This is a genomic window from Synechococcus sp. PROS-9-1 (genome assembly GCF_014279775.1).
Lineage (GTDB): Bacteria > Cyanobacteriota > Cyanobacteriia > PCC-6307 > Cyanobiaceae > Synechococcus_C.
Genome location: NZ_CP047961.1, coordinates 1901253 through 1957340, shown reverse-complemented (window position 1 = coordinate 1957340; position 56088 = coordinate 1901253). Strand labels below are relative to the sequence as shown.

58 protein-coding genes and 1 tRNA gene (2 of these 59 running past the window's edge) are annotated in these 56088 nt (G+C 54.7%); 34 read left to right on the top strand and 25 right to left on the bottom strand.

The genetic code is table 11. The features are described from left to right. Together hflX and SynPROS91_RS10430 are read right to left on the bottom strand one after the other, a co-directional pair. A protein-coding gene (gene hflX / locus SynPROS91_RS10435) for a GTPase HflX (protein ID WP_186516597.1) crosses the window boundary here: on the bottom strand, window positions 1-275 show its 5' portion. It extends 1426 nt beyond the left edge of the window; the window shows 275 of its 1701 coding nt (coding positions 1-275); the start codon lies at window positions 273-275; its stop codon lies off the left edge, out of view. Further along, window positions 272-1465 (bottom strand): NAD(P)/FAD-dependent oxidoreductase, encoded by a 1194-nt coding sequence (locus SynPROS91_RS10430; protein WP_255439999.1) that lies wholly within the window; start codon window positions 1463-1465, stop codon window positions 272-274. The genes hflX and SynPROS91_RS10430 overlap by 4 nt, the downstream gene beginning before the upstream one ends. Window positions 1466-1469: 4 nt before the next feature. Here SynPROS91_RS10430 and SynPROS91_RS10425 point away from each other — a divergent pair, with 4 nt between their 5' ends. Then, entirely contained in the window at window positions 1470-2279 is an 810-nt protein-coding gene (locus SynPROS91_RS10425) for a phosphoadenylyl-sulfate reductase (protein ID WP_186516593.1), read from the top strand. Then, window positions 2269-2967 (top strand): type III pantothenate kinase, encoded by a 699-nt coding sequence (locus SynPROS91_RS10420; protein ID WP_186516592.1) that lies wholly within the window; start codon window positions 2269-2271, stop codon window positions 2965-2967. Before SynPROS91_RS10425 ends, SynPROS91_RS10420 begins: the two co-directional genes overlap by 11 nt. On the opposite strand, the gene bcp is transcribed toward SynPROS91_RS10420, so the two are convergent. After that, on the bottom strand, window positions 2960-3427 hold the full coding sequence (bcp, locus tag SynPROS91_RS10415; RefSeq protein WP_186516587.1) for a thioredoxin-dependent thiol peroxidase: 468 nt from the start codon (window positions 3425-3427) through the stop codon (window positions 2960-2962). The two genes, SynPROS91_RS10420 and bcp, sit on opposite strands and share 8 nt — an antisense overlap. On the opposite strand from bcp, the gene SynPROS91_RS10410 reads away from it, so the two are divergent. Then, window positions 3426-4082 carry a 4'-phosphopantetheinyl transferase superfamily protein gene (locus SynPROS91_RS10410; protein ID WP_255439761.1) on the top strand — a complete coding sequence of 219 codons (657 nt, stop codon included), beginning with the start codon at window positions 3426-3428 and terminating at the stop codon, window positions 4080-4082. The genes bcp and SynPROS91_RS10410 overlap by 2 nt on opposite strands. A 36-nt stretch (window positions 4083-4118) precedes the next feature. Here the strand turns inward: SynPROS91_RS10410 and SynPROS91_RS10405 are convergent, their stop codons facing one another. Continuing rightward, window positions 4119-4268: a hypothetical protein gene (locus SynPROS91_RS10405; protein ID WP_186516586.1), complete on the bottom strand. Its 150-nt coding sequence runs from the start codon at window positions 4266-4268 to the stop codon at window positions 4119-4121. 9 nt (window positions 4269-4277) lie between these two features. Between SynPROS91_RS10405 and SynPROS91_RS10400 the strand changes: the two genes are divergently transcribed. Then, the gene (locus tag SynPROS91_RS10400) at window positions 4278-4523 is read left to right on the top strand and encodes a hypothetical protein (RefSeq protein ID WP_186516585.1); all 246 of its coding nucleotides are present in this window, start codon (window positions 4278-4280) and stop codon (window positions 4521-4523) included. Between the two features lie 208 nt (window positions 4524-4731). Next, window positions 4732-5253, top strand: a complete 522-nt coding sequence (locus tag SynPROS91_RS10395; protein WP_186516584.1) for an alpha/beta hydrolase — start codon at window positions 4732-4734, stop codon at window positions 5251-5253. 15 nt (window positions 5254-5268) lie between these two features. Here SynPROS91_RS10395 and SynPROS91_RS10390 read toward each other — a convergent pair whose 3' ends face one another. Further along, entirely contained in the window at window positions 5269-7464 is a 2196-nt protein-coding gene (locus SynPROS91_RS10390) for an AAA family ATPase (protein WP_186516583.1), read from the bottom strand. Between the two features lie 104 nt (window positions 7465-7568). Here SynPROS91_RS10390 and SynPROS91_RS10385 point away from each other — a divergent pair, with 104 nt between their 5' ends. The 3 genes from SynPROS91_RS10385 to SynPROS91_RS10375 are packed head-to-tail and all read left to right on the top strand — an operon-like array spanning window position 7569 to window position 12409. Then, window positions 7569-8708: an efflux RND transporter periplasmic adaptor subunit gene (locus SynPROS91_RS10385; protein ID WP_186516582.1), complete on the top strand. Its 1140-nt coding sequence runs from the start codon at window positions 7569-7571 to the stop codon at window positions 8706-8708. A 9-nt stretch (window positions 8709-8717) separates the two neighbouring features. Further along, a complete protein-coding gene (locus SynPROS91_RS10380; protein ID WP_186516580.1) occupies window positions 8718-12131 on the top strand; it encodes an efflux RND transporter permease subunit in 3414 nt (1137 codons plus the stop codon). Further along, window positions 12128-12409, top strand: coding sequence for a hypothetical protein (locus SynPROS91_RS10375; RefSeq protein ID WP_186516578.1), 282 nt, complete (start codon window positions 12128-12130; stop codon window positions 12407-12409). The genes SynPROS91_RS10380 and SynPROS91_RS10375 overlap by 4 nt, the downstream gene beginning before the upstream one ends. 17 nt (window positions 12410-12426) lie before the next feature. Here the strand turns inward: SynPROS91_RS10375 and SynPROS91_RS10370 are convergent, their stop codons facing one another. The 9 genes from SynPROS91_RS10370 to sufR form a co-directional block, all read right to left on the bottom strand. Continuing rightward, complete coding sequence (locus SynPROS91_RS10370; RefSeq protein WP_186516576.1) at window positions 12427-14085, bottom strand: alpha-D-glucose phosphate-specific phosphoglucomutase; 1659 nt, start codon at window positions 14083-14085, stop codon at window positions 12427-12429. Window positions 14086-14175: 90 nt separating this feature from the next. Next, on the bottom strand, window positions 14176-14586 hold the full coding sequence (locus SynPROS91_RS10365; RefSeq protein ID WP_186516574.1) for a hypothetical protein: 411 nt from the start codon (window positions 14584-14586) through the stop codon (window positions 14176-14178). Window positions 14587-14664: 78 nt separating this feature from the next. After that, a complete protein-coding gene (locus tag SynPROS91_RS10360) occupies window positions 14665-16089 on the bottom strand; it encodes a phosphatidylserine/phosphatidylglycerophosphate/cardiolipin synthase family protein (protein ID WP_186516572.1) in 1425 nt (474 codons plus the stop codon). A gap of 37 nt (window positions 16090-16126) precedes the next feature. Next, complete coding sequence (locus tag SynPROS91_RS10355) at window positions 16127-16321, bottom strand: hypothetical protein (protein ID WP_186519834.1); 195 nt, start codon at window positions 16319-16321, stop codon at window positions 16127-16129. After that, window positions 16312-17397, bottom strand: coding sequence for a DUF4912 domain-containing protein (locus SynPROS91_RS10350; RefSeq protein ID WP_186519711.1), 1086 nt, complete (start codon window positions 17395-17397; stop codon window positions 16312-16314). Before SynPROS91_RS10350 ends, SynPROS91_RS10355 begins: the two co-directional genes overlap by 10 nt. Before the next feature lie 196 nt (window positions 17398-17593). Beyond that, window positions 17594-18358, bottom strand: coding sequence for a phycobilisome rod-core linker polypeptide (locus tag SynPROS91_RS10345; RefSeq protein WP_186516570.1), 765 nt, complete (start codon window positions 18356-18358; stop codon window positions 17594-17596). A 104-nt stretch (window positions 18359-18462) separates the two neighbouring features. Continuing rightward, on the bottom strand, window positions 18463-19074 hold the full coding sequence (locus SynPROS91_RS10340) for a phycobiliprotein lyase (protein ID WP_186516568.1): 612 nt from the start codon (window positions 19072-19074) through the stop codon (window positions 18463-18465). Next, window positions 19071-19502: a hypothetical protein gene (locus tag SynPROS91_RS10335; RefSeq protein ID WP_186516567.1), complete on the bottom strand. Its 432-nt coding sequence runs from the start codon at window positions 19500-19502 to the stop codon at window positions 19071-19073. Before SynPROS91_RS10335 ends, SynPROS91_RS10340 begins: the two co-directional genes overlap by 4 nt. A 3-nt stretch (window positions 19503-19505) precedes the next feature. Beyond that, on the bottom strand, window positions 19506-20147 hold the full coding sequence (gene sufR, locus SynPROS91_RS10330; RefSeq protein ID WP_186516565.1) for an iron-sulfur cluster biosynthesis transcriptional regulator SufR: 642 nt from the start codon (window positions 20145-20147) through the stop codon (window positions 19506-19508). 278 nt (window positions 20148-20425) lie between these two features. Between sufR and SynPROS91_RS10325 the strand changes: the two genes are divergently transcribed. The 8 genes from SynPROS91_RS10325 to SynPROS91_RS10290 are packed head-to-tail and all read left to right on the top strand — an operon-like array spanning window position 20426 to window position 27965. Then, window positions 20426-20785: a ferredoxin-thioredoxin reductase catalytic domain-containing protein gene (locus SynPROS91_RS10325; RefSeq protein ID WP_186516563.1), complete on the top strand. Its 360-nt coding sequence runs from the start codon at window positions 20426-20428 to the stop codon at window positions 20783-20785. 5 nt (window positions 20786-20790) lie between these two features. Then, window positions 20791-22230: a Fe-S cluster assembly protein SufB gene (gene sufB, locus SynPROS91_RS10320; protein ID WP_186516561.1), complete on the top strand. Its 1440-nt coding sequence runs from the start codon at window positions 20791-20793 to the stop codon at window positions 22228-22230. Window positions 22231-22280: 50 nt separating this feature from the next. Beyond that, on the top strand, window positions 22281-23069 hold the full coding sequence (gene sufC / locus SynPROS91_RS10315; protein ID WP_186516559.1) for a Fe-S cluster assembly ATPase SufC: 789 nt from the start codon (window positions 22281-22283) through the stop codon (window positions 23067-23069). Between the two features lie 2 nt (window positions 23070-23071). After that, on the top strand, window positions 23072-24304 hold the full coding sequence (sufD, locus tag SynPROS91_RS10310; RefSeq protein WP_186516558.1) for a Fe-S cluster assembly protein SufD: 1233 nt from the start codon (window positions 23072-23074) through the stop codon (window positions 24302-24304). Next, window positions 24301-25569 carry a SufS family cysteine desulfurase gene (locus SynPROS91_RS10305; RefSeq protein ID WP_186516557.1) on the top strand — a complete coding sequence of 423 codons (1269 nt, stop codon included), beginning with the start codon at window positions 24301-24303 and terminating at the stop codon, window positions 25567-25569. The genes sufD and SynPROS91_RS10305 overlap by 4 nt, the downstream gene beginning before the upstream one ends. Before the next feature lie 19 nt (window positions 25570-25588). After that, window positions 25589-26116 carry a DUF1543 domain-containing protein gene (locus tag SynPROS91_RS10300; protein WP_186516556.1) on the top strand — a complete coding sequence of 176 codons (528 nt, stop codon included), beginning with the start codon at window positions 25589-25591 and terminating at the stop codon, window positions 26114-26116. Window positions 26117-26170: 54 nt separating this feature from the next. Then, window positions 26171-27283, top strand: coding sequence for an S-methyl-5-thioribose-1-phosphate isomerase (gene mtnA / locus SynPROS91_RS10295; protein ID WP_186519710.1), 1113 nt, complete (start codon window positions 26171-26173; stop codon window positions 27281-27283). A gap of 13 nt (window positions 27284-27296) precedes the next feature. Beyond that, window positions 27297-27965 carry a class II aldolase/adducin family protein gene (locus SynPROS91_RS10290; RefSeq protein ID WP_186519709.1) on the top strand — a complete coding sequence of 223 codons (669 nt, stop codon included), beginning with the start codon at window positions 27297-27299 and terminating at the stop codon, window positions 27963-27965. Here SynPROS91_RS10290 and SynPROS91_RS10285 read toward each other — a convergent pair. Further along, the gene (locus SynPROS91_RS10285; protein ID WP_186516555.1) at window positions 27955-29868 is read right to left on the bottom strand and encodes a prolyl oligopeptidase family serine peptidase; all 1914 of its coding nucleotides are present in this window, start codon (window positions 29866-29868) and stop codon (window positions 27955-27957) included. The two genes, SynPROS91_RS10290 and SynPROS91_RS10285, sit on opposite strands and share 11 nt — an antisense overlap. A 65-nt stretch (window positions 29869-29933) precedes the next feature. Between SynPROS91_RS10285 and def the strand changes: the two genes are divergently transcribed. From def to rpsU, 4 genes are read left to right on the top strand one after another with little or no spacing between them, the layout of a single operon-like run. Further along, window positions 29934-30542 carry a peptide deformylase gene (gene def / locus SynPROS91_RS10280; RefSeq protein WP_186516554.1) on the top strand — a complete coding sequence of 203 codons (609 nt, stop codon included), beginning with the start codon at window positions 29934-29936 and terminating at the stop codon, window positions 30540-30542. Window positions 30543-30546: 4 nt separating this feature from the next. Next, entirely contained in the window at window positions 30547-30744 is a 198-nt protein-coding gene (locus tag SynPROS91_RS10275; protein WP_186516553.1) for a hypothetical protein, read from the top strand. A gap of 59 nt (window positions 30745-30803) precedes the next feature. Then, window positions 30804-31382, top strand: a complete 579-nt coding sequence (locus tag SynPROS91_RS10270) for a DUF3747 domain-containing protein (protein WP_186516552.1) — start codon at window positions 30804-30806, stop codon at window positions 31380-31382. Window positions 31383-31435: 53 nt separating this feature from the next. Further along, window positions 31436-31606 carry a 30S ribosomal protein S21 gene (rpsU, locus tag SynPROS91_RS10265; protein ID WP_006043142.1) on the top strand — a complete coding sequence of 57 codons (171 nt, stop codon included), beginning with the start codon at window positions 31436-31438 and terminating at the stop codon, window positions 31604-31606. A 281-nt stretch (window positions 31607-31887) separates the two neighbouring features. On the opposite strand, the gene SynPROS91_RS10260 is transcribed toward rpsU, so the two are convergent. Continuing rightward, the gene (locus SynPROS91_RS10260) at window positions 31888-33459 is read right to left on the bottom strand and encodes a YifB family Mg chelatase-like AAA ATPase (RefSeq protein ID WP_186516550.1); all 1572 of its coding nucleotides are present in this window, start codon (window positions 33457-33459) and stop codon (window positions 31888-31890) included. Between the two features lie 69 nt (window positions 33460-33528). Here SynPROS91_RS10260 and SynPROS91_RS10255 point away from each other — a divergent pair, with 69 nt between their 5' ends. From SynPROS91_RS10255 to SynPROS91_RS10245, 3 genes are read left to right on the top strand one after another with little or no spacing between them, the layout of a single operon-like run. Further along, window positions 33529-33870 (top strand): histidine triad nucleotide-binding protein, encoded by a 342-nt coding sequence (locus SynPROS91_RS10255; RefSeq protein ID WP_186519708.1) that lies wholly within the window; start codon window positions 33529-33531, stop codon window positions 33868-33870. A gap of 25 nt (window positions 33871-33895) precedes the next feature. Further along, window positions 33896-35884 carry an ATP-binding cassette domain-containing protein gene (locus SynPROS91_RS10250; RefSeq protein WP_186516548.1) on the top strand — a complete coding sequence of 663 codons (1989 nt, stop codon included), beginning with the start codon at window positions 33896-33898 and terminating at the stop codon, window positions 35882-35884. Window positions 35885-35901: 17 nt separating this feature from the next. Continuing rightward, window positions 35902-36117 carry a chlorophyll a/b-binding protein gene (locus SynPROS91_RS10245; RefSeq protein ID WP_370586804.1) on the top strand — a complete coding sequence of 72 codons (216 nt, stop codon included), beginning with the start codon at window positions 35902-35904 and terminating at the stop codon, window positions 36115-36117. Here SynPROS91_RS10245 and SynPROS91_RS10240 read toward each other — a convergent pair whose 3' ends face one another. The 4 genes from SynPROS91_RS10240 to psbX all read right to left on the bottom strand — a co-directional run bounded on the left by SynPROS91_RS10240 (window position 36118) and on the right by psbX (window position 38301). Continuing rightward, a complete protein-coding gene (locus SynPROS91_RS10240) occupies window positions 36118-36603 on the bottom strand; it encodes a hypothetical protein (protein WP_186516544.1) in 486 nt (161 codons plus the stop codon). Next, entirely contained in the window at window positions 36600-37127 is a 528-nt protein-coding gene (locus SynPROS91_RS10235; protein ID WP_186516542.1) for a Tol biopolymer transporter periplasmic protein, read from the bottom strand. The genes SynPROS91_RS10240 and SynPROS91_RS10235 overlap by 4 nt, the downstream gene beginning before the upstream one ends. Window positions 37128-37150: 23 nt before the next feature. Further along, a complete protein-coding gene (locus tag SynPROS91_RS10230) occupies window positions 37151-38098 on the bottom strand; it encodes a Ycf66 family protein (protein ID WP_186516540.1) in 948 nt (315 codons plus the stop codon). Window positions 38099-38178: 80 nt separating this feature from the next. Then, window positions 38179-38301, bottom strand: a complete 123-nt coding sequence (gene psbX, locus SynPROS91_RS10225; RefSeq protein WP_011620364.1) for a photosystem II reaction center X protein — start codon at window positions 38299-38301, stop codon at window positions 38179-38181. Between the two features lie 100 nt (window positions 38302-38401). Here psbX and SynPROS91_RS10220 point away from each other — a divergent pair, with 100 nt between their 5' ends. Continuing rightward, a complete protein-coding gene (locus SynPROS91_RS10220) occupies window positions 38402-38722 on the top strand; it encodes a YggT family protein (protein ID WP_186516538.1) in 321 nt (106 codons plus the stop codon). A 40-nt stretch (window positions 38723-38762) separates the two neighbouring features. On the opposite strand, the gene accC is transcribed toward SynPROS91_RS10220, so the two are convergent. Next, a complete protein-coding gene (gene accC, locus SynPROS91_RS10215) occupies window positions 38763-40106 on the bottom strand; it encodes an acetyl-CoA carboxylase biotin carboxylase subunit (protein WP_186516536.1) in 1344 nt (447 codons plus the stop codon). 100 nt (window positions 40107-40206) lie between these two features. On the opposite strand from accC, the gene SynPROS91_RS10210 reads away from it, so the two are divergent. From SynPROS91_RS10210 to msrB, 3 genes are all read left to right on the top strand, one after another. Then, window positions 40207-40288, top strand: a tRNA-Leu gene (locus tag SynPROS91_RS10210). 29 nt (window positions 40289-40317) lie between these two features. Beyond that, window positions 40318-41604 (top strand): glycosyl transferase, encoded by a 1287-nt coding sequence (locus SynPROS91_RS10205; RefSeq protein WP_186516534.1) that lies wholly within the window; start codon window positions 40318-40320, stop codon window positions 41602-41604. A gap of 27 nt (window positions 41605-41631) precedes the next feature. Beyond that, the gene (gene msrB / locus SynPROS91_RS10200; protein WP_186516533.1) at window positions 41632-42057 is read left to right on the top strand and encodes a peptide-methionine (R)-S-oxide reductase MsrB; all 426 of its coding nucleotides are present in this window, start codon (window positions 41632-41634) and stop codon (window positions 42055-42057) included. A 26-nt stretch (window positions 42058-42083) separates the two neighbouring features. Here msrB and SynPROS91_RS10195 read toward each other — a convergent pair whose 3' ends face one another. The 3 genes from SynPROS91_RS10195 to SynPROS91_RS10185 form a co-directional block, all read right to left on the bottom strand. Next, window positions 42084-43274: a PRC-barrel domain-containing protein gene (locus SynPROS91_RS10195; RefSeq protein ID WP_186516529.1), complete on the bottom strand. Its 1191-nt coding sequence runs from the start codon at window positions 43272-43274 to the stop codon at window positions 42084-42086. Window positions 43275-43334: 60 nt separating this feature from the next. Next, window positions 43335-46886: a chromosome segregation protein SMC gene (gene smc, locus SynPROS91_RS10190; RefSeq protein ID WP_370586766.1), complete on the bottom strand. Its 3552-nt coding sequence runs from the start codon at window positions 46884-46886 to the stop codon at window positions 43335-43337. A 104-nt stretch (window positions 46887-46990) separates the two neighbouring features. Next, on the bottom strand, window positions 46991-47413 hold the full coding sequence (locus tag SynPROS91_RS10185; protein ID WP_186516521.1) for a hypothetical protein: 423 nt from the start codon (window positions 47411-47413) through the stop codon (window positions 46991-46993). A gap of 45 nt (window positions 47414-47458) precedes the next feature. Here SynPROS91_RS10185 and SynPROS91_RS10180 point away from each other — a divergent pair, with 45 nt between their 5' ends. Then, window positions 47459-47884: a hypothetical protein gene (locus SynPROS91_RS10180; RefSeq protein WP_186516519.1), complete on the top strand. Its 426-nt coding sequence runs from the start codon at window positions 47459-47461 to the stop codon at window positions 47882-47884. Beyond that, window positions 47884-48282, top strand: a complete 399-nt coding sequence (locus tag SynPROS91_RS10175) for a phage holin family protein (protein ID WP_186516517.1) — start codon at window positions 47884-47886, stop codon at window positions 48280-48282. The genes SynPROS91_RS10180 and SynPROS91_RS10175 overlap by 1 nt, the downstream gene beginning before the upstream one ends. Before the next feature lie 10 nt (window positions 48283-48292). On the opposite strand, the gene SynPROS91_RS10170 is transcribed toward SynPROS91_RS10175, so the two are convergent. Further along, on the bottom strand, window positions 48293-49450 hold the full coding sequence (locus SynPROS91_RS10170; RefSeq protein ID WP_255439750.1) for a class I SAM-dependent RNA methyltransferase: 1158 nt from the start codon (window positions 49448-49450) through the stop codon (window positions 48293-48295). A 694-nt stretch (window positions 49451-50144) separates the two neighbouring features. On the opposite strand from SynPROS91_RS10170, the gene SynPROS91_RS10160 reads away from it, so the two are divergent. The 5 genes from SynPROS91_RS10160 to SynPROS91_RS10140 all read left to right on the top strand — a co-directional run. After that, the gene (locus SynPROS91_RS10160) at window positions 50145-51230 is read left to right on the top strand and encodes a tyrosine-type recombinase/integrase (protein ID WP_255439749.1); all 1086 of its coding nucleotides are present in this window, start codon (window positions 50145-50147) and stop codon (window positions 51228-51230) included. A gap of 195 nt (window positions 51231-51425) precedes the next feature. After that, window positions 51426-51890: a hypothetical protein gene (locus SynPROS91_RS10155; protein ID WP_186516515.1), complete on the top strand. Its 465-nt coding sequence runs from the start codon at window positions 51426-51428 to the stop codon at window positions 51888-51890. Window positions 51891-51903: 13 nt separating this feature from the next. Next, a complete protein-coding gene (locus SynPROS91_RS10150; RefSeq protein WP_186516513.1) occupies window positions 51904-52680 on the top strand; it encodes a hypothetical protein in 777 nt (258 codons plus the stop codon). 3 nt (window positions 52681-52683) lie between these two features. Beyond that, a complete protein-coding gene (locus SynPROS91_RS10145) occupies window positions 52684-55206 on the top strand; it encodes an ATP-binding protein (RefSeq protein WP_186516511.1) in 2523 nt (840 codons plus the stop codon). Beyond that, window positions 55203-56088: the 5' portion of a hypothetical protein gene (locus SynPROS91_RS10140; protein ID WP_186516510.1), read on the top strand. The gene runs 125 nt beyond the window's last position; the window shows 886 of its 1011 coding nt (coding positions 1-886); it begins with the start codon at window positions 55203-55205; its stop codon lies beyond the right edge, outside the window. The genes SynPROS91_RS10145 and SynPROS91_RS10140 overlap by 4 nt, the downstream gene beginning before the upstream one ends.

Here is a 56088-nt window from a genome sequence, read left to right as displayed (position 1 = left end):
CGTCGCTTGATCCGTCGTGGTCCTCCAGGGAGATGGCTGCGTAGTTGTTCCGATTCGCTCAGGGGGCCAACCCAGAGCAGTCGGCAGAGTCCCCGTTCATCGACGATCAAATGCAACGGCTGACCTAGATCGAGCACCAGCTCAGACAGTCGCTCCAAGGTGAGCGGATCGGCGCCGCTTAGGCCTGGGTGCCTCCTCTGGCTGAGACGCTCGAGCTGACGGTGCAGTGATGGGCGTAGGCCATTGGTTCGGCCTGCTAGGTGAGCCTGCTTCAAGAAGGAACCAGCCAGGCGCCTGCAGACCTCAAGCCCAAGGAGAGCCCTGGCATTCGGGCCAGGTACGTGAGTCGCCGCATCTGATAGGCGAGAGGGCCGGCGAGGGTTAGTCCCATGCCAGTAATCGATGCATCTCCCATGCCAAGACTGAGCATCTCGCCAAGATCTTGAAAGTGAAAACTGGGAACTGCCTTACCCATGCGAATGGCTTGAAGCGTTCGAGCTGCCGCCGTTCCTTGCTGGAGCGCCGATTGCGCAGAGCGGGGCCATGGGATCTCTGCATCGTTATGACAGGCGACATCCCCAAGCACAACCACATTCGGGTCTGTCGTTAATTGCAACCCTTCATCAACACAGAGCAGCCCGCGCTCACGGGGCGGGATGGGAGTCAGGTTGGGCAGCACCGGTTTGGTCCCTGCCGTCCAGATCAAACCGTCATGGTTGAGAGATTGCGGTACGTCGTTTTCAAGCAGCTCTACGGCATGGGCTGATACAGAGGTCACGCGGGTGTTGAGGTGACGACGCACCCCCCTTTGATCCAGTGCCTTTTGTGCTTGTTCGCGATTGAAGGCTCGGGATCGTGAGAGAACGCTGTCCCCCAATTCAACGAGGTGAATGGTGGCGGATCCATCCAGCATGTCGCTGAGTTTGCAAGCCAATTCAACGCCTGTGGCTCCCGCTCCAACGATGACCAGTGCCCCGTCTTTTGATGCACGATTGCGAAGACTTTGAAGGCGATCTTTGAGGAGAGGTAGATCTGTCAAGGAATGGAAGGTCAAGGCATGCTCCTTGACTCCTGTGATCCCAAAGTCATCGGGCTCAGAGCCAGTGGCGAGCACCAGCTGGCTGTATTTCAGGACTTGGCCGCGGCTGGTTTGTAGAGATTTTTGCTCCGTGTTAATCGATGTCACCCGGTCATCCAGGTGGGGAATGCGTCGCCCTTGCAGAAGGCTGTCGTAGCTGGGAGCAACCTCCCAGCTCTTCATTTCGCCGCTGAGAAGCTCGTAGAGAAGGGGTAAGAAGAGAAATTGATGTCGCGGTTCAATCAGCAATAACGGTGGACGGGGCCTTTGATTACTGAGCGCTAGAGCTGTTGTTAGACCTGCAAAGCCACCGCCCACAACAATGATTGGATCGTTGTGCATGGTGGTGTCAGAAGTCAGAACTTCAAAGGTGGTTTTTGAAACCATAGACATGACACCATGCCCCTCGGCGTTGGAAGATGGAGAGATGAGGGATGTCTCCACCTCCAAGAATCAGCCTGTCGTTGCCGCTGGCCTCAAGGCTGATGCGGGAGAACTCCATGAGGCGCGTCATCAGCTTGAGCCGTTGGATGCGCGCGCCAGGTTGCTGTGGGCTCATGAGCAATTTGGGCCGGGTTTTGCCCTGACCACGAGCTTCGGAATTCAATCCTCTGTCTTGCTCCACTTGTTGAGCGGGATGGATCAAGGCCGAGACATTCCAGTGATCTGGGTGGATACCGGCTACCTCCCCCCCGAGACCTATCGCTACGCCGAGGATCTTTCCCAGCGCTTCGATCTGAATCTCCATATCGCCCAGTCCTCTTCGTCTGCAGCGCGGATGGAGGCGCTCCATGGCCGCCTCTGGGAATCAGGCGTTGTTGAGGACATGGAGCTCTACCTCAAAATCCGCAAGGTGGAGCCACTCGAAGAAGCGATGCATCGTTTGCAGGTGTCGTGTTGGGCGAGTGGTGTGCGTCGTGCACAGACGGATACACGCCGAAGCATGACTGCGCTCGATCCCATTCGCGGTCGCTGGTCCCTGAGGCCGCTGTTGGAGTGGACATCACGAGATGTCTTCTATTACATGCAGGAAAACGATCTTCCCCAGCATCCCTTGTTTGAGAAGGGGTATTCCACCGTTGGGGATTGGCATTCCAGTGGCCCTGATGGGCTAGAGGCGACGGGACGAGACACTCGCTTTGCGGGCCTTAAGCAGGAATGTGGCATCCACGTGCCGGGTGTTATGGGTGATGGCATCTAGCGAGGACCTTCCATCCCGTTGCTTGCTGATTGGGAACAGCCGCTGGCACTGGGCAGAGCAGAGGGGGTCTTCTCAGTGGACCTATCAGCATGAGGCCTCGTCTCTTGAGGCGTTGGATGCACCCAGTGATCTCCTCGCCTGGGCGGCTGTGGGGCCGATCCCAAGCCATTCTTGTTTGCAGTCCAGTCGACGCTTGAACCTGAGTGAAATCCCTCTTCAGGGGATTCCCCCTTGGTTAGGGATCGATCGAGCGCTCGCTGGATGGGGAGCTTGGAGTGCCAATGAAAATCGCGTGGGCGTCCTGGTGGTTGATGCAGGCACGGTTCTCAGCCTCACCAGGATCTCTGCGAATGGATCGTTCTCTGGTGGGTTGTTGGCGGCTGGCTATGGCCTGCAATTGCGCGCGATGGCTGATGCCACCACAGGTCTCAACATGACCTCACCTTGGGTTCTAGAACGCGAAGAGGTGGAGCCTTTCCCTTTCGAGACGCAGGCAGCCATGCGCTCTGGAGCACAGCAAAGTTTGGTGGGCCTTATCCGTCAAGCGCATGCCCAAAGCCCTTGGCCGATTTGGCTCTGTGGAGGAGATGCCCCCCAACTGCTCCCGAAACTTCAGGAGCAGTTGGGGGTTGAGGTGCTTCATTCACCGAACTTGGTGATGGAGGCGATGGTCGAGCTGATCAGCTGATGCCTAGGTCACTGAGGATTTGATCGGCCATGGAATCAGATTTCACTTTTCGGTAAATCAATTCCAAGCGTCCTTCTGCGTCTACGACGAAGGTGTGACGCATCATTCCCATGGATTCGCGACCCATGAACTTTTTCAGGCCATAACTCTCAAAGCTGCTTGCAACGGGGCAAGGATCCTCATCACTCAACAGCGTGAAGGGCAATTCCTGCTTGGCGATGAAGCGCGTATGGGATGAGGCGTTGTCCTTGCTGATCCCTAAGACCTGAATTCCATGGTCTTTAAAGGATGACCAGCGATCTCGGAAGTTGCAGGCCTCTTTCGTGCAACCAGGGGTGGCGTCTTTGGGATAGAAATAGATCACCACGCGCTGTCCCCGCAAGGAGGCCAGCTGCACGGGCTCTCCGTTTTGGTCAGGAAGTGTGAAATCAGGCGCGAGATCGCCGATCTGCAAAGTCATGAAGGAAGGCTTCAACCGGAGCGGAAGCGTAACCGTGATGTGGCTTGGACCGGCCTCATCAACAGATCCTTACGTGTCGGATCAGGAACAAGCCTGGGCTTGCAACTTGGGCCAGACCGGTCAGCGGCGTTTCCTTGGCTCCCGTGCCTGGATGCGTTCCTGCCTGAGTGATTTGTGGGGAGTGCCTGCGCAGCAGATTCCTTTGCATGCGCCCCCTGGCACGCCTCCAGCTCTCCCCTCAGGTTGGGGATTTGTCAGCCTCAGCCATAGCAAGGGATCTGCGTTGATGGCCTGGTCTTCCGCCCCCGTCGGGGTTGATTTAGAGCGATTGGATCGTCGGTTCGCTTCCGAAGCGCTGATGAGTCGTTACTACGAATCGAGCGAGCAGCGTCGTCTTACAAGCCTTCCCAAGCAATCGTTTCATCAGGCTGTTTTGGAGCATTGGCTGATTAAGGAAGCCGCGATTAAGTGGCAACAGGGATCTTTGGCTCAGGATCTATCGCACTGGGTTGTGGCAGCCGATGGGCTGAGTGCGAGCCACCAGGCCAGCGGTCTTCAGGTGTCAGCGCACTGTCGCCAACTAGGGCCCTGGGGCATAGCGATCGTGTCAGCTTGCGAAAGGAACTTGATTGGAGCAACGGTCTGCTTAGGTTGAAATTTCAATCGGGATCGAGATCCTCGTTGGCGTGACTCAAGCTTGGATGCGATCGTTTCCCTCATGGTGGCCGCCCTTCTTTTTGGGGGCCTTGGCCTGATCGCGACCAGCCAAACGCAGGTGGCCTCTCCAGGGGCTGCGAGCCTGCCAACGGATGCGCGTCTTATTGAGTAGCTCGATGATCAAGAGGCAACCTTGAATCAACGTCTGCAAGCCGAATCATTGCTTCGGGTGTTTGTTCGCGGCCAGCTCGCCAGCTTTTACTGGGGACAATTTGCGTCATCACTGATTGATCTTGGTTTGAGCAGCGATGAAAGCGTGGACGTTCGCGTTGAAACGAATGCCAGCAGTACGCGCCTATGGCTGACCCCCAAACGTGGAAGTGAACGCTACGTAGCAATCGTGCATTTCAATGGCTCCAAGCTTGTATGCGTTCAGTGACGAGGCCTAACGCCTGTTTCAACTGAGCAGCTAGCTGCGGTTTGTCCCGAAGGATGGAGGGCGTTTGAGATTCCATAGGTTTGAGTAAATGCCCAATAGTTTGTTGGTTTTATTCGTGCGGATTTGGATAGTTTCTCCTTGACCCACGGCTTTTTTGCATTTCCTTTTCCTCTGTCTAGCTTTTAGTCGAAGTGTTTATTTCCCGTCTTTGCTCACCCGTCTCCTAGCTGGCGTTTTTGCCGCTGCCTCGCTCTCCACTTTGGCTCTTGCCTCTCAGGCTGGTATTAATAATTCCGGTTGGACTGTTAAAGAAATCCAGGCAGCCATGACCAAGTCCTATGGGGTTGATCTCATTGGAGTTTCTCGCTTCCTGTATTCCAGCGATGGCGTTGCTTTCTTGGAGGATCAGACCAAGAGCTACTCTCCCTTCTGGAAGAAGCAGAAGACTGCCGTTGTCGCTTTGCGTTCCGCCATCATTCTTGACGCCACTGACGGCGAGATATCTGCTGCCGGCATCATGAAACAGCTTCCGGTTGCATTCCGTCTGAATGACAACGGTGTTTTCGATGGTTCTCAGAATGTCTGTAAGTACGGTTTTAATGGCGCTCAGGCAACATCCCTTAGGTCTTGGTACGTCTTCCTGCCCGCTTGTGTGCAAGCCAAGCAGATTCTTCCTGCTGCTACCGCTCCTAGCGCTACCCGTAACGCTTCCGATCGCGGCCTCTGGTGATCGAATGGCTTGCCGCTAGTACGACAACATCGTGCAGACAAGTCGTTGATGGATCAGGGGTTGTGGCAGTTGGCTTCCCCGTTTTGTTTGCAGGAGCTGCTGCAGTGTGGTGAGCACTGTTTCTGGCTGTCTGCAGCGATTGATCAGAGATCGATAGGGACGGTCCTCTCCCAGCCAGCGTTTCAACAGACGTTCGTCAATAGGGAGTGACAGAGATTCCTGCCACTGCTCTGTGATGACAGCGGTTGAGAGGTTTTCGAGCTGCTGTCGGACGAGCTGATCAAGCTGCTGGGTTAGAAGCCACTGTTGTTCCTTCTCGATGAGTTCCGACAGCACTTTGCTGGACCCAGGGCATTGCTCTGCGAGTGCTGCCGCTGGACCGATGGCTGTTTGGCTGAGAAGGACGTGGAGCTGAGCCCCTGGTGAGAGCTTCAATTGGAGTTGCTGCCAAAACGTTGGAGATTCGATCCAATCGCGATCATCACTGCTGAATCGACCCCCCACGACTTCGAATTGCCAGTCTTGAGGAAGCGCTTGCAACGCCTTGAACCCTCCTGTAAGGAGTTTGGGACGATGCAGTGGATCCAATAGATCCACCTGTGCTTCAAGTCGGGCGCGTTCTTCAGCGCTGCTGCACAGGATGGTGACGCTCCCCTCCTGCACAGCATTCAGTGGACCCAGGGCCCAAAGCAGGGATCGACCCCCGAGCACCAGCACTCTGTCGGTGCGTTGAAAGGTCACTGGGGTCCAGAGTCGCTGCTGTAGATCTTGCAAACGCTCATCATTTTGGGCGAGCTGTCGATGCAGCCAGCGCTCCATTTCAGGTAGGTCTGGACCACTGCTGAGGAGGAGGGGATGGGTTTGGGCCGCCTCTGCTGCGACGGCGAGCTGAGCAGCACGACGTTCGAGCATCCTTCCTCGCCGTTCTCCCTCCCACCCCTGCTTGCTCGGTGTCCAGAAGACCTCTCCCTGCAGCGCATCGGGAAGGTAATTCTGTGCAATCCAATGCTCTTTGTAGGCGTGTGGGTAGCGATAACCCTTTCCATCGCCAAAGGCTTCCCCATCGCGATGGGCATCGCGGAGGTGGCTTGGCACCGTCTGGTTCTGTGTACTGCGGACAAGGCGGATGGCCTCGAACAGTCCCATAGTGCTGTTGCTTTTTTCGGCGCAGGCCAGGTAAAGCGCTGCCTGGGCAAGCGGGTAGAGCCCTTCTGGCAGGCCGATGCGTTCGAAGGCGGCTGCGCAGGCCTCCACGACGACCACAGCTTGGGGGTCGGCTAGCCCGATGTCCTCTCCCGCTGAAATCAACATCCGTCGAAAGATGAACCTTGGGTTTTCCCCTGCTTCCAACATTCGCGCCAGCCAAAACAGGGCTGCGTCCGCATCGGAGCCGCGAAGGGATTTGATGAAAGCGCTAATGGTGTCGAAGTGGGCATCTCCCTGTTTGTCGTAGAGCACAGCTCGCTCTTGAATCGACTCCTCGGCGATGGTCAAATCAATCTCAATCGTGGCCTCTGGATCGGAAGGTGTTGTGCTTTCCACCGCCAGCTCGAGGGCATTGAGAAGGCTGCGCGCGTCTCCGTTAGCCACATCCACCATGTGGGCTTCGGCATCGGCAGTGATCTTGATCGAACGATTGCCATAGCCCCGCTCTTTGTCTTGAAGGGCTCGATGGAGCAATTGACGCAGATCGTTGGCTTCGAGGCTTTGCAGTCGAAACAGGCGTGATCGACTTACGAGCGCTTTGTTGACTTCGAAGTAAGGGTTCTCAGTGGTGGCACCGATCAGGGTGAGAGTGCCGTTTTCTACCCAAGGGAGCAGCGCATCCTGTTGAGCACTGTTGAAGCGATGGACTTCATCAATAAACAGGATGGTTCGCAAGCCATGTTTCTCCAAGCGCTCCTTGGCGGCGTCTACTTGCTCACGCAGGTCCTTAACGCCGGCCAGAACAGCGTTCAGGCTGCTGAACTGCGCACGGGTATGGGTGGCAATGATCCTGGCCAGAGTTGTCTTCCCTACACCAGGCGGTCCGTGCAGGATCAGATTGCCCACCCGGTCTGCGGTGATCGCCCTGCGCAGCAAACGGCCTTCGGCGAGGATCGCGTTTTGGCCCTCAAATTCGTCGAGTGATGTGGGCCTTAAACGGTCAGCTAAGGGCGCTTGACGCCTCCTTCGCTGGTTGCCGTGGTGGCTGAATAGATCTTCAACCAACCGACCAATCTCCCTTGAATGGTCTTCGTGTATGGATTCTTGCCTGATCAGGACCGAAACTGGGTTCAAGTTCGACCATAATCCGCACGTTCGTCACAGGATTTGTGCTGCGTTTTCGTCCACTGCTGCCTGTGCTCCTAACCGCAATTTCCGTTAGTGCTTGTGGAGGCTCTGATGAAAAGAGGCCCGCGCTACCGGTCCAGCAAGCATCGGTTCTTGAAGCTCCCTTCACTGACGATATCGATACGGTGAGCACGCTCGAGGCCAATACGTTGGTTGAGCTAGCTGCGCAAACATCAGGTCGTGTCACTGAGCTCAAAGTGTCTCAGGGCGATCGTATTGATGCGGGTCAGTTGCTCGTCGTGTTGGACCAGGTTCAGGCAAGGGCGGCGTTGGCAGAACAACGGGCGAGAGCGGCAACAGCCAAAGTTGACTGGGAGCGCGAAGAATTTCTCGCAAAAGAGGGGGCTGCTTCGCTGCGGCAGCGGGACTCTTACCGCCTGAAATACATTGCAGCTATTGAAAAAGTTAAAGCTTTAGAAGCAGAGCTCACCTACAGCAATTTGCGTTCACCAACCGCAGGGACCGTGGCAGACATTCAGGTGAATGTTGGGGATGTGGTGCAACAAAACCAGCCCTTCACCAGTGTGGTTCAAAATAATATTCTCGAGGCGAAGGTTGAAGTTCCGGCGGTCTATGGCGATCGTCTCGCCATCGGTCAACCCGTCATTTTGAGTGTGCCTGGCACGGTTAAGCCTCTAGCGACGAGTCAGATTGAGTCGATTGATCCTCAAGTCAACCCTCAAACTCAGGGTCTCTTGGTGAAGGCCTTATTTAATAACGATGATGGCAGGCTACGTAGTGGTCAGCGACTGCGGACCAGGGTTCAATTGAAATCGGGTCAACAGATCTCAGTTCCATTTGCGGCTGTGACGCAAACTTCAGGGCAAAGCTTTGTCTTTCGTATTGGTAATTTCACCGACTTAAAGGCAAATCCAGGCAAGGCTGACATTGAGCGGATTAGTAAAGGCATCGAAAGGGGGAAATTGCCAGAAAATGCCCTGTTTGCGCTTCAAACACCAGTCAAGATTGGTGAGATTCAGAACAACCGTTATCCAATTACAAAAGGTCTGAAACTCAATGAGAAGGTGATTACAAGTAATCTCCTCAATCTCAAGCATGGAATGCCGATTCAGGTAAAAACACAGCGCGCGGGGTCACAACCTGCTGCAGCTAAGAACTGAGGTTGATTCATGTCAGCATCGAATAATTTCATCACGCGACCGGTTCTTAGTACCGTTTGCAGCCTTTTGATTGTGATCGTGGGATTGATTGCAATTCCAATCCTCCCGATTGAGAATCTTCCCGACATTGCCCCTCCAACGGTCAAAGTACAGGCCACGTATGTAGGAGCTGATGCTGTTTCGGTTGAGCAGGGTGTGACCACTGTTCTTGAACAGCAGATTAATGGTGTGGAGAATATGGATTTCATTACCTCCAACAGCTCGTCTGATGGTGTGAGTTCTATTTCTGTCTCCTTTGACAGTGGAACTGACGGTAATATTAACCAGGTTAATGTTCAAAATAGGGTCTCTTTGGCCGAACCTCAGCTTCCTGAGGAGGTTCGCAAGGCGGGCGTCACAGTTAATAAAGCCTCAAACTCTACCCTGCTTGTTTATAATATTGTTAACAGTGATCCTTCTAAAACTGAATACAGCGTTGAAACGATTAGTGGCTATTTAGATAAAAATCTAACTGATAATATTAAGCGCGTCCCTGGAGTTGGAGAAGTTACCTATTTTGGCAACCGTAAGGTTGCTTTCAGGTTATGGCTCGATCCGGAAAAGCTCGCGGCAAATGGTCTTACCTCAACTGATGTTGTTCAGCAACTTCAGAGTCAAAACCGCCTAGTCCCTGCGGGCAAGATCGGAGGTGCTCCTGCTCCTGAAGGTCAGCAATATACATTTACTGTGCAATTGCAAGGTCGTTTAACCACGGAATCTGAGTTTGAAAATATTATTTTAAAAACGACCGATTCGGGTGGTTTGATCAAGCTAAAAAACGTTGGTCGCGTGAGTCTGGGTGGAGAGGCCTATGGGGTCGACGCAATGGATCTCAAGGGCACACCTTCTGTTGGTGTTGCTGTTTATCAGCTGTCAGGTAGTAACGCCATTCAAGTGTCTAACGGCGTGAAGGAGGTGATCGAGAAATTTGAGCAGACGCTTCCTGTTGGTCTTGATACCCAGGTGATTTACGACACGACTGATTTCATCAACCAATCAATCAAGGGCGTGACCAATTCTCTGCGGGACGCAGTGATTCTGGTGGTCTTGATCCTGTTCTTATTCCTTCAGAACTGGAAAGCAACGCTTGTTCCTGCCATCGCCATTCCTGTGGCCTTGATCGGTACGTTCGCTCTCGTGCTCGCCTTCGGCTTCTCCCTTAATCAGCTCACCTTGTTTGGCCTTGTTCTGGCAACAGGTTTGGTTGTTGATGATGCGATCACGGTGGTCGAAGACACGTCGGCCAAAAAAGCAGAAGGAATGACATCGGTTCAGGCGGCCATCGCCACCATGGACGAACTCTTCAGCGCTGTGATTGCGACGTCGCTGGTGAAGATGGCCGTTTTTCTTCCGGTGTTGTTTTTCCCCGGAGCAACAGGAACGATTTATAAGCAGTTTGCTGCCACCATCCTGTTCTCGATCGGGATCTCAACCTTCAACGCACTCACGTTCTCGCCAATGCTGGCGGCCCTCTTGCTGTCGAAGGACACACAGCAGCTGAGCAAACAGCAATACGCCACAGCGGGTGTTTTTCTTGGTTTTGCCTACGGCCTTCTCAGTGCGGGCGATGGCGCCGCATTGGTTCTGATTCCAGTTGTTGTTGGCGCCTTGGTTGGCTTTGTTGCGATGAAGCTCACATCGATTCCTTTGCGGATGCCAGGAGCTGTGGGTGGAGCCGTTGTGGGTTTGATTCTTGTTGGTGTGACCAATCTCATCCCTGTGATCTTGTTCACGGGAATCGGTCTTGTTGTGGGCTGGTTTGTTCCTCAGATCTTCATTCACTTCAATCGTTTTTATTCAGGCTTTGAAAAGCGCTATTCGAAAGTTCTTGATCAGGTGCTTAAAGCTCGCCCGATCGTGATGGCGGCCCTTGCTGCTGGAATCCTGCTCACTGGTTTTGCGTTCACACGCATCCCCGGTGGATTTGTTCCGATCGAAGACCAGGGTTATGCCATTGGTTTCGTGCAGGCTCCTGATGGTGTTTCGAACGAGACGACCCTTGCGATTAACCGCAAGGTGGCTGAGGTGTTGCGATCTGAGGATGATATTTCCGCTGCTGCCTTGTTTAGTGGAGCCAGTTTGGACGGAAATGCTCCAAACAAAGGATTGTTCTTCTTTGGAACCAAGCATTGGGATGAGCGCAAAGGAAGCGATCACTCTGTAGCGGCGATTGTTGAACGCTTGAACAAAAAACTGTTGATGTCGATTGATGGTGCTCGAGTGTTTGTGGTGGAGCCTCCCTCGATTCCTGGTTATGGCGCTGGTGGTGGCTTTGAATTCCAGTTGTTGGATCAAAGCAGTGGAGCCTATGGATTGAACCAATTCTTTGGTTCTGCTGGTCAGATCATGCAGGCGGCCAACGCCAATCCATTGCTGAACCGTGTCTATACCTTGTTCTCACCAGAGTCACCTCAGATTGAGATCAAGGTGAATCGCGAAAAGATGGCCTCTTTAGGAGTTGATTTTGGCGCCGCGATGCAATCCTTTAGCGTTAATTTTGGTGGGGCCTATGTGAATGACACGTTCCAGGAGGGCAAGGTTCGACGTGTCTATGTGCAGGCTGATGATGTCAACCGGGCTACTCCTGAGCAGCTTTCAGCGGTTTATGTGAACAGCATGAAAGGGGAACAGATCCCCTTGTCTGAGTTTTTCACGGTGAAGTCCACCAATGGCCCCAGCGTGATTCCTCACTTCAATCTCTATCGTTCAATCAAGATTGATGGAACACCTGCTGTTGGTAAAAGCTCAGGTCAGGCGATTACAGCGATGAAGACGATCTTTAAAGATGCCAACTTGCAAGGCTTGGGCTTTGATTGGACTGGTATTTCAAGAGAAGAAGTGAAGGCCGGATCCTTGGCCGTTGTGATTTTTGCTCTTGGCATTTTGGCGGTGTTCTTGGTGCTTTCAGCGCAATATGAAAGCTACTCAGATCCCATCATCATTTTGCTGACGGTCCCAACTGCTTTGCTTGGCGCCTTGGTCTTTCTTGGTGCTGCCGGTCAGGTTCTCAATATTTATGCCCAGGTGGGTCTTGTGATGCTTATCGGCTTGGCCGGTGGTAACGCGATTTTGATTGTGGATCTTGCCAACCAAAAAATGGGCGAGGGCATTTCAGCCCTTGAAGCTGCTCGATTTTCTGCCCAATCTCGCTTACGGCCGATTCTGATGACAGCGATTTCGTCTTTAACAGGATTTTTGCCCTTGATGCTGGCGAGTGGAGCTGGTGCTCAAAGTCAGTCTTCTCTTGGTTTGGTTGTGTTTGGTGGCCTCTTGGTTGCCACGTTCCTCTCCACGCTTGTGGTTCCTGTGTTTTACGTGGTGATGAAGACGCTTCTAGGCCAGGCCGATGCCAAGCCGTCTTCTGATCCTCTGCTGAGCTCATGACAAAAAAGACATTCAGTGGCTCAAGAGTGTTGGTAGCAATTGCCGTTGGACTCGCAATCGGCAGTGCAATTGCCTATTTCTTGAAGGTTTTAATTGAGAACACCCCAGCTGAGATTGATCTCCGCAGGATGCGCTTGTTCTACTTAATGGTGATTACATCCTCTGGACTCGCTGGTTTTGCGATTGAAACCACCCGTCAACTCCAGGAAGAAGCTGTTGATCCTGTGTATCGCCATCCCAATGCCCATCGAGGCAGGCGTGGGTCGCAACAGAAATAACCCACGCCTGAACCCAATCAGGTAATCACAGTTGGACGATCCATCCCGGTGCGTTCTGTGATCTCGGCGAGCTGATTGATGGCTTGGATCATCTCTCCTAAAGCAATCTGGGGATCTTGATCGAGGTCACCCGTGGTTGGGACGTAGCTTTCGAGATACACCCTCAATGTTGCTCCCTTGGTGCCGGTACCAGACAGGCGCAGTACCACTCGGCTTCCATCGTCGAGCAGGATGCGCAGCCCCTGCCCTTTGGTGACGGATTGGTCCACCGGATCGGTGTAGCTGAAGTTGTCAGCGGTACTGATGCTGCGGCCTGCAAAGGGCTGGCCGATGAGACTTGGAAGCATGGTTTCCAAGCGGTCATACAGCCCATGCGCTGCCTCGCTGGCAACGGCTTCGTAGTCATGGCGCGAGTAGTAGTGACGCCCGTAACGCTTCCAATGTTCGGCCATGATCTCGGCGACACTGCAGCGTCGCTTCGCCAAGATCTGAAGCCAAAACAGCACCGCCCAAAGCCCATCCTTTTCGCGCACGTGGTTGCTGCCTGTTCCGAAGCTTTCTTCACCGCAGAGCGTGATGTCGCCAGCATCCAGAAGGTTCCCGAAGAATTTCCAGCCGGTAGGAGTTTCAAAGCATTTGATCCCCAAGTCTTTGGCGACAACATCCACAGCAGCACTGGTGGGCATGGAGCGAGCCACGCCGGCCAGGCCTGAGGCGTAACCAGGGGCAAGGGTGGCGTTGGCCGTGAGGACGGCCAGGCTGTCGCTTGGGTTCACAAAGCAACGGTTGCCCAGAATCATGTTGCGGTCGCCATCGCCATCACACGCAGCACCAAATTGATAGGCATCACCTTCCATCAGAAGGTCGGCCAGTTCATGGGCGTAGGTGAGGTTGGGATCGGGATGCCCACCGCCAAAATCTTCCAAGGGAGTCCCATTGCGCACGCTGCCAGCCGGTGCGCCTAAGACCTCTTCCAGCAATGTTTTGGCATAGGGGCCTGTGACCGCATGCATGGCATCGAAGGCCAGCGGGAAGTCGTTGCGAATCAGAGCGCTGATGCTGTCGAAGTCAAACAACTGCTTCATCAACAACACGAAGTCATCAACGCCATCGATCACCTCGACCTGCATCTCCCCGATCGTGTGGTGCCCTGGGGACTGCAGGCTGATGGCTGGGGCGTCGACAATCGAATAGCCCTCAAGGGTTTTGCTGCAGTCGTAAACCGCATCGGTAAAGGACGCCGGAGTGGGGCCGCCGTTTGCTCCGTTCACCTTGACGCCGAAGTCACCATCAGGCCCACCGGGGTTGTGGCTGGCGGACAGGATGATCCCGCCGATGGCTTGACGTTGTCGAATCAGGTTTGAGGCAGCAGGTGTGGAGAGGATGCCACCTGTGGTGACGATCACTTTTTGCAAGCCATGGGCTGCACCCATGCGCAAGATCACATCGATGGCGCGGAGATTTCCATAGCGACCATCTCCACCGAGAACCAAGGTTCCGCCCTTCATGCCAGGGAGGGTACGGAAGGAAGCTTCGATGAAACTCTCTAAATAGTGGGGCTGTTCAAATTGTTGGCTGCTCTTACGAAGACCAGAGGTGCCTGGCTTTTGGTCGGTGAAAGGCGCCTCGAGTTGCACCTGCCGCTGGGTGGGTTCCGTCGGCATTGAAGGGGTCATGACGAGGCAGCATCGTTCCCCAAAACTTAAGCCTGAGCAGGGGCGTTGATGGCCCTAGATCAGGCCAGTTATCACAGCTGTTGATGAGCTTCAGGTTTGACCCGGTGGAGATCCTGCTGAAGGCGAATTATTGGGTTTGCTGGGCTTTGCCGGATCAGCACAGACCACGGTGAGCCGGCGTGCGGGGCTATCAATGCTGTCGCGGCGTTGATAGCTGTTGGTGGTGACTGGTTTTGCCTCTTGCAGTAGCTCCCAAACTGCGTCCTTGCAGGCTGTTGGGAGGCGAGGATGATCCATGAGTGGATTGGCAATCTCACGCGTGCGCGTACAAATGTCCGCCGTGTTTTCCCGTGAGCAGGTGTAGGCCAGCAGCTGCAGGGACCTCAATTCACTCTTGGTGGGAAAGGGAACGTATTTCAATTGTGCGCGGACAGCACAAGGCGCCAGGATCGCTAACCCAAGAAGGAGTGGCGAAAGTCGCACGGGCAGAAGGGACGTCATGTAGCCATTCTGGCCCCAGAATTAGTCAGTGGGCGCACGTTGGCACGTCGACTTTTGTGCATCATTTGTCTTGTTCGTTTACTTCCGCTCAGTGCCGCTCCCGCATTTTCTTGTCTGCCTTTTGAGCTTTCGGCGCATTCGAGCGGTGATCCCTAGCTCAGCACCGCGCCACATTCGATCCATCTCACGAGTGAAGTGTGCTGCTAGTTGTGGTGACTCAATGACCATCAGGGTTTCGTCGTTGGTGTGAGCGGCTGAGGGTGACCAGTTGAATGATCCTGTGATCACTGTTTTGTTGTCGATTACGGCGAACTTGTGATGCAGTTTGTCGCCGCGGGCGAGGCGTGGGGTGCCGATGCCCTTGAGTGGTTTGGGTAAGGGTTGATTGCCAGCCTCTAATTTGCAGAAGCGATCGGGCAGGGCAACGCCGAGAAGATCAAGCACTTCTGAAAAGGACCGGCTGGCAAATCCAGGATCGGCAAGCAGCCTCAGCTTCACTCCAGCGGATATCCGCTCTGCAAGTTTGTTGGTGAGTTGCTGTGCAGAGAAGACAAATAAGGCGAGGTCAATGGTCTTTTTTGCCCCTCCTAGCTGATCCTCAATCACATCAATTCCATGGCTTGAATATGTTTTTGCATGGGGCGGAAACATCACGCTGACATTCATGGAGCCCACCTTGACGGTCCGCAGACGCTGGGCAGTTTTATTGCGTCCAAAGCGACTGTTGTTGGAGCCGCCAGGTCCATCTCCCCACATCTGAGCAAACTCTTCTTTGAAAACAGTGGCCAGAGTTGGACTTTGAATGCTGATCAGATGATTCACATTGCCGCGAGTTTGTGTGGCTCCAGCATCACCATGCATGCCGGAATTGGTGAAGTTGGCGCTGCCAGTGATCACGCGTTCACCATCGATGACAACAAACTTGTGATGCATCAGGCCGCTGCCCTTGCTGCCGTCTTCTGTGTCATCAATCCAAGCAATCTGTCCTTGCTGAAGGATGAGTAGCGCATCGTGATTCCTTGCTTCTTCTGGACTCACAACACCGTTTTGATCTTGATCGGCTAGAGCGCTCAGGCGCTGGAGTCGCTGGCGTCCATGACTGCTGAGATCGAGCTCATGCTGCTTGCTCCAGGGAGTGCTGTAGTTGTTTTCTAAAATCACTTTCACGTTCACGCCTTGGCGTGAGGCGGCAACAAGACTCTCGGCGATGCGAGGCAGAGAAAGTTCTTGCACCGCGACCAAGATCTCTGTCTCGGCAGACTGGATCGCATTGATCAGCATCTGTTCGAGATTGTCTCCATTCCTCCATGCGCCACTTAGAGGACTGCGATAGCGACTGGCTGTGCGGTGGTTGAAACCCACTTCGATTCCCTTTGGCTCGGCCAGATCAACTGGCATCTGACCGAGCACAACTCCTGCTTGGCTGCAACTGCTCGCGAATAGGCCAACCAGCGCGGTCACAATCCAGCCCCGCAAAGGAAGCCTTGGTTGTGTTCGATTCACAGGGAAATAAGCGCTCCTCACCCTGAGGATTCCACCCTCAGTGCGGCATCTCAGAGGTCCGCAACATGGCGACAAACCAAAGAGTACTCAGAACAAGAGCAACGCCCACACCAGCGCCGATACTCACTTTTGCCATGGTGATCGGCACCAGGATTGGGAAGGCTATGGCGCCTGCCAGGGGAGTGATCGCAACAAACCAACGCAACATTGAGGAGTTCAGAATCAGAACCACTCAGCGCGAGCTTCGCTGGCGGGATTGCTGTTGTCTTCCGGAGTTACACGCTCAAAGTTGAGGGTGATGTTGCGCTTTTGTTCTCCGTCTGCCGCTGTGGCTTCGATGGCGTACACCTGCTCACCATCGCGGAATGGAACTTGGATGCGGAAGGTGCCATCGCTTGAAAGAGGTACATCTTCTTTGCCGATGGTGAGGCGTGCAGATGGATCTGTTGCGCCGTAAACAATCAGCTCAGCATCGGCAACGAGCCAGAACGAGCGCTGACGTGGAGCTACTCCACCGAGGCCAGATTCATTACGCCCGCTGGCCCATAGGCCAACTCCTGAATCATTGAGTCCACGCTGGTCAGAACCCATCGAATCGCTTTCATGAAGGATCTCCGAGCCAACGCGGCGACTGCGGAAGTGGGTCGTCGCGCTTTGGTAAAGACGTTCGTGCAGCTTGCTGTCGGTTGGTTCTGGATCAGCTCCCTGCTTGGTCATCGGCTGCATGGGAGCAGCAGTGGGTGTGGCTTCCAGGCTGAAAGGGACAAACTGATCAAGGATTTGATCGCTTGGGTGGAGAGCCGGGACCCTTGCCACAGAGGAGAACGCCAGCGAGATCCATTTGTTCTCTGACTTGTAGCCAAGTTCAACCCGGTAATCGCGGTCGCAAAGAGGAACAGGCAAATACCACTCAGTGCTGTGGCTATCAACAGGCACTTCCTGAAGGGTGTGAGGGTGGGATGAGCCGTTTGCGAGCCCGGTCACATCGGCGAGGCGCAGGCATAGGAAGGATGCTCCTTCTGATTGAGCTTGCCTTCGATCGCTATCGGATATTTCCCAAAAAACGTATGCCCACTGTGGGTCTCTCGGCAGGAAGACCACGCGGGTCGATGCCTCGCCCATGGAGGGCGCATGGAGCTCTGCCTCCATTGCCTTGAGATCGCCATCGCGACGATCTTGGCGCTCAGCGATAGCGCTTACAAGGGCCTCCTTGCTCTTCCGGCTGTAGAGGGTTACCCCCAAATCACTCGCCATTTGGCGAAGCTGACGCAGGGTCAGGCGGGCTAGAGATGAGAGGGCTTGCGTCACGGACAACCAACCGAGTTTCTTCGGGATCAGTTTGCAGCCAACTTCCATTTTTCTGACATCTTCCACTGCTGTGGTCAGCATCTTCTGACTCCAGACCAGGGGGCTTGAAGGCTTCAGTTGGCTGCTCCCACGAGCTGGACACACAAAAAAAGGGGGCCTGTTGGCCCCCTCGACTTTTGGCGTATTTTCTCGCGGTTCAGCGACCGATGCTGCGATAGGGAACCTTGGAGAGGTAATCCATGTCTGCAGTGCCACTGGGAGCGACACCACTCGTGTTGGCCAGACCACGGACCCAAGGAAGGTAGTCCTCTGGGAAACCGCCACGCTTGACTTTTGCTCTCTCTGGAATGGACTTCGCTTTGACAGCGTTTGTGTAGACAAACCGAGGGAACCCAAGGATTCCGCGGTAGTACTCGTCGTAACGAGGGCTTGTGATGTTGAAAGGTGTATCTCCCAGATCCCTTCCAGGAAGAACCCTGTTGCGTTGGTAGGGAACAGAGTCGTAGCCAAAGGCGTCGAGGTATTCCTCACTGTCGAGCAGCGCATCCACCATCCCGGTGACGCCTTTCGTCGCAATCAGGATGGACCAGGCGATCTCCTCTGATTGCCCGCTTGTTTTGCGACCCAGAAGCTTCTCTACGAGATGGCGGACCACCTTGTAGTTGCTGTTCATGCCATAAAAGCTTCTCTGGAAGGTGTCGGAGAGGCAAAGCCCACGAACAAAATCGCGGACAGTGATCTGACCGTCTCGCAGCTGGGATTCCAGATTCACGTCCCGATCTGACTGGAAGGCGTGGAAATAAATCTGCCTGTAGGCACCTTCAATCACGGTTTTCAGATTGTCGGCATCCATGGCGATGTCCATGGAATACGCCCGTGGCACCTCGTCGGATGCGACCCGCAGCGCCGCCACCCTTGAATTTTGGGTGATCGGTGCGTACTGCAGTAGAGGAATGGCCACGCAATCTTCATCATCCTTCGCCAGCGATCGTAGAAGAAGAGTCCGGTGCACCTCTTCTTCGCAGGTCAGCACTCACAGTCCGTAATAGTTGCTGCCGTGCGATCTCACCAGCCGAATGGGGCCGAAAGTGGTTCCAATGACTCATCCTTTGACCCTGCTGGCGCCTCTGTGATGTCCTCGGTTTCTTCGCTCAAACGCGTTTCCATGCAAAAGGATGCGTTGTTCGAAAGGCCTTCCACCGTGCTGGAGCGCAACCTCACATTTGGGCTGGTGAACCAGAAGCGTTCCCAGACGGTCATGGTTTCGTAGCTGGTGCAGAGGATGAGACCGTCCTGCTGATCCATTTGGAAGGTCGAGGTGGCCGGTGCTTTTTCGGCGTAGCCCAAATCGCGAAGCAGGGTGCCGCTGCGTCCGTCATCGCCATCTGGGATCAGGCCAAACACTGTTTCGCCGTCATGGGCATCGCCGTTCTGATCCCATGCCATCGAGGCGCTCCAGCGCACAAAGCTGCCTCCTGCAATGCTCCCCGGGGATTGGCCGTGTTGCTCAGCCAGTGTTTGCAGCCGTGGGTCATTCGGATCGAGATCTTCCACAACGATGAGAGATCCACCCGCTTCTGCTCGTCGGTGCAAGAGGTGATGAACGCTGCGTTGTGATCGCCAGCGACCGCAACTCTGTTGAAAGAAATGGACAGCGTTGGCAATGGCCGAGGTCATGAGGGGGATGACTCTTGTATTGGATGATCGCAGTCCGAGGGATGGTTGTGCGGTCCCTCGATCCTGGCTTTGGACGCCTTAGTGCTGGCTTCAATGAGTTCTCCCAGGTTGAGTTCCAAAGGAGAGAGGTCTTGTTGTCTGGCGAGGTTTTCTAGCTGCTGCGCGGCGGCAAGAAATTGGTGGAGCAGTAAGTCGCGGAATTGAGGCTCGTCAACCAATTGCGGCTGCTCCAAGAGCCATTGCTCGAGCTCGCTTCGGCCGGGAAGTGGACCTGAGTGTCGCGGATCTGCGATCACTTGAAAGCTGCGTAGACAGTGGGCTAGGAGGCGAAGGTGGTGACGATCGAGGTTGGGAAGCAACGTGGCTTCAATCTGCTCGGCATCAGCGCGAGATAGGGGGCCTGAACCGAAGAGCGGCCGTTCAGCCATGAATCAGTCCTGCTTAGGGGCGATGCTGAAACCACAGGAATGTCCTGATTCCAGGCGCCAATGCACCCGCTCCACAAGACAGTCCGGAAAGGTGTGCCTGATCAGCTGTAGCTCTTGATCACAGACCGCTGGATATTCCTCAGCAATTCTCTGCACTGAGCAGTGAAATTCACTGACGCACCAACCCGAACCACTTGGGGCTGGTTGCATGTCGCTGACGTAACCCTCTTTTAAGCGCAGATTCACAAGCGCCCGGACTCGCTCCTCGAGCGGTGCGTTCCCCAGCTCTTTGCGGTACAGAGTGGCTTTCTCTAGGGCTTGCTGACGGAGGAGATCGGCCATGACCTCAGGCGACAAGGTCGCTGCCATGGACTCAAGCAGACCTAATGCAAAGTTCTCGATGCCGTCGGGGAAGTGTTGGTGCCCTTTCGAGGTGAGTCTCCACAGGTTGGATGGACGTCCTGGGCCCGCTGTTGTGGGACTGGCCTCGACGAGTTCATCGTCTTCGAGGCTGCGCAGATGCCTGCGCATCGCTTGCACAGAAATTCCCAACGTCTCTGCCAATGAGGCCGCACTGGTTTCTCCCTGCCTGAGAAGCAAGGTGAGCGTGGTTTCGCGGGTAGGGGCCTGCGCTTGAGCTCCCATGGGTTGAAGCTATTGAACTCACGATGCCACGGGAAGGCCGCAACCGTCGTGTGAGTTCCCCAAGGCCTTCGCCTCGGTTCACGAATTATTGGAAGGAAGTCTGCTCAGCGGGTGTTCGCCCCTTCAGAATGGTGGGGTCTCCGGACGATGGATCTGTGCCTTAGTCTCGTAGAAACGAAACCTTTTTGTTTCGTATCTCGGTCTCGGTCTGTCCTTTGGCCGGAGTGTAATCAGACTTTCGTTCTGATTACGTCCTCTCCTTTCCCCCCTTGAGCCCAATGTCCGATGCGTCCGCTGGCAGCACAGAGCCGACAGCTGAAAGCCTTGAGGTCATTCGCAAATTTGCCGAAACGTACGCCCAACGAACCGGGACCTACTTTTGTAGCGACCCTGGCGTGACGGCTGTTGTCTTAAAGGGTCTTGCTAAACACAAAGACGATTTAGGTGGCGCGCTTTGCCCCTGTCGTCACTACGAAGACAAGCAAGCTGAGGTTTCTCAGGCGTTTTGGAACTGTCCTTGCGTGCCAATGCGAGAGCGCAATGATTGCCATTGCATGTTGTTTCTCACCGAGGACAATCCCTTCCGCGGTGAGGACCAGACGATCAGCACTGAAACGATTCACGCCACGGCAGGTTGAAGTCCATGACCAGCACCTCCACACGCGATCTAGTTAGTCAGCCGTACAAGTACGGATTTGTTACTGACATCGAAACCGAGAAGATCGCAAAAGGTCTTAGTGAGGAGGTAGTGCGACTGATTTCTTCTAAAAAGAATGAGCCGGAATTTCTCCTTGATTTTCGGCTTAAGGCTTATCGCCATTGGCTTAAGTTGCAAGAACCTGATTGGGCTTCACTGGGCTATAAAGCAATTGATTATCAAGATATTGTTTATTATGCTGCACCAAAGCAGCAAGAGAAAAAGCAAAGTCTCGATGAAGTTGATCCCAAGCTTCTTGAGACATTTGAAAAGCTGGGAATTCCTCTTAGCGAGCAAAAAAGGCTAAGCAATGTCGCTGTGGATGCTGTTTTTGACAGTGTCTCGATCGCAACCACTTACAAAGAAAAGTTGGCAGAACATGGAGTGGTGTTTTGCTCCTTTAGTGAGGCTGTAGTTGAGCATCCAGAGTTGATCGAGAAGTATCTCGGCTCGGTTGTTCCTAGTAATGATAATTATTTTGCGGCTTTAAACTCTGCTGTTTTTAGTGATGGATCATTTGTGTTCATCCCCAAAGGTGTGGAATGCCCGATGGAGCTTTCCACGTATTTTAGAATTAATTCCGGAGATACCGGACAATTCGAGCGCACGTTGATTGTTGCTGAAGAAGGAGCATCGGTGAGTTACTTGGAAGGTTGTACCGCGCCGATGTTTGATACAAATCAGCTTCATGCTGCTGTCGTGGAGTTGGTTGTTTTAGATGATGCTTCGATTAAATATTCTACGGTCCAAAATTGGTACGCTGGTGATGAAAATGGTGTTGGAGGTATTTATAATTTTGTGACCAAGCGCGGCCAGTGCCGAGGCGCACGCAGTCGGATTAGTTGGACGCAGGTCGAAACGGGTTCAGCCATTACTTGGAAATATCCAAGCTGTGTGTTGCAGGGTGCCGATTCAGTTGGTGAGTTTTATTCAGTGGCTCTCACGAATAATCGCCAGCAAGCTGATACCGGAACGAAAATGGTGCACGTAGGTCCACGCACCCGCTCCACAATTGTGAGCAAAGGAATCAGCGCTGGTCACTCAAGCAATAGTTATCGAGGTCTGGTTCAAGTTGGTCCGAATGCGAAGGGTGCTCGGAATTACAGCCAATGCGATTCGATGCTGATTGGAGATCAAGCTGCAGCGAACACCTACCCATACATCCGTTCTCAGCAGCCTCAAGCTGCGATCGAACATGAGGCCAGTACATGTCGCATGTCGGAAGACCAATTGTTTTATCTCCAAAGCCGTGGCATCGGCTTCGAAGAAGCCGTGTCGATGATGGTGAGCGGTTTCTGTCGGGATGTGTTTAATCAACTCCCCATGGAGTTTGCGGCTGAGGCCGACAAACTTCTTGCTCTCAAGCTTGAGGGTTCGGTGGGTTAATCCCAGCTCCAAACTTCTAAAACTCGTTTTTCTCTTCGTTTTCTTCTGACGTGATCCGTCCCGACGCCGAGCCGCTTCTCGAAATCAATGATCTGCATGCGTCCGTTGAGGACAAGCCGATCCTGAATGGGGTGAACCTGCAGGTGAAAGCCGGCGAGATTCATGCCGTGATGGGTCGTAATGGAAGCGGGAAGAGCACGTTGTCCAAGGTTTTGGCTGGTCACCCTGCCTATCGCGTGACGTCTGGGTCTGTGCGCTATCTAGGCCGTGACCTTCTTGAGTTGGAGCCCGAAGAGCGCTCTCGACTTGGAGTGTTCTTGGGATTCCAGTACCCGATTGAGATCCCTGGAGTGAGCAATCTCGAGTTTCTGCGGGTCTCTACGAATGCCCGGCGCGAGAAGCAAGGTAAGGAAGAATTCGACACGTTTGATTTCGACGATCACGTGCGTGACCGCTTGCAAGTGGTGCAAATGGACCCTGCCTTTCTTGAACGCAGCGTGAATGAGGGTTTCTCTGGTGGCGAGAAAAAGCGCAACGAGATTCTTCAGATGGCCCTCCTGGATCCCGTGGTCGCGATCCTCGACGAAACCGACTCTGGCCTTGATATTGATGCCTTGCGCATCGTTGCTGGAGGTGTGAATCAGTTGGCGAGTCCAGACAACTGCACGTTGCTGATCACCCACTATCAAAGGCTTTTAGATGAGATCACTCCGGATTACGTCCACGTGATGGGGGCTGGTCGCATCTTGCGAACCGGGGGGAGTGAATTGGCTGTTGAGTTGGAAAAAATTGGTTACGACTGGGTGGATCAGCAGCTCGCGGCCGAGGGGGTGGCCTAACGATGGCGATGCCTGAGGGTTGGTTGATACAGCTTCCTGCACCAGCAGGGACACTGGAGCCGGTTCAGCGCCGCGGACGCTTGGCTCTGTCAGAGCAGGGCTTTCCCAGTAGGAAGCAGGAGTCGTGGAGGCTTACTGATCTCACTCGCCTAGAGGCGCTGTTTCAGCTGTCGTTAGCGGATCAAAGAAGTCATCGCTCGAGTGCTGACAGCTGGCCGAGCGCTCCTGAGCAGGCCCTCAGACTTGTGATTGATGGCAGTCAGGATCCCTTGCAGGGTGTGACCTTGCCGGCAGGGATTTCGCTGCTTGAGGGCGCTGAGTTGCAGCAAGCCCTCGGCCATACCTTGTCCCGTTGTCGTTGCGCGTCGGATTGGTCGGTGGAGCTCAACCACGGAGTGAGTCAGCAGATTCTGGCGTTACGCATCCGTGGCAACGTTCCACCGATTGAGTTGGTCATGCTTGCGGCCGACGCCATGTTGGTCCCAACCAGGGTTTTGTTGCTGGTTGAGGAAAAAGCAGAGCTCGAGTTTCTCCAGGTTGTGAGTGCTCAGGGCCAGGCTGCCCATAGTCATCTCCTCGAAATTCATCTTGGCCAGGAATCCAAGGTGAACCACGGCTTGCTTGCCTTAGGCGACGGCCAAGAGGCACTGCTCGCCAACCTGGCTGTGGAGCAAGAATCGCGAAGTCACTACTCCCTGGTTTCGGTGTCTCAGGGCTGGTCGTTTGGGCGACTGGAGCCGAGGGTTGTGCAGGTGGATGGCCAAGCTTCCACTTCGATTCATGGCCTTTCCGTCACTGCTGTTGATCAGCAGTTTGCGGTCCATACCGCTGTGCGTTTTGAGGGCCCTGAAGGCACGCTGGATCAAGTGCAAAAAACGATTGCAGCTGATCGCTCTCACAGTATTTTTAATGGAGCGATTCAAGTGCCGAGGCCGGCGCAGCGCACCAACGCCTCCCAGCTCAGCAGGAGCTTGTTGCTCTCGGGACGCGCCCGTGTTGATGCCAAGCCCGAGTTAGAGATCGTGGCCGATGACGTTCGTTGCACCCACGGGGCCACTGTGAGTCAGCTCCAGGAGGATCAGCTGTTTTATCTGCGCAGCCGTGGCATTACGCAGTCCTCGGCAGCAGCCTTGCTGCTGCGTGGGTACTGCAAGGAAGTGCTGGATCGCTTGCCTCTCGATGCCTCGCAGCGCTGGTTGGGCGGCAGCTTGCAAGTGGGAGGGATGACGTCATGACAACACTTCCTCGTAACGCTGCCGTAACTCTTGCGGAACGAGTGCGTGCTGACTTCCCAATACTTAATCAGGTTTCGAGCTCTGGTCAGCCCCTGATTTATTTGGATCATGCGGCCACCAGTCAGAAGCCTCATGTGGTGCTCGACGCGATTCAGCATTACTACGCCTGCGACAACGCCAATGTGCATCGAGGTGCCCACCAGCTCAGCGCCCGTGCCACGGAGTCGTTTGAAGCGGCTCGTGCCACCACCGCTGGCTTGATCGGTGCATCGAGTTCAAAAGAGATTGTGTTCACGCGCAATGCCACGGAAGCCATCAATCTGGTGGCACGCAGTTGGGGTGATGCCCAGCTGAAGGCGGGTGATGAGGTGCTGCTCACCGTGATGGAGCACCACAGCAACTTGGTGCCTTGGCAGTTGCTCGCTGAGCGCACCGGTTGCGTACTCAGGCATGTGGGTGTGACCCCTGACGGCACCCTCGACCTCGCCGACTTGCGCGATCAGCTCTCAGAGAAAACGCGCTTGGTGAGCTTGGTCCATATCAGCAACACCCTGGGGTGCTGCAACCCGATCGAAGAGATTGCAGCCCTTGCCCATGCTGTAGGGGCCAAGGTTTTGGTGGATGCTTGCCAAAGCCTGGCTCACAAATCCATTGCCGTGCAAAGTCTCGGGGCTGATTTTCTTGTGGGCTCATCTCACAAGCTATGTGGCCCCACCGGAATGGGTTTTCTATGGGCTTCGCAAGAAACCTTGATGGCGATGCCACCCTTCCTCGGTGGTGGCGAGATGATTCAAGAGGTGTTCTTGGATCACAGCACCTGGGCGGAACTCCCCCACAAGTTTGAAGCGGGCACACCAGCCATTGGTGAAGCGATCGGCATGGGTGCTGCAATTACTTATTTGCAAACCCTTGGACTCGATGCGATTCAGGCCTGGGAGGCGGAGCTCACCACCCATCTGTTTGGCCGGCTTCAATCGATTAACGGTTTGCGCATTCTTGGTCCCACGCCTGAGCAGCAGCCTGATCGAGGAGCCCTTGCCACATTTGTGGTGGAGGGTGTTCATGCCAATGACATCGCGGCGATGCTTGATCTCTCCGGTGTTTGTATTCGCAGTGGTCACCATTGCTGCCAACCGCTGCATCGGCTGTATGGCGTGACCGGATCAGCTCGCGCGAGCCTCAGTTTTTGTACAACTCACGCTGAGATTGATCGTTTCGCTGATGAGCTCGTCAGTGTGATCGACTTTTTTCGTGAGCATGGCTAGGTCCGTTCGCTGTTAGCGCTTGGAACAGTCCACTTTGTTTTTGGTTGTCCTGGGTGGTCGCACCGACCGCAGTTTGATCGAGCTTCACGATGTGCGCTTTGTGGCGGGCCGCTGCATCGAGGACACCTATCCCGAACTTCGGCGTCAGTGGTTTGGTCGCCGTCGCGGGTTGCATCTCGATAGCTACATGGCCGTGCATTGCATTGACGGTTGGCGCGTCACCCTTGAGCTGGAGCCTCCCTCAGAGACGCAGCGCCTGTGGTTCGTCAACCTTGGGGGTTATCAACCCGATTCGCTTGCGGAATTGCATCGCTTTGGACTTGTGGTGGCCCCGTCGCTGCAAGCCGCCAAAGCAGCAGCGAAGAAGCGCTGGTTGCTGGATGCGCTTCAGCAGCACAAGGACGATCTCAGTGCTGTGGATGATTGCTTGGCGATTGAACAGTTGTCATTAACAGGGAGCAACAGTATTTACGTGCATCTTCATCGCCAGCTCGATGGTGAAAGTCAGCAGCAGGTGCCTGACTGGTTTGGATATCGACCGATTTGAGTCGCAAACGTGAGTGGTAAAACAATTGTTCCGGAGAACTGGCGCGTTTCGACCATGAACATTGAGGGCCAAGCCTGGCGGACGATTTGGCTTGAAGCCGATCAGCGCTCCGTAGGTGTGATCGATCAAACCCTGTTGCCCCATCGCCTGATCACCCGAAGGCTGACGCGTTGTGATCAGGCGGCAGATGCGATCCGCACCATGGTGGTGCGTGGTGCGCCATTAATCGGTGTGACCGGCGCCTATGGCCTAATGCTCGCCCTTCAAGACGACGCCAGCGATGCGGGCTTGGCCCAAGCCTTTGATCAGCTCAATGCAAGTCGACCTACAGCCGTGAACCTGCGTTGGGCTTTGGAACGGGTGCGGGATTTGGTGCAACCTTTGCCGGAAGCGGAGCGAGCGGCTGCGGCTCGGCGGGAGGCGGCGCTGATTGCTGATCAAGATGTGGCGATGTGCGAGGCGATTGGGGAGCATGGCCTCGATCTCTTCCGGTCGCTGGCCGAGCAGCGACCCAGCGCAAGGCAGAACGAGCCCTTTCAGGTGCTCACCCACTGCAATGCGGGTTGGTTGGCGACCGTTGATTGGGGAACGGCATTGGCACCGATTTATAAGGCCCATCGCGCTGGGTTGAGCATTCATGTTTGGGTGGATGAGACCCGGCCGCGCAATCAAGGGGCATCGCTTACGGCCTATGAGTTGGCGCGTGAGGGGGTGCCGCACACCGTGATTGTGGATAACGCAGGTGGTCACTTGATGCAGCATGGCCAAGTGGATGCTGTGATCGTTGGGACGGATCGCACCACGCGCTGCGGCGATGTGTGCAACAAAGTTGGCACCTACCTCAAGGCCCTGGCGGCTCACGACAACAACGTGCCCTTTTATGTCGCCCTGCCGACGTCCACCATCGATTGGCGCCTTGCAGATGGGGTGGCAGAAATTCCGATTGAGGCGCGTTCCGCTGAGGAAGTGACCGCCATTCAGGGGCGGGTGATCGCTGGGGAGTCTGCTGGTGAAATCGTGAGCGTGCAGCTCACGCCTGATGGTTGTGCCGGGTTTAATCCGGCCTTCGACGTCACCCCAGCTCGGCTTGTGACCGCTCTGATCACCGACCGTGGTGTGGCGACTGCCAGTGAAGTTGGACTGAAGGAGCTCTACAACCGTGGCTGATTCCGGGATCGCGATGAACGATCGGGCGTTGCGCTGTGAGCTCGTGGGCGTGGCCCGTGCCATGAACAGCAGCGGCTTGAATCAGGGCACATCCGGCAACCTGTCGTTGCGGATTGAGGGGGGATTGTTGGTGACCCCGAGCTCTTTGGCCTACGACCAGATGGAGCCGGAGGATCTGGTAGCAATTGATTTTTGCGGCCAACCTTTGCCAAGCGGGCTCCCTGGCCATGACCGCAGACCCTCTTCTGAGTGGCGATTGCATGCCGATGTCTTCGCTGATCGGCCCGATGCCATGGCGGTGTTGCATTGCCATCCCATTCATGCAACCGCTCTGGCCTGCCATGACCGGGGGATTCCACCGTTCCACTACATGACAGCGGTGGCTGGTGGTGACGACATTCGCTGTGCTCCCTATGCCACCTTCGGCACCGCTGAACTGTCGGCCCATACGGTGCAGGCATTGCAGGAGCGGCAGGCCTGTTTGCTGGCTCACCATGGATTGGTCAGTTTGGGACGGGATCTGGATCAGGCGCTGAAGATTGCCATTGAGGTGGAGACGCTGGCACAGATGTATTTGCAAGCTCTGCAGCTTGGGGAGCCGCCGCTGTTGTCGTCATCACAAATGGAAGAGGTGCATCGCCAGTTCCGTGGGTTGGGATATGGCCAAGCCTCTAACAATTGAGGTGTTGGCGGAAAAAGCGCTCTGTTGCCTCCAGAACGGCTACCTGCACGCTGCTATCTCGGAAGCCATGACCTTCCTCAGGGAACGTGTGCACTTCCACTGGGATGGCATTGCGGCGTAAAGCATCGGCCATGCGTTCGGTTTGCTGTGGCAGGACGACCTTGTCTTTGAGGCCCTGGAAAAAGATCACAGGACAGCGGATCTGTTGTGCATGGCGCAGCGGCGATCGCTGCTCATAAAGATCCCGCTCCTGCGGCCAGGGGCCGATCAGTCCATCGAGATAGCGGGCTTCAAAACGATGGGTCTCTGTGGCTAAAGCGCTGGGATCGCTCACGGCATAGCGGCAGGCACCAGCGCGGAACACATTGGTGAAGCAGAGGCAGGCCAGCGTGGTGAAGCCACCGGCGCTTCCCCCTTCGATGGCGATGCGGTTCGGATCGGCATGCTTCGCAGCAATCAACGTTTTGGCTGCTGCTGCGCAATCGTTGACATCCACCACGCCCCAACCCCCCTGCAGCCGCTCGCGGTAGGTCCGGCCAAATCCTGTGGACCCCCCGTAATTCACATCCACCACTCCCCAGCCCCGGGAGGTCCAGAACTGAATCGCGAGGCTGAGGCCGCGGCGGGCCATCGACGAAGGGCCGCTGTGACTCTTCACCAGCAGGGGGGATGACGCATCTGCTCCCCCGATTGGGGGGTAATACCAGGCATGGGTGCGTTGCCCGCCAGACCCGTCGAACCACAAGGGTTGCCCCACGCTGATCTCGTTGACCTCCATGGCTGCGGCGGCGGCTGGAGTGTGTTGCCAGGTCCCTAAGCCCAAGTTGAGCTCCAGAAGCCCTTGGCCTGTGGTGCTGTTGCTCGTGATCGCAACAGCCCTGCCATTCGATGCGTTCAAATCGGCGAGATCGTTGAAGGGTTGGTCCACCCTCTCTGCCGAGCCGTCGAGCCCAAGCCGTTGCAACTGCCATTCCCCTTGATCGCAGACGGCCGCTAACAGCTTGTCCCCATCCCAAGCAGTGGTACTCATCCCAAACACCCACTGGGGCATGGCCGTCTCCTTGGCCATCGGCCAGAGACGTTGCCAGTGGCTGCTTAAGTTCTCTGCGCTGGGATGGCGCATCAGATTCCACCAGCCGCTGCTGTCCTCTGCCACGACGAGGCTTCCATCCGGCAGCCATTGGGGCTGAAACACTGAGATCCCCTGAGGCTGTGATGGTTCACCGCCGGCGATCACGTGGCAATCCTCCAGTGCTCCAGAGGTCGTAAGCCGCGCCAGAACGAGCTGGGAGCAATCCCAGGGCATAGAGGGTTGCTGCCATTCCACCCAAGCAAGCTGGGCTCCATCTGAGCTGAGGGCGAGATAGCCCGCGAAATCAGCCGGCTGATGCATAACAACAGGGGTTTGATGGCCTTGATCGAGGGCCACGCTCACCAAGCGATCACAACCGGCTTCCTCGATGACGCCCAACCATCGAGAGCGGGCATGGTCGATCACGCCGCCCCCCAGCGCGCTGTCGCTGGGGGAGGTGAGCCTCTGGGGGCTGGCTATGGCTTGCAGCGATTGGGCGTTAGCCCCATTCAGTCCTGTCCAGGCTTGGAACCAGAGGCAACAGTCATCGTCATCGACCCAAACCAGCTGGAGTGTTCCTTCCGTGAGGGTCGCCGTCAGCGGCGCTCCCCCGTAGTCGTGCACTCTGCTGCGCAAATTGATCGGTGCTGGCGTGAGTTCCAGGGGTGTGCTGTCTGTTTCCCCCCAGCGGCGGATTAATGCTGTGGTGCGGCCTTTCTCGTGGGGTCGCTGCTCGAGCCAGAGCACCCAATCCCCAAGCAGTTGCGGGGCTCGCAGCACCGGAGTGCGTCCGAGGGCGGTCGTGGCGGGCAGGGGCTGTTGCAGAGGCATGTCGAACGGATCCAGCAGAGATCAGGTCTGCCTAAGATCAGCACAACATCAAGGTAGGAGGGGTTGTGGCTAGGAGCTTCGCCCAGTTGGCACGATCGGCTGAGAAAAGCAGCTCCTCAATTGCCGTGCCTAAGGAGCCTTTAGAGAGTGCTCCTCTCAATATTCATACCCTTGGCGACGACGCATTACGGGGTGATGCTCGCCGGATTGGCAAGGTTGACGAGCGCGTGCGCGACTTGGCTCGCGACATGTTGCGCAGCATGTATACCGCCCATGGCATCGGCTTAGCGGCACCTCAGGTTGGGGTGCATCAGCAATTGCTGGTGATCGACCTCGACCTTGAGACACCAAGCACCCCACCTCTTGTGCTGATTAATCCTGAAATCACAACCTGCAGCGCATCGGTTGATACTTACGAGGAGGGCTGCCTAAGCATCCCAGGGGTCTATCTCGATGTGGTCCGTCCGACGGCCATTCAATTGAGTTTCAGGGATGAGATGGGGCGACCCCGCACCATGAAGGCTGACGGTCTGATGGCGCGTTGCATTCAGCATGAGATGGACCATCTCCGCGGGGTGCTGTTTGTGGATCGTGTGACCGATTCCAGTGGCCTTAATAAGGAGCTCATGGACCATGGCTTCCTTGCAGCGGACGTGCGCCCCATGACGCCTTAAACCGATGCCGATGAAACCCCTTTCTGGACTGTTCCTGGCCCTCGCCTGTGTGCTCGGAATCGCTGCCACAGGCTGTGTTTTCGAATTGGCCTACGGAGATCCTGATCTGGGCGTTAATCCAACGCGATGGATCCTTGGTTTCAGTCTTCCGGCGACGCTTGGGTCACTTTTGGTCGCGATTCGTCTCAACAAACCGGCCTGAGGGAACGTGCTCGGACCCAAAGGGACTAATACGATCCCTTTAACGATCGGATTTGATTGATGGGCCGTCCTTGGAACGCTGCTGTTGCTTTTGCTGTGTTTACGGCCGCTGTGGCCTCAGGTCTGCCGCAAGTAGCGAAAGCTCAAGGCTCTGTCTTCACTGCTGCAGACGTCGACGAAAGCCAATTCGTGATGGTGTCGGCCCCAATCGGTAAGAGTGCACGCTCTCAGCTGAACATTTATGAGCAGCGGACCAGTGCCCGACCTTGTTTTGCTGTGTCAGGAGCTTCCCCTGCAGTGGTTGATCCCCTGTTGGCCAGTTTTGACTTCACCGGAATCTGTAACCGCTACATCGATGGCAATGGTTATTCCTTGCGCATTGGAGGCGATGACCTTGGAACGCATTATCGACTCTCCGTGGTCAAAAGTGGTGCCGATATCGAGCTCTTGGCCGTCCCGACGCGTGATGCCTACCGCCCCACCATGGTGGTGGCTCGCTCAGGAGGGCCTGGAAACGGTTTCCTCAAGCTGAATCTTGAACCAGGCTGGAAGCTTATGAGGCGTCAATACGGCAAGCGCACGCTGGGACATCTTTATGTCTATCGGGATGGCATGCCTGGATCGCCCGACGCTCTTTGAGAGATTTGCCGATCGCTTGCTACATTACTTAGCTGGAAATCCTTGCTTGTTGAATGACTCAGGTCACGGTTGGAGAAAACGAAGGCATCGAATCTGCCTTGCGTCGCTTTAAGCGTCAGGTCTCCAAGGCCGGGATCTTTGCGGATCTCAAGCGTCTCCGCCATCACGAGACTCCAATCGAGAAGTACAAGCGCAAAGCGCAGCAGCGTCGTCGTCGTCGTTGATCAGGCTGCACTTTCAGCTTTAGACCGCCGTGTCCAGTCGAAATATCGAAGGATCGGTATTTCGACTGGTTCTTTTTTTTGAGTGCCTAACGAGACTAGAAGCATCTCGAATGTGACTCACCATGGCATTCATGTTTAATTCGCTTCGCGAATGGTTTGCAGAAACCCTGTCTCATGCTTTTGGTAATCCAAGTGAGGAAAAGAGGACTGTTCCCCCTCCGATTGGATTCCAGCCCTACAAAGATATTCCTCAGCATGGATCGCGTTAAGCGGCGATCGGCTCAAGCATTCGCTCTGGGCGGGTGGTCATAGCTGCGGAAGCAGATCGCTTCTGCCAGCTGTTGTTCGCCCACCTTGGGTACAGCTTCTAAGTCGGCAATGGTTCGGGCAACGCGCAGAAGCCTCAAGCTGCTGCGCATGCTCAGCTGCCGTTTCGCCACCACCTGCTCCCAGAATTGAAAGGCTCGTTCTTCAACCTGGCCGTAGCGCCCGAGCTCCAGCGCGCTGAGTTGGCTGTTGAGTTGGCCGCCAGGGTTGCGTTGACACATTTGGAGTCGCGCAGCCTGGATGGCTTCAGGGGAGAAGCTGGCTTCCGTTTGAGTCTCTGTTGGAGGATCCGTTGTTTTGAAGCACTGGCGTAGTTGGCCTGTCGGCACAGGTTCGAGGCGGCATTGAAGATCGAGGCGATCTAAAAATGGACCGGATAAACGGTTCCAGTAGCGCTGTCGTTGAAGTTCCGAACAACGGCAGCGGTTGGAAGGATCACCATGCCAGCCGCAAGGGCAGGGATTGGTGGCAGCCACCAGGGTCACCCTGCAGGGGAATGAGCAGCGCAAACGGGCTCGGCTGATCCAGAGAACCCCCTCCTCAAGAGGCTGACGCAACTGATCGAGGATGGATCTCGGAAACTCAGTTAGCTCATCGAGAAACAGCACGCCTCCGTGGGCCAGGCTCAATTCACCGGGGCGAGGGTTGATGCCTCCGCCGAGAAGTCCCGCTGCCGTGATGCTGTGATGCGGTGCACGGAACGGTCGTTGTTGAATCAGGCTTGTCACGCTGCCGAGCGTGCCAGCAATGGATTGAAGCCGGGTGAGCTCTAGAGCCTCTGAGTCGCTCAATGGCGGAAGAATCTTGGGGAGCTGGCGCGCCAACATCGTTTTGCCACAGCCAGGAGGCCCCACCATCAGGAGGTGATGCCCGCCTGCGGCAGCAATCGCCAGTGCCTTTCGGGCGAAATGCTGAATCTTGAGGGGTGCTGCCGATAGAGGGGCTGATGCGCTGCAAGGACTAGTTGTCCTTGCAGGTTCGTCCCTTTTGGATGGAGCAAAACAGTTGTGCTCGATGCCATGTCGTAACTGCTCAACGAGTTGCCCAAGCGTTTGGGCGCTCACGATGGGGAGTCCGGCCACCAGAGCCGCTTCTGCCGCATTGGCGGATGGCACCACAAACGCCTTGGCTTGCTGGATCTTCGCTTGGCAGGCCATCGCCAGAATGCCGCGGCATGGCCTCAAGCTTCCATCCAGGCCCAGTTCTCCGGCGCAGCACAGCCCCTCTAGCTTTTGGGGATCAAGCTGCCCGCTGGCGACGAGCAAGGCCAGCGCGATCGGGAGATCGAAGGCGGGCCCCTCCTTGCGTCGATCCGCTGGTGCCAGATTGACGATGACCCGAACGAGGGGCCCGCGAAAGCCGCTGTTGCGCAGCGCTGCCCGAACGCGTTCGCGCGATTCTTGAATGGCAGCATCTGGAAGTCCCACAAGCTGCAAGCCGGGTAGCCCTGGGGCTAGATCCACTTCCACCGTGACGGGAAGCGCCTCCATTCCTTGAATGGATGCACTTGAGCAGCGTGCCAGCATTGGATGGTTGCGGGGTAAGCATCTGATGCCCCACCCGTCTCATCCACTGTTTTGCCCAGGGTTGTGACCATGGCTGGTGACACGATTTTTGCCCGCATCTTGCGTGGAGAGATTCCCTGCGATGAGGTGTACAGCGATGACAGCTGTTTGGCATTCCGTGACGTTGCTCCGGCCGCTCCTGTCCATGTGCTGGTGATTCCACGCAAACCACTAGAGAGCTTGCGCGAAGCGGAGATAGCGGATGAGGAGCTGCTTGGGCATCTGTTGGTGGTGGCTGCGAAGGTTGCTAAGCAAGAAGGATTAAGGGATTGGCGAACGGTGATTAACAGCGGAGAGGGTGCAGGTCAGACCGTGTTCCACCTGCACGTCCATGTGATTGGTGGGCGTTCCCTGGATTGGCCTCCCGGATGAAGGTTTGGCTTGTGAGAATGGGGTCATGACAGCGTCTTCGTTCGCCAGCAACGGCCCATTTAAAAATCTGCGTAATCAGCTGGCCAAGCTGCGTCACCTGGCCCAACCCTTCTTTTTGCCGCTTGATCAGGCCAGCGGATGGCAGTTCATTTGGCTGTTGGTGTGCCTTCTCTTTTGTGTGGGCGGTTTGGTGCTTGCGGTGCTTACCGCATTGATCCGCAGCCTGGATCGGTTTCAGCCGGACTTAACGGAGAAATATCTCTCTGGTGTTTCAGGAACGATCGCCACGATTTGGTCAAGTTGGTGGGGCGTGGCTTTTGTGGCGCTCTTTCTGGTTGGTTTGGCCAGTTTCGTGGCTTTCCGTCAGCAATTGCGCCAACGGCGTTGGCTCAATTGGGGCTTGCTAGCGACGATCGTATTCATGTTGCTTGCTGTTAACGGAATTAATACGGGGATTGGATTTATTTACCGAGACATTACGAATGCCTTGGTTGATAAGGACCAAGGAGGCTTTTATGGACGATTGGCAATTTATGGGGCCTGTTTTGTGATCGCCCTTCCGATTCGGGTGACTCAGGTTTATATCACCGCAAAGCTGGGGATTATTTGGAGAGAGTGGCTGTCTAAATCGTTGATTGGCGATTACATGAAAAATAAGGCTTATTATGTTCTCAACCCTAATAGTGAAGACGAAACTGATGTTGATAACCCTGACCAGAGAATTACTCAAGATACGGAGTCTTTCACGGCACAAAGCTTAAGCCTTGCTCTGGGCCTCTTTGATGCGCTTCTAACATTTTCGCTCAATATCTTAGTGCTATGGAGTATCAGTTCAAGGCTTACTTTCACCTTGTTTGGCTATTCAGCAGTTGCCACAACTTTGCTGATTGTTTCAGGACGAAACCTGGTCAGAATTAATTACGATCAGCTTCGCTATGAAGCTGATTTCCGCTATGGCTTGTTTCATATCAGGGACAACGCTGAATCGATCGCTTTTTACTCGGGGGAGGGGCAAGAAAAGCAAGAGTCGTACCGACGTCTTGGCTCGGTTGTTAAAAACTTCAACCTCCTGATCATTTGGCAGGTGATCATCGATGTCATGCGTCGATCGGTCTCCTACGCAGGAGTTTTTCTGCCCTTTTTAGTGATGGCTCCGGTGTGTTTTGCCGGTGAGATTGATTTTGGCGTGTTCAATCAGGCCAACTTTGCTTTCAATATGGTGGAGGGATCGTTGTTCTTTATTGTGGCTCGAATTGAGCAACTTGCTCAGTTCGCTGCAGGGATTAGTCGTCTCGAGGGATTCCAAACCAAGATTGAGCAGGTGAGCAAGCAGGCTCCTAGTAGCAACAGCCGCGTGGTTCCTGGAAGTAACAGCATCGTGATTCGTTCTGCCGACCTCTACCCTCCTAATGGAAAGACTCCGGTCATTGAAGATCTCACCATTGATATTGGTGACCACGACAAGTTGTTAGTTGTTGGGCCATCCGGATGCGGAAAGACCTCACTCCTGCGGATGATTAGTGGCCTTTGGGAACCCACTCGGGGCAGCGTGGAGAGGCCATCGATGGGTGATCTCCTGTTTATCCCTCAGAAGCCTTATATGTTATTGGGCTCGCTCAGAGAGCAGCTTTGTTACCCAGCAGATGAGAATCGTTTTAGTGATGAGCAGCTGCGAAGCGTGCTTGAGCAGGTCAGCTTGCAGAAGCTAGTGACCCGTTATCCCGATTTGGATATCAAGCAGGATTGGCCTCGAATTCTTTCCCTAGGAGAACAGCAGCGATTGGCCTTTGGACGGTTGTTGTTGAACTCTCCGAGTTTTGTGGTCTTGGATGAGGCGACCAGTGCCCTTGATGTGAAGACAGAGAAGCAGCTTTATGAGTTGCTCGTAGATCGAGATCTCTCCTTTATTAGTGTTGGCCATCGTCCTTCCCTCAAGCACTTCCATGACAACGTGCTTGAACTGCGGGGGGATGGCGATTGGAGCCTGATCCCCGCCAGTAGCTATCAACCATGAATCAGTCTGATCAAGCCATGGATCGCACGCCTGAGGAGCCCTCCTCTGCATCGACCGCTCTAGAGACCAGTGCCTCAACCAGTGCCACAACAAAAGATGTGCCTGCCTTTGGTTGGAGCGCCTATGCCGAGCGGATCAATGGGCGCTTCGCCATGATCGGATTTTTAGCTGTGCTGCTTACGGAGGCGCTCAGTGGTGACACCTTTTTGCATTGGGCAGGGCTGATTCCCTGATTAGGGGAGTCGAATTAAGTCCACATCCCAACGCCCTCTTCGGCTCACCTGAACGGCGAGTAGTCGGCCATTTCCATTGAGGCTTACGGAACGGGGTACTCCAGGCGGATTAATGGGCAGGCGTTGCAACGCGCTGGCATTGCGTCGGTAGAGCATTAATTCGGTTCGTTCTTCGCGTTGGCGGACTAGGGCGATCCTCTGACCATCCCCACTCACGCTGAGGCTGATGGTTTGGGAATCGGCCTGATTGATCCCATTCAGTGGCACCGGTGTGTCGTTACTCAGGTCAATCAGCTCCACGCGCTCTCTTCCGTTACGACTGGCCAGGCTGGCGAGCCAACGTTGTCCCATCGAGGGAAGGCGCCTGCTCTCGGCGCTGCGACGTAGCGATGCCCCGACCCGGGACATGGGGCGGATGCCGTTTTGACTGCACCCCAAAGCGACGAAGCAAAGCAGTAGAGCCGATGTGATGCATCTCTTTTTCATCGGTTTGGTTCGCTTGGAGTGGTGCTTCGCTTGCCTCCCGGTCCATCGGGCTCGAGCAATCTGCTCAGGTCAATCACTTCGACCCGCCAACGCCCTTGATCTGCGGTTTGAATCGCGAGTTTGCGTGCATCAGGAGCCAGGCTGACCTGCACGGGATCTCGACCAGAGGGCAAGCGTAGGGGGTGAGCTTTGCCGCTCAGGCGGTCTTCAATTAAGACCAGTCTTTGGTTGCCGCGTTGGGTGATCACAGCCAAATAACGGCCGTTCCAGCTCAAGGACGGTGAGCTGTGGGGCTGATGACGTGAGAGGTGGCGCAATCGCAATGAGCCCCCACCTTCAACGTTCCGTAATTGGACGGTCGGCCTGCCGTTTTGCTCTTCTATGACGGCTAACAACCGACCGTTTCCACTGAGGGCAGGGTCTTGTTGTTGGGGCGAAAGCAGGCCAGATGGTGCTCGGGTCGAGCGACCTTCGCAGGCAACCATTCCCAGTGCGAGCAGCACGAGGAGGAGGCGTTGGGGCATACCGGGGTGAATGCTCAGACTGATCAGTCGTCGAAGCGGGAGCTGTTATCCCTTGGGCGGGAACTGCGGGGAGGCGTGCGGTTGGTGTCCCTGGCCGTTGCAGGACCGGTTTCAGGGGCTGGATTGCCAGGGGCGGGATTGCGTCTGCTCACCGGAGCTGTGGAAGAGGCTTGACGAGTGCTTGGGGAGTAGGCGGCATCTTCGGGTTCTCGTCGCAGAGGGCTGCCTTGAGGAATGCCAGCTTGTCCTTCAAGACCACTACTGCTGCGCACAGAGGCGCGAGATGAGGGCTCAGGCCTGGAGGATGCAACTGGGGTAGGCCTGGAGCCTCTGCGTTGATCCTGGCGTTGGCTGCGGCGCTCTCCAAAGCTTGGGCCACTCGGTGCGGATTCTTCACTGCGGCCGAATCGGGCCATGCGCCGATCTCGCTCGCTGCTGTCTGACCAATCTGAGGAGGGATTGGGTCGCTGACGGTTCCGACTTGCGGCCTGTTCGGGGATCGCAGCTCTTGAGGTGCGACGTGGGCGATAAAAATCCTGTTCAGGTCTCTCATCCTCATCAGGACCTTGGCCGCCAAATCTGCGGCGAATTGGCTTGGGCTCGTCGAAACGCTCGTAGGGGTCGTCGTAACCACCTTGCAGACCACCAGCGGGGCTTGCGGCTTCAGGTTCGTCATCGAAATAGGCCGAGCGTCTGGCCTGTTCCGCTGATATTCCCCGAAGCCGCACGCTCTCATAGGCAAAAAACACGGTGGTTCCAGCCAACAAGAATTGGCCAAACTGGAGAATTGGATCAAGCCGCCATCCCTGGAAGAAGAGAATTCCTCCGCAAAGCAAGCCGATCGCCGCGAAGAACACGTCGTAATCACGGGCGAGAGCGGGCTTGAAACTGCGCATGAAGTAGAGCAGTGCTCCACCTACAGCCAGCACAATGCCAACAATGCTGGCCCAATTCAGACTGGCATTAACCACAGTGAAGCTCTCTGATAACGACCTGCGTTGAACCGAAGCTCGGGTCGAGTGAGCTCAGTCTACGGAGCGTGAAAGGGTCTTTAAAGTTTGCGATCAACCTGGTCGGTTTGGCTGAGAAAAAAGAGCCCGATAGAAGCAGGGATCACAACGATCGCTACGCCAGCAACAAGGCTGGTTAGAAAATTGGAGAGGGAAGGCGTCATAGGGGGTTAGGACCGAATGCGTTCAGCGAGGCCTGATTCGCTGCGATCCTAGGGATCAGGGTCAAGTTTCTACGATGACAGCTCCATTGCTTAGGGCTTTGTGACGCCAACGCTTGTCGCCATCCTTCCGCTTCTCAACTTGCTACTGGGTTTGCTGTTGGCCGCATGGACCCTCACATTCCTGGCGCGCATCGTGCTCACTTGGTATCCCCAGGTGGATCTTTCCAAAGGCTTCTGGCCCCTTGTGGGCTGGCCCACTGAGGCGATTTTGGGATTGACACGCCGGGTTGTCTCTCCCATCGGGGGCGTGGATGTCACTCCCGTGATCTGGGTGGGGCTGCTCAGTTTGCTGCGCGAACTGTTAGTGGGCCAGCAGGGGTTGCTCTCTTTGGTGCTGCTCCGCGCCCAGTCCATTGCCTAAATCTCTCTTGGAGTGCACTTGGCACCATCGTTGAGCGGATTTAGAGCATCTCCTCTTCAACGAATTTGGTGTGCACGTCGCCCCTTTGGAATTCAGGGCGGTCGAGCATGCGCAGATGGAAGTCCACCGTTGTTGGGATCCCGGTGATGGCGCACTCGTTGAGAGCTCGTTTCATGCGAGCGAGTGCAGCAGGGCGATTGGGTGCCCAGATGATCAGTTTGCCAATCAGGGAGTCATAAAAGGGCGGGATGTCGTAGCCGGTATACACGTGGCTATCGACGCGGACTCCAGGACCTCCAGGCGGCAACCAGCCTGTGATGCGTCCGGGGGCTGGGCGGAAATTGTGCTGCGCATCTTCAGCGTTGATTCGGCACTCGATCGCATGACCGTTCATCTGAATGTCTTCTTGGCGGACGCTGATCGGCTCCCCTCCGGCGATGCGGAGCTGCTCAGCAATCAGGTCGATACCCGTCACCATTTCCGTGACGGGATGCTCGACCTGGATGCGGGTGTTCATTTCCATGAAATAGAACCCACCACTTCTGTCCAGAAGGAATTCCACCGTTCCGGCTCCCTCGTAATTGATGCTTCGCGCTGCTGCAACCGCTGCTTCCCCCATTTGACGACGCAGCTCAGGGTCGAGGGCCGGGCTTGGTGCTTCCTCGAGAAGTTTCTGATGACGTCGTTGGATCGAGCAGTCCCGTTCGCCGAGATGAACCACATTGCCGTGACGGTCCGCCAGGATCTGCACTTCGACGTGCCGGGGACGGTCGATGAATTTTTCCATGTACAGCCCTGGATTCCCAAACGCTGCATCGGCTTCTCCTTGAGCCGCTTTGTACAGCTTCACCAACTGATCAGGACTGGGCACGAGCCGCATTCCACGGCCGCCGCCCCCAGCGGTGGCCTTGATCATGACGGGATAGCCCATGACAGCAGCAAGCTCAGCAGCTGCCTCCGGGTTGGGCAAGAGGCCTTCGCTACCAGGCACCGTTGGCACGCCAACAGCCTGCATGGTGGATTTCGCCGTTGACTTGTCTCCCATCGATCGGATGGCGTGGGGAGACGGGCCGATAAACGTGATGCCGTGATCGCGGCACATCTCGGCGAAGCGGTCGTTTTCCGCCAAAAACCCATAGCCGGGGTGAATGGCATCTACACCGCGGGAGGTGGCTGCCGCCAGGATGTTGGGGATGTTGAGGTAGCTCTTGTTGCTAGGGCCTTCGCCCACGCAGACCGCCTCATCAGCGAGTTGCACGTGCAATGCAGAGCGATCCACGGTGCTGTACACCGCAACCGTGCTGATGCCGAGTTCACGGCAACTTCTTAAAATTCTTAGGGCGATCTCGCCGCGGTTGGCGATCAGCACCTTGCCGATGGGCATTCCGCAGCATCAGAGCCAGGGCGGATCGTATCAGCGGTTCGGACTTTTAGCCCTGTCGGTATACTCATCCCTCGACGCGCCAGATCGGCAACGTCGCCACGCGGATGTGGTGGAATTGGTAGACACGCACGTCTAAGGAGCGTGTGGCTTTGGCCTTGCGAGTTCAAGTCTCGCCATCCGCATCATTCTTTCCCCGCCCCACCGGCACTGAGTGACGTCATCCACCAAGGACCAAACCCTGGCTGTGGTGTTCGTCTCCAACGGCCCTGGTGAACTCACGACCTGGGTTCGACCCCTTGCAGAGCAGCTGCATCGCCGCCTACCTATGCGGCCCAGAGCTCCTGGATCGTTATTGAGCCTGCGGCTCGTTTTGGTCCCCTGTCCCAATGCCACCGGAACAGAAGCCGCCGCCGCCTCCCGTTGGCGTTTGTTCGATCGCATCACTCTGGCCCGGCAATTTTGGTTGTTGCTGTTGAGGCCTTCTCGATATGGGGTCTGGCCAGATCGGGGTGTGGTGGTCTTTTTAGGTGGGGATCAATTTTGGAGTGTGTTGTTATCAGCTCGGCTGGGCTATCGCCACATCACCTATGCCGAATGGGTGGCGCGTTGGCCGCGCTGGAACGATCGAATCGCAGCCATGGCTCCAGCGGTGCGGGATCAGCTGCCCAGACGCTTTCGCAGCCGCTGCCGTGTGGTGGGCGACTTGATGGCGGATCTTTCCAGCCAAGCCAGAGAAGAGGCTCCACTCCCATCGGGTGAGTGGGTGGCTTTGTTGCCTGGTTCGAAACCGGCCAAACTCAGTGTGGGTGTTCCTTTTCTGCTTGAAACCGCAGATCGTTTGGTGGTTCAACGCCCTGGCTGCCGCTTTTTGTTGCCCGTGGCACCCACCACCACCGTTGAAGACTTGGAGCGTTACGCCAGTCGCTCCAATCCCATTGCTGCCTCGTATGACACCGATATTGCCTCGATTGAACCGGCTCGAGCCGGCGAGGGATTGAGGCGGTTCATCACGCGCAATGGCACCGAAATTCACTTGCAGGAAAACCCTCCAGCCCACGGATCTCTAAGCCAGTGCCAGCTTGCGCTCACCACTGTGGGAGCCAACACGGCTGAACTCGGTGCTCTGGGTGTGCCCATGATCGTGTTGGTGCCTACCCAGCATCTGGGTGTGATGCAGGCTTGGGATGGTTGGCTGGGGCTCTTGGCCCGTCTGCCAGGACTGCGGCGTCTGATCGGCTTGTTGCTCAGCGCCTGGCGTCTCCGGAACCATGGATTTATGGCTTGGCCAAACATCAGCGCAGGTCGCATGGTGGTTCCTGAACGCGTGGGTCCGATCACGCCTGAGCAAATCGCCCTTGAGGCTGAGTCCTGGCTTGCGACACCGGAAAGGTTGAAGGGGCAACGCGATGACCTGCGTGGCCTTCGTGGTGAACCTGGTGCCGTTAGGGCCCTTGCTGAAGAGGTGCAGGGACTCTTGCCCTTGGCTCTTTCCGACTAGCGTCCGCGCCAGTCAAACGTTTGAGTCATGACGAGTGCGCCGGCAGCAGGTGGAGATCGGGTGGAACGCACTCCTGAAGAATGGAGGCAGCAACTCAGCCCAACCCAGTTTCAAGTGGCGCGTCAGGGCGGTACTGAAGCTGCTTTTACCGGTGTTTATTGGGATCACAAGGAAGACGGCATGTATCACTGCGTCTGTTGTGATGCGCCCCTGTTTAGCTCCAGCACAAAGTTTGAGTCGGGGACCGGCTGGCCAAGCTTCTGGAATGGTGCGACCCAGGGTGCGATTCGTACCCATGAAGATCGAAGCCATGGGATGGTGCGAACCGAGATCCTCTGCTCGCGTTGTGATGCTCACTTAGGGCACGTGTTCAACGATGGACCTGCACCCACGGGTCAGCGCTACTGCACCAATAGCGCTTCTCTCGCCTTCAAAAAGAAAGCCACCCCTTGAATGAAAGAGCCGTTTGATCCTTGGTGTTACCAGGGATCATCAAGGGGTTGGCTCTCGTGGTCTGGGGGAGAACGACGCTCGATGGGTTCGACATCCAGGGGTTCGCCGGGGCGTTCGATCGGACGACGTGAAGCCGGTCTTGGACGCTGCTCGACGCGTGGAGACGCATCAAGTTCCTGACGTTGCGCTGATGAGCGCTGGGGCTCTTGGTAGCGGTCTTCGTTCTGAAACGGCTCGGGTTCGCGAAAACGCTCTTGCTCCGGTTCATGGAAGCTGCGGGTCTCCCTGTAAGGCTCCGGTTCGTTGTAGGGCTGTTGCTCACTGAATCGCTGTGGCTCGCGATAAGACGGGGGGTCGTTGTACCGCTCGGGTTCGCGGTACGGCTCTCGATAGGAGTTGCCTCGCTCCTGCAGCGGCGCTTCATCGAGATAGCGACGCTCACGCGTGTTGTCACTACGGCGATCTTCAAGTTCGACGTACTCGAGTTCGCGTTCCGTTTCGAAGCGTTGTGAATCTGAGGCCTCCAGCATTCTGGGTGCCTCTTCCACCGCTTGCCCTGAAATGAGCTGGTTCTCGACCGGGACGATGTTCACCCTGTAACGCTCCCGCTCCTGCTCCTCCCAACTCGGCCCTCCGACCCCCAGTTTTTCCAGCACGCCGCTGCTGAGTTGTTTGAGTTTGTCTTCGGCGCCCTCGTAAACAATGATTCGGTCGGCGCCACTGCTAACGATTTCATCGACAGGGATTTCCCAGGTGCTGAGCACGCCTTCCCCCAGGAGGGGAACGCCAACGGCTCCCATCACAAGCGTGCTGAGCTCGCCTGTCTCGATATCGAAGGAGAAGCCCAAGACGCGGCCGAGCGTTTGCCCCGATTCAGTGATTACCTGGCAGTTGATGACCCTGCTGTAACGGTCTGGCGAAAAGGCCTCGCTGAGCGAGTCTGCGGAATCAACAAGGATCACATCGCCCACCTGGCGAATGCGATCAAGGGGCATCCAACGGGGGAGTCCCGGTAAGAAACGGGTCAGCGGGTTGTCTCTCAAGCCAAGGGCGACCACTTCGCGCCGGTCGATATCGACAACCACTTCGCCGACAACACCCAAGCGTTTGCCGGAGTCGCGGGTGATCACTTGGGTCCCCATTAATTCCGACCGAAGCCACAGCCTGTCGCTGGGGACGGTTGCCAGTGGGTCGTTGGGGGACGGGGACGAGCTCAAACGCAGGCCTCAGCCGGTGCAATTCGACTCATTTTGACGCAAGGCCCGGGAGCTCGTTGATCAGGCTGCATCTGGTAATCCCACAACCTGGGTGTGAGCGCCACGAGCCTGGGTGACACCAATGGTGCGCTTAGAAGCTCCAATCATCGGTCGCCTGTGGCTCACGACAAGGAATTGGGCTTGTTCTGCTTGACGGGCAATTAACGCCGCGAGCCGTTCCACATTCACGCCATCGAGGAAGCTGTCAACCTCGTCGAGGGCATAGAAGGGTGAGGGGCGGAAGCGCTGCAGTGCAAACAGAAAACTGAGTGCTGTCAGTGACTTTTCCCCACCAGACATGGCTGCCAGACGGCGCACGGCTTTGCCTTTTGGGTGAGCGACCAGGGTGAGCCCTCCCTCGAGGGGATCATCCGGATTGTCCAGCTGCAGCTTGCCGTCGCCCTCGGACAGGCTCGCAAAGATCTCTGAAAAATGCCCATCGACGGCTTGAAAGGCTTCCATGAACGCCTCTTGCCGGAGTGTGGCCACCGTTTCAATCCTCAGCAGCAGTTCCTCGCGCTCCTGGCTGAGCACATCGAGGCGTTCGCCTAGGTCTCCAAGCCTTTCTTCCAGCGCCGTTAATTCTTCGAGGGCCAGCATGTTGACCGGTTCAAGAGCTTCCATCCGTTTCAGAAGCTGCTGCAGCTGGTCCTGCAGCGCCTCGAGGCCGGCATTGCGGATCTCTTCTGGGATCTCTGGAAGGGGATTAGGCAGTGTTGGCTTGAGCTCCTCTAAGCGGATTCCACCGCTGCGCAGTTGCTCTTGGATTGCTTGACGCTCCTCTTGCAAGCGTTCAAGTTCCCAGCGGGCTTGCTGGAGGTTCTGACGCAGATCGGCCACGGAAGCCTCTGCTGCATCGCGAGCGCGACGCTCTTCCCCAAATTTGGTTTGGAGGATTTGTTGCTGGCTTTCCAACGTCTGGCGACGTTCTTGCAACTCCTTTTGTTCATCACGCCAGCGTTGATGCGCTTCAGCGAGTGCTGTGACGGCTAGTTGGAGACTGTTTTCTTCTTCTTCGATGGCTTGTTGTTGGTCACCGATTCGGGTCTGTGCCAGTTCGCGTTCACGCTGATGCTGAAGGCGATCATCGCGATGGCGGCGGGCCTGCTCCAAGGCGTTGTCCGACTGTTCGAGTTCGGCCTGGAGTTGTTGCCAGTTCCCGGCATCGGCCTCGGCTTGAACCTTTCTTTCCTCCGTAGAGATTCTCTGGAGTTCGTCCAGCAGAGGGGTGATGGTGGTTTTAAGAACTTGAAGCCTCTGCTCCTGTTCCGTGCGGTTGGATTGAAGGCTCTGGAGGCGTTCACTGCGTTGGCGGCAGCGCTCCAGCAGTGGTCCATGGGCTCGCTTGGCCGCAGTTCTCTCCGCATCCAGAGCCGCTTGCCTCTGTTCCAGTTGTCTCAGGAGAGGACGCTCTTGCTCGAGAGCTTGAAGCAGACGGCTTTCTTCGCGTCTGCAAGCCGCCAGGGTCTCGCCGAGCTCGAGCAGCCGCTGCCGGAGGGGCTCGGCCTCATCGCTATCACTGCTCACCCCGAAACTCAGCCCACCGCTGCGTTGGCTGAAGCTTCCTCCCGTCATCGCGCCACTTTTTTCAAGCAGTTCGCCTTCGATGGTGACGGCTCGGAAACGCCCGAGTTGTTGCCGAGCACTGCCTAAATCGCTGAACACCTGAGTGTCGCCAAACACATACCCGAAGACGTCGGCATAGATCGGCTCGTAGCGAATCAACTCCACCGCTCGACCGATGAGGCCGGCGTCATTGCCTCCCTCCGGTCGGCGGCCACGGGCCATCGCCGCGCCACCACCTGCGGCCTGGGAGCGAATTTTGTTGAGGGGCAAAAACGTTAAACGGCCCGCACGCCGGCTCTTCAGCAAGTCGATGGCACGCGCTGCAATCCTGTCGTCATCGACGACCACCTGGGCCATGCGTGCTCCGGCCGCGACCTCTAGGGCCAGGCGATGACGATCTTCAACTTCGCCAAGTTGGGCAACCGCTCCATGGATTCCATCGAGTCCCGCCTCCAGCAAGAGGCGTAAGGCTCCCGTCCCTCGTGTTTCCTGTAGGGCTTCCCGTCGACTCTCTAAGCGGGCGATTTCCCGCTCCAGGCGGGTCTGTTCCTGTTCAAGCCTGGTGCGGGTGCGTTGTTGAACCGCTACAGCTTCAGCACGTTCTTGAAGCTGCTCTTTGCCGCTTCGCAGGCTTTCCAGCAGCGATTGCCACTCCTGTTCCAGTTGCTCAAGCTGGTCTTGGACCTCACGGTCTTCGGCACCGGCTTCGTCACGTTCCAGCTGTATCTCGGCTTGACGGGCTTCGTCCTGACGCAACCGCTCTTGCAGTTGCTGTTGCTCCTCCTGAAGAGGCGTGAGCGTGGTCTGTAGGTCTGAGCGGCGGGCTGCCCGTTGGCGTTGCTCATCGAGCCATGCTCCAGATCGCCCGGCGACATCGCCGAGGCGTCGACGCGAGATTTCAACGGCAGCTTCGGCATCGCGGCAGGCTTGCTCTGCTGCCTGAAGCACCTCTGGGTTGTTGGCTTGTTTGAGGCCTTCCCCGTCTGCTTGAAGTTGGTGCCGGCGAGAGCTGAGGCTCTGTCGCAGCCCTTGTAAGCGTTCGCCTTCTTGCTGATGTTGCGTGGCTTGCCGTTCGAGTGCGCGGTTCTGGGGATCGAGACCGGCTAATTCAGCCTGCACGCTGAGCAGTTGGTCTTCGCCTAGAGCCTTAACGCTCTCCTGAAGGGTTTGGAGGCGTGTGGCCTCTGCAGACAGGGTTGCTTCCTTCTCGGTGATCGCCGCGCTGTCGCGGATCTCCTGTTCGCTGAGCTGTTGTTGGCGGGCTTTGAGCTGTTTCAGCTCTGCTTCAGCCGCTTCGAAGGCCAACACCAGCTCTTGCTGGCGGCCACTCTGCACTTGATCGCGTAACTCTTGATAGGCCCTTGCTTTCGCGCAGTCCTTTTCAAGTCGTTGGCGCGCGGTGAGCAGTTCTTGCTCAACGATGCGGCAGCGATCTTGCCGCTCTTGCACATCGTCGAGCTTGCGGCGGCTTTGTTCGATTCGGGTGTCGAAGAGTGCGACCCCCGCCAGCTCGTCAATCAGGCCGCGGCGGTCCCGATTGCTCATCGAGACAATCCGAGTCACGTCGCCTTGCATCACAACGTTGCTGCCTTCCGGATCGATGCGTAATCGGCGCAGCTGGGTTTGCAGCTGCTGCAGGTTGCAAGGCTCTCCGTCTGAGCTGTACGTGCTGCTGTACGAGCCTCCAGGCATCACACGCAGCTTGCGGGTCACGGTCCATTCATTGGCATCAGCCTGGATCCAGGGACCATCTTCAGGAGGTTCGATACCCTCCTCTGCTGCATCTGGCTGCCAGTCGCTCAGATCAAAACGCACGCTGACGGTGGTCTCTGCTGACTTTCCAGCCTTGAGCATGCCGCTGTTGACCAGATCGGGTAAACGATCGGCACGCATGCCGCGGCTATTGGCTAGACCGAGGCAAAACAGGACGCCATCGAGAATATTGCTCTTCCCAGAACCATTCGGACCGGTCACCACAGTGAAACCGGTCTCGAGGGGGATGGTCATCGCCCCACCGAAGGACTTGAAGTGGGTCAGTCCGACTTGATTGATATGGACCAACAGGTGACACAGCTGTCAGCGGACCAAAATTAGCTAAGCCTTTGAAAAGCTCAAGGGCTTTGTACTGGTCTGTCATCAGCTGATGAGTGCAGCCTGCATTCGCCATCGGCCAGTTCGAGGGTCAGGGGGTCTGGAAAGCCGAGGGCTGCAGTGCCAAGAAGTTCGATCTTGATCAGACCCCCTGGGTTGTCGGGTAAGTCCCCGCGGAAGGTGCCACCAAGAATTCGGCGTCCCCAACCGCGTCCACCAGACACAGCCGCTGAAGTCCGCTCAAGCCAGACCAGGCGGTGCCTTGTTAAAGAGGTGGCTTGGAGGCTGGGGCCGTTTGGAAGGGGCACACTGTCTAGACGCCAGGTGCGGCAGCTTTCGCCATCTTCCAGGAGTAAATCCACATGCCGGCAGGCCGGATCATCTGGAGCATTCGTGTGTTCTAGGAATAGATATCGAGACAGTTGCACTGTTATGGGTTTCATCTTCTAGACACCATCTCTAGTCTGAGAAAGGCGTTACCCCTACCCATGGACTCAGCTCCATCCCAAGCGGAAGAAAAGGATTTCGCGCATCGGTTTCGCGATCATTTCGAGACTCTCGTCCCCGAGATCCAGCGGCGTTGGCCCGAAGTGACGCATCAAGCTTTGCAAGCAACACGGGGCAGTTTCGATGATGTTGTGCAGTTGATCGCTTCCCAAGGCGATCGGGCGGTGCAAACCGTGCAGCACCAGCTCGAAGACTTAATGCATGAGCCTGGTGAGGGCGTGCGCAGTTTTGCTGACACGCTTGAGCCTTTAGAAGAGCAACTCGAGCAGCTGCTGGATGAGCTCAATTCCACCCTCCGGCCCAAGATTGAACGCCCCGTCCGTGAACGGCCGTTGCTTTCTATAGCTATTGCTGCAGGAGTTGGAGTTCTGGCGGGTGCCCTGTTGATGGGAGGTCGTCGTTCCTGATGAGTGACTCAAACCGATCTCAAGAGAGCCGCCCACGAGGCCTTGGAGCTGCGGCTCGAGTGACAGCGTTGGCCAGTTCGGTGATGGACCTTCACGTCCGCATTGCTCTGCAGGAAGTCGATCGAGAAAAGCGTCGCCTCATTAGTGGAGGTGTCTTTCTGGCCATGGGCGGAACCTTGATGCTCTTGGCTCTTGTGGCTGTTGAAACGGCTTTTGTTGTTTGGTCGTTGACCGCGTTCAAGTGGACGTTGCTGCAGTCGTTGCTCGCCCTTGCTGTTTTTAATGTGGTGATTGCTGGTGCGAGCTTGCGGATTGGAGGACAGCTGGCGAAGGGCCCTTACTTGCCCCAGACCCTTGAAGGCTTGTCCAAAACCACTCGCGCTGTGATGGGGCGTTGATCGATCACGGTTAACGCACTTGGTAATGGAGCCAACGGCAATCGAGTCCGCCGTTGTTGATCGGGATGCGGCGGGACGCTCTCATCCGGAGGGCTCCCGTGACGCCAGCATTGCCGCTGAGCAACCAGAAATCCCATCCAGAGGCCTGGGTTTTCACCATTGCACCGAGATCGCCGTAAAGCGCCTCAAGATCCTGATCGGCTCCGATTCGTAATCCGTAAGGAGGATTGCAAACGATCGTTCCTGGTCCTTCTGGAAGCTGGAGATCTCTGAAATCTCCCGTTTGAATGGAGATCAAGTGGGAAAGACCAGCGGCCTCTGCGTTGTTGCGAGCCTGTTTCGCAATCGATGGATCCTGCTCGCAGCCAATGATCACCGGCTGGAATTGCCCCTGCTCTTGGCGATTGAACGCTCGCTCTTTCTCCTCTTTCCAGAGGTCGTCATCAAAATCAGCCCAGCCTTCAAGGGCAAAGCTGCGGTTCAGCCCTGGGGCATGTCCTGCAGCTAGAGAGGCTGCCTCGATCAGCAGGGTCCCTGAACCACAGAGCGGATCCACGAGCGGAGTGGTTCCTGTCCATCCGCTTAGGCGGATCAAACCAGCAGCGAGATTCTCTTTTAGTGGAGCATCCCCCATTTCTGCGCGATAACCGCGGCGGTGGAGACTGCCGCCCGATCCATCGAGACTCAGCACCCCACCCTCTCGATCGAGATGCACATGCAGGCAAACATCGGGGTCTTCGAGATCGATCGAGGAGCGTTGTCCCCAGATGTTGCGTTGTAGATCAACGATCGCGTTTTTGACCTGAAGTGCGGAGTAGTGGCTGTGATTGAGGCCCGGAGCAGTGCCGGTGACATCAACTCGGAAACTCATCGAGGGATGCAGCCAGCGTTCCCAGTCCAGTCCTTCCTGAATCCCTGAGTACAGCGACTCGCGTCCATCGCATGGGAATCGGGCTACTTCCCGCAGCAACCGAAACGGAAGACGGCATTGCAAATGAAGCCGATACAAGCAAGCCATGTCGGCCTCAAATGCGGCCGCTCTACGTAGCGGTTTTACCGCTTTAGCCCCTAAGGCCAGAAGCTCAGCCACTCCTGCTTCCTCTAAGCCTTGAGGAAGTACGGAGACGCCTTTAATGCGCTCAGATTTTGCTTGCTTTCTGTTCGCCACGACGCCTGAATTTATGCCTGCTGATTGGCACGGTATCTGAGCATAAGTCTCATATCTTGGTTATAAGTCCAGAGAGGATCGTGGACATCTGATTTCTTGGAGAAAAGAGACGGCAGTTTTGCGCAGGAGCTCTAAATTGGTTTTTATATCAAGCCTGCATGGTGACTGTTGTATTAATTGTTTTTGCCCGCTTTTGCCTAGTTTGATGGCAAGAAATGCATCGAGAGAGATTCTGAGGCGGGAGTATATGAGTCGAAACTTTTAAGATAGTTAGGCTTTGATCGTTGACTTTATGTTGATGAATTCGTCCTTGAAATGGTCCTGCGCTGGTAATAATTGTTGGCTTTTTAGCGTCTGCTCTGTTGATGTGCCATTTCGTCGATGAACTGGTGCGCTTTCCTCTTCTGAGATCGACGCCAGCTATAGACATTGATGCCAGAATAACGAAGTCCGTTCTTGAACGGACTAGGTGGTCCACACCGGTGTTTCGGACAGCGGTTCGATTCCGCTCAGCTCCATTCTCCCTTCGGGGCTGCAATGGTTTCGACGGGGCATAAGGAGGGTGACTGAAGCCTGCTCGGTAAGAGCAAATCCCGTAACTGCGAACAACATCGTACGTTTCTCCCGTCAAGCAGCCCCTGTTGCTGCCTGACCCTTTTAAGGGAGATGGGGTGAAGTCAGCCTTATCACCCAAGTGACTGAATGGGGGTGGAAGCCCCCCTCAAACCGTTCCGTCGGAAGCAATCTCGGAATTACGCCACAGGCGCCCGAGAGCCATCCAGACAACGGATCCAGACAAATCCCGGCGGTGTTCGCTGGGCTGGATAAGGCTGAGGCATTGGCCTACGTCAGCCGTCTTTTTGATGCCGCAGAAGCAGGTGCTGTCCTCTGGGGGGACAAGCTCCTCCTAAAACGATTCCTTGGTCAGTGCAGTCGCACTGGTTCTCAGGAAACCAAGGATGGTTACCGGCGAGAGCTGAGGCATTTCACAGGCTGGAGGGATAAGCACCATCCCCACCTGCACCTGAGGGAGTTAGACCCTGCGCTTGTTCAGGACTGGGTGTCCCAACTGCGGGAACTAGTTGAGGGTGGCGAGCTGATGCCGCGTTCTTTTAATCGACGGATCAGTGCCGTCAGCGCGCTCTATCGCTGGGCTGCGGAACCTACGAGATCAGCTGTGTCAGGAGTGCCGCGGAACCCAATCCCCCAAAGAACAGGAATGTCGGCACCAAAGCTGGCCAAGCCGCTATCTGAGTCTGATCTGACATCAGTTCTTGGTGTAATTAGTGCCAAGAAGTTAAAGGGTTCAGCTATCGCGGCGCGTGACTACGTGATGGTGCGTGGGTCTTATTTGTTGGGGTGTCGCGTCTCTGAATTGTGCCGTCTCTGTTGGCAGGACATTGAGCGTTTGGAGGAGGGCGGGAACATTCGGCTCTTGGGCAAGGGCAACAAACCCCGCACCATTCGCGTCAGCTCAGCAACGCTGGATCTATTCGAGTCGTTGGGCCGCGGCGAGCCTGAGGGCTGGCTGTTCCCCTCCGATAGGAGAGATGGCCCATTGACCCGTCAGGCAGTTGCTGCTCGCATGGCGATGTGGGGACGGGAAGCAAACGTCCGGCTCCACCCGCACCGTTGCCGCCACACCCATGCGACTCATGCAATCAGGAGAGGTGTCGATGTCTTCACGCTTCAAGCAACCCTCGGACACAGTTCATCTGGGACGACAGGTCATTACGTTGCTGCTGAGCCTGGCGATAGTTCTTCTTTGCGGTTGGGTTAATCACCGTTTCTGACGGAGAGCTGGCTTGGCTTTTCCTGGCAGCCTGCACACCAACTAGCGAGGCAGGGTCTTCATCCAGAGTGGGGTATGCCTAGCTATAGGTGCAATATTGTGTGTAGCAGAAAATTCCTATTACTGCAGGTGTGCTGACGCTAGGTGGAGTAGGAATTAGCTTGAGGTGAGAGTCTGGCCGACATGAATCCCCTACAAATTTTTCTTCTGGCAGTGAATCCAACTGTCACTGCAGGATTTGCATTAATGGTTTTTTTTGAATCAAAAAAGCTAAAAGATTCTCAAGCTGCTCTGGAATCTGCTGTTAGAGACTCATCGCAATTAGTCGTAGAATCGATTCACAGCCAGAAACAAGGTTTTGACTCAATTGCGGAAAGCCTGAGTGCAATCTCAAGTGATCAAGAGAGGTCAGTTGAGACTTTTACAGGTATCAGCCAAGCATTGATAACTGCTAGCGAGACAAACGAAAGAGCTCTTCGTACTCTTCGTGATTCTCTGACTGCCTTAACTAAAGAAAATTCTCAGGTATATGAAAAACTGGCGAACTCGCTTCGAGAAAGTCATGAGCAGCTTGGGGATCAAATCAAGAAGAACTCAAAGGAGTTATCCTATGTTTCTGAAACACTTAAAAGCTTGATCACGATTTAGGAGTTACCTAGTTATGGATGAAACTCTTGGGAGAAACTATCTGCTTTATCTAAAAGATATGAGCAGAAAAATAATTTTTGGTTCTCGGTCATCGGCTGGCAACTACAGCAGTATTTTAATTTTAAATACCCGTAGAAAGGATGACTCTAGATTTTCAAGAATTACAAATATGACTCTGGAAGAAATAAAAGGGAAAGGAATTGAGGGTTATCGTCTGGAAATGCAGCAGGAGAAAGAAGGGAACGCAATCTTCTGTGCTGCAGGCATCATCGCTGGTGTAGTCCCTTCGCAGCTCATCAAAAAAGATAAGGATTTTCTTGTCGCTGCACCTTTGATTTACGGAAGACTTCAATTTGAAGAAGACGGAGAATGTGAGATTGATGAATGGGTATTAAATTATGATTTGGCTACTGAACTATTGAATCAGTTCAACGAAACAACATCTACGCTGCCTTTGAGTCTTGAATTAGGTAATGGGTTACGTCCTCTGGAGGTTATTCGAGACCTCGAGGAGACCCTTGAGGGTACTGATCCAAATTGCATTGACGATATAAATGTTGCTAGCAAGAAGTATTCTAATTTTATTGCAAGTGTTCTGCAGATGGACTTAGGGTATTCTCCTTCGCCGAGGGTGTCTGCAAATAAAGCGACTAAGTTGAAGGATGCAAATCAAACAGGATTGTTTTATGTTGGTGGCGACTGGATTTTTAGTGCACCAGTTCCTGCAGGGCTAAACACCTATACCGCATTGCAAGATATATCAGGCTTGTTCAAAAGTCAGGATAGCTAAGATATGAATACACTTTTTAGGCTCATAAATACAGTTTTCTCTGGGGAAGAGTTCCAGAATCATCATCCAAAGATTGCTTCAAATAGTATTTATGAATGTTTTTCTAATATACCTTATCAGCTTTCAGTAGAGCAGAAGCAGGCTGTTATTAATGCGCTTCAAAATGATATTTCATATGTCCAGGGGCCACCCGGAACTGGTAAGTCTTTCACAATCTCAGCTCTTTGTTTGGTGGCAATGAGCCTTGGGCAAAAAGTATTGGTTACATCACAGCAGCAACCCGCTGTGAAAATTGTTTGGCAAAAAATTACCCAAGTTATTGGTGATAGTGGATGCCTTCTACTCAGTGATGATCCACAACAAAAAGCTCGAACAAAAAAGATCATAAATGATGTACTCTCTCATTCTGTCTCGTCAGAGTACAATGCAGATAGAGAAGCAGTATTGAGTTCAGCTAATTCAATACTTGTAAGGCTAAGCAAATCAACTGACAAGTTACTAGCTGTTTTCGAAAATCTCAATCAACATTATCGTTTAAACGAATCTTATATTGAAGCTCTTGATCGTGTTAGTGAAATTTTCCCAGACGAAGCAGAATCTCTTGGCAATCTTCCTGGTTTTTTAAATGATGTAACGGCTTTAGATAAGTGTAGAAAGTATATCCAAGAGTGCAAAGAGATACGTGATAACGCTTTCTCGTATGGAGGGAAAGTTCCAGTCTCTGAGGCTTTGAGGCTGAAGCTGCTGATTACTCAGGTGGTTGGCATGACCGGTATTGGTATCGAGAGTTATCGTGAATTTAGAGAGGATTATCTTGAGGAAGTTGCCGTCTTGTGTGAAGATAAAGCTAAAGCTTATAGACTATCAACTCGGCTAGACAGTAAGACTGTCGACTATCTCCGTGACTCTCAATTAAATGCATTTAAGCGTCTCTATGAATGGGATAGTTTTGGCTCTAATCTTCTTTCTACGAAGTTAAGGTCTGAAAATGAAAGTCGTGTATCGGCGCTGCTCAGCGACACGTCTTATGGCTCAACGTTAAGGAATTTCACGGCTCGACTTCGCTGGAAGATTAAGTCACGAGTCCTTGCTGCAAACAAAAAAATAGACTTTGCAAAGCTATTTGATGTTTTCCCCATAGTATTAGGAGAGATTAAAGCTTTACATCCATATCTGCCTTTTGAAGAAGAAATCTTCGATCTTGTTGTGGTTGACGAAGCCTCGCAAGTTAATTTAGCTGAGATAATGCCAATATTGTTTAGAGCTAAAAAGATCTGCATCGTTGGTGACCACAAGCAACTTGGTATAGAGGCTGGTGGTCTTTATTTCATGAATAAGTTCTTTGAACAGCTGATGTGGCAAAGAAGTTTCTCAGGTGTCTCCTCTTCACCCTTGTCTGTTGATGAAGCTCTTTCAAAATCATTATTAGTCACTCAGCATTCAATTCTTGATCTCTTCAGGAATGAGTCAAACTCATTATTGAGTGAGAAGAATTTCTGCTCACTCAAAGAACATTTTCGTTCACTCCCTATGCTTGCTGAATTTACAAGTTCTGAGTTTTATAAGGATGAGGTTTATACAGAAGGTTTGAGGATTATGACTTCAACGCCTGATAGGCAAAAGCTTGTAGCCTTTAAAGATCTGCATGTCGAAGGTACGAGAACTGATAGGAAGGGGAAAAAGTTTCATCCGGGTGAAGCATTTAAAGTAATTGAGCTGATCAAAAACATTTTGAATGGTAGTGAATCTGATGATCTCCAGGAAATGTCTCGTATACCTTTCTTGCCTCCTTCCTTAACGATTGGGGTTGTATCTTTTATTTCTGATCAAGTTCAATATATTAGTGAGTGTTCTCTTAAAGAGCTTTCTGTTGATCAGATTTCTTCTTGTAATTTGTTGATCGGTACAGCAGATGCTTTTCAGGGTAATGAAAGAGACGTAATGATTTTTACCCCCTCAGTGGATGCATCTTGTAGTCGCTCTGTTCGCTTCATGGAGGAATCTAGGAGGTTTAATGTTGCAACCAGCCGTGCTAAGTATTTTACATTTTTTGTTCACGGAACATTGCCTGCAAATATGGAAAGAATGAATAGGTTGGTATCTACTATGTCTTCAGAAGCTTTTACCGATAGACATTCTGATTTATTACCCCGAGGTTGGGGTTTTGACTTGGCTAATTTAAAGTCACGAGCTGAGGTAGATCTTGGAATGCGTCTGCATCATTATGTTGAGACTAATTCTTATTTATCACTTTCTGTTTTTAATCGAGTAGTTACTTGTGGCTTGACTGCAGATTTTGTCATTTATTCGAGTAAGTCCGATAAAGCTATTTTATTGGAGATTGACGGAAAGTATGCGATCCATAATGATAAGTCGAATGTTGATCTTCAGACTGAACGGCTTTTAACTCTCAGGAGGGCTGGGTGGAATGTATTTTACTACGATTACTTAATGCATTTCAAGCAGTCCCCGGAGCAAGCTTTTAATGAATTTGCGAATAAGGCGAATGCCTATTTTGCTGTATGAATAGAGTATCGGTAAATTACCTTGATCGTTTTCAGGAAAATATTGCTGATGCCTCTTCTCATCTTCGGCGCTTGATTAGATTGCATTCAGATGACGATCAAGTTGTCGCGATTAGTTTAGAAGGGTCTCTTGTGGGTATTGCAATTGCATATTTGAGGTTTACTGGAGATATTGCTGATACTCATCTTTCTGAAATAGTTGTAGATATTGCGCTTGGTTTGAAAACTCTGCCAGAGGCTTGTCCAATTGGCAAGGTTTCCCCAAGTGCTGACGCGCTGAAATTGCTTATTGTTGAGTATAAAAGCTCGCGGCAGCTTCTTGGTGCTGCTTTAAGTGCATTGAATGTTTTGCTCTCAGCGGAGATTCCAGAAGCGCGAATGTCGGGCTTGGCTTTCTCTGATGCAATCAAGCATTTTACAGAGCTTTTGGTATATGAAGACCGCCGCAGCCATGCTTCAAAAAAGGATTTTCTGGTTTTTATTGATTCATTTCTTGTCGCGATTGCCAATGGTGATGAGTACGATCTTGACGCATTGACTTTGCCCCCACCCCCTGCTGTACCACAGCTGCCACTGTCGAAATTCCCTAGATCACCTGATAGGTCAATAACTCGTTCGCCCACATCATCAGCTGTAAGAAGGCTTTTGCAGAACACTGAGGGCTTTGAAAGAGTTAGCACTGCTTCTGTTAGGGAAGCATGGGATTTGGGTGTTCGATTGCGAAGACGTATGGATTTAGATATTTCAATTCGACCATTGGAGCAAGAGTGGTACATGGCTGATTGCCTCAGAGAGGAGATGATTGAATATCCGGATTATTTACCTGCTTTGCAATCTTGCTTGGGGGTGCTGCAGGACTTTTACCATAGGGATGCTCGACCAG

Coding starts and splice junctions, on each gene's coding strand:
- psbX (WP_011620364.1), bottom strand. CDS start 38,301: ATGACGCCTTCCCTCTCCAATTTTCTAACCAGCCTTGTTGCTGGCGTA.
- mtnA (WP_186519710.1), top strand. CDS start 26,171: ATGAACATTGAGGGCCAAGCCTGGCGGACGATTTGGCTTGAAGCCGAT.
- SynPROS91_RS10175 (WP_186516517.1), top strand. CDS start 47,884: ATGAGTGACTCAAACCGATCTCAAGAGAGCCGCCCACGAGGCCTTGGA.
- SynPROS91_RS10235 (WP_186516542.1), bottom strand. CDS start 37,127: ATGCCCCAACGCCTCCTCCTCGTGCTGCTCGCACTGGGAATGGTTGCC.
- msrB (WP_186516533.1), top strand. CDS start 41,632: ATGACGAGTGCGCCGGCAGCAGGTGGAGATCGGGTGGAACGCACTCCT.
- SynPROS91_RS10340 (WP_186516568.1), bottom strand. CDS start 19,074: ATGACCTCGGCCATTGCCAACGCTGTCCATTTCTTTCAACAGAGTTGC.
- SynPROS91_RS10240 (WP_186516544.1), bottom strand. CDS start 36,603: ATGAAAAAGAGATGCATCACATCGGCTCTACTGCTTTGCTTCGTCGCT.
- SynPROS91_RS10420 (WP_186516592.1), top strand. CDS start 2,269: ATGGCATCTAGCGAGGACCTTCCATCCCGTTGCTTGCTGATTGGGAAC.
- SynPROS91_RS10185 (WP_186516521.1), bottom strand. CDS start 47,413: ATGAAACCCATAACAGTGCAACTGTCTCGATATCTATTCCTAGAACAC.
- SynPROS91_RS10430 (WP_255439999.1), bottom strand. CDS start 1,465: ATGGTTTCAAAAACCACCTTTGAAGTTCTGACTTCTGACACCACCATG.
- SynPROS91_RS10150 (WP_186516513.1), top strand. CDS start 51,904: ATGGATGAAACTCTTGGGAGAAACTATCTGCTTTATCTAAAAGATATG.
- SynPROS91_RS10285 (WP_186516555.1), bottom strand. CDS start 29,868: ATGCCTCTGCAACAGCCCCTGCCCGCCACGACCGCCCTCGGACGCACT.
- bcp (WP_186516587.1), bottom strand. CDS start 3,427: ATGACTTTGCAGATCGGCGATCTCGCGCCTGATTTCACACTTCCTGAC.
- SynPROS91_RS10270 (WP_186516552.1), top strand. CDS start 30,804: ATGGGCCGTCCTTGGAACGCTGCTGTTGCTTTTGCTGTGTTTACGGCC.
- SynPROS91_RS10180 (WP_186516519.1), top strand. CDS start 47,459: ATGGACTCAGCTCCATCCCAAGCGGAAGAAAAGGATTTCGCGCATCGG.
- sufD (WP_186516558.1), top strand. CDS start 23,072: ATGGCGATGCCTGAGGGTTGGTTGATACAGCTTCCTGCACCAGCAGGG.
- SynPROS91_RS10370 (WP_186516576.1), bottom strand. CDS start 14,085: ATGACCCCTTCAATGCCGACGGAACCCACCCAGCGGCAGGTGCAACTC.
- SynPROS91_RS10155 (WP_186516515.1), top strand. CDS start 51,426: ATGAATCCCCTACAAATTTTTCTTCTGGCAGTGAATCCAACTGTCACT.
- SynPROS91_RS10305 (WP_186516557.1), top strand. CDS start 24,301: ATGACAACACTTCCTCGTAACGCTGCCGTAACTCTTGCGGAACGAGTG.
- sufR (WP_186516565.1), bottom strand. CDS start 20,147: ATGGGAGCTCAAGCGCAGGCCCCTACCCGCGAAACCACGCTCACCTTG.
- smc (WP_370586766.1), bottom strand. CDS start 46,886: ATGACCATCCCCCTCGAGACCGGTTTCACTGTGGTGACCGGTCCGAAT.
- SynPROS91_RS10245 (WP_370586804.1), top strand. CDS start 35,902: ATGGATCGCACGCCTGAGGAGCCCTCCTCTGCATCGACCGCTCTAGAG.
- SynPROS91_RS10365 (WP_186516574.1), bottom strand. CDS start 14,586: ATGACGTCCCTTCTGCCCGTGCGACTTTCGCCACTCCTTCTTGGGTTA.
- accC (WP_186516536.1), bottom strand. CDS start 40,106: ATGCCCATCGGCAAGGTGCTGATCGCCAACCGCGGCGAGATCGCCCTA.
- SynPROS91_RS10290 (WP_186519709.1), top strand. CDS start 27,297: ATGAACGATCGGGCGTTGCGCTGTGAGCTCGTGGGCGTGGCCCGTGCC.
- sufB (WP_186516561.1), top strand. CDS start 20,791: ATGACCAGCACCTCCACACGCGATCTAGTTAGTCAGCCGTACAAGTAC.
- SynPROS91_RS10275 (WP_186516553.1), top strand. CDS start 30,547: ATGCCGATGAAACCCCTTTCTGGACTGTTCCTGGCCCTCGCCTGTGTG.
- SynPROS91_RS10145 (WP_186516511.1), top strand. CDS start 52,684: ATGAATACACTTTTTAGGCTCATAAATACAGTTTTCTCTGGGGAAGAG.
- SynPROS91_RS10255 (WP_186519708.1), top strand. CDS start 33,529: ATGGCTGGTGACACGATTTTTGCCCGCATCTTGCGTGGAGAGATTCCC.
- SynPROS91_RS10425 (WP_186516593.1), top strand. CDS start 1,470: ATGACACCATGCCCCTCGGCGTTGGAAGATGGAGAGATGAGGGATGTC.
- SynPROS91_RS10335 (WP_186516567.1), bottom strand. CDS start 19,502: ATGGCTGAACGGCCGCTCTTCGGTTCAGGCCCCCTATCTCGCGCTGAT.
- SynPROS91_RS10260 (WP_186516550.1), bottom strand. CDS start 33,459: ATGCTGGCACGCTGCTCAAGTGCATCCATTCAAGGAATGGAGGCGCTT.
- SynPROS91_RS10250 (WP_186516548.1), top strand. CDS start 33,896: ATGACAGCGTCTTCGTTCGCCAGCAACGGCCCATTTAAAAATCTGCGT.
- SynPROS91_RS10375 (WP_186516578.1), top strand. CDS start 12,128: ATGACAAAAAAGACATTCAGTGGCTCAAGAGTGTTGGTAGCAATTGCC.
- SynPROS91_RS10325 (WP_186516563.1), top strand. CDS start 20,426: ATGTCCGATGCGTCCGCTGGCAGCACAGAGCCGACAGCTGAAAGCCTT.
- SynPROS91_RS10380 (WP_186516580.1), top strand. CDS start 8,718: ATGTCAGCATCGAATAATTTCATCACGCGACCGGTTCTTAGTACCGTT.
- SynPROS91_RS10410 (WP_255439761.1), top strand. CDS start 3,426: ATGAAGGAAGGCTTCAACCGGAGCGGAAGCGTAACCGTGATGTGGCTT.
- rpsU (WP_006043142.1), top strand. CDS start 31,436: ATGACTCAGGTCACGGTTGGAGAAAACGAAGGCATCGAATCTGCCTTG.